This is a genomic window from Methanobacterium alcaliphilum (assembly GCF_023227715.1).
GTDB classification, from domain to species: domain Archaea; phylum Methanobacteriota; class Methanobacteria; order Methanobacteriales; family Methanobacteriaceae; genus Methanobacterium_E; species Methanobacterium_E alcaliphilum.
The window spans coordinates 1-42,864 of record NZ_JALKIF010000016.1; the positions used below are offsets into that span (position 1 = coordinate 1).

The 42,864-nt window shown below is 33.3% G+C and carries 44 protein-coding genes; 29 read left to right on the plus strand and 15 right to left on the minus strand.

Annotation, left to right across the window (positions count from 1 at the left end; all coding sequences use genetic code 11):
• Positions 1 to 32: 32 nt before the first annotated feature.
• The 3 genes from MXE27_RS10685 to MXE27_RS10695 all read right to left on the minus strand — a co-directional run bounded on the left by MXE27_RS10685 (position 33) and on the right by MXE27_RS10695 (position 3,338).
• Entirely contained in the window at positions 33 to 908 is an 876-nt protein-coding gene (locus MXE27_RS10685) for a cell wall biosynthesis protein (protein WP_248612430.1), read from the minus strand.
• A gap of 21 nt (positions 909 to 929) precedes the next feature.
• Complete coding sequence (locus MXE27_RS10690; RefSeq protein WP_248612431.1) at positions 930 to 2,114, minus strand: radical SAM protein; 1,185 nt, start codon at positions 2,112 to 2,114, stop codon at positions 930 to 932.
• A gap of 162 nt (positions 2,115 to 2,276) precedes the next feature.
• Positions 2,277 to 3,338 (minus strand): mRNA surveillance protein pelota, encoded by a 1,062-nt coding sequence (locus MXE27_RS10695; protein WP_248612432.1) that lies wholly within the window; start codon positions 3,336 to 3,338, stop codon positions 2,277 to 2,279.
• A gap of 307 nt (positions 3,339 to 3,645) precedes the next feature.
• On the opposite strand from MXE27_RS10695, the gene MXE27_RS10700 reads away from it, so the two are divergent.
• The 7 genes from MXE27_RS10700 (at position 3,646) to MXE27_RS10730 (ending at position 13,341) form a co-directional block, all read left to right on the plus strand.
• On the plus strand, positions 3,646 to 4,002 hold the full coding sequence (locus MXE27_RS10700) for a hypothetical protein (protein WP_248612433.1): 357 nt from the start codon (positions 3,646 to 3,648) through the stop codon (positions 4,000 to 4,002).
• A gap of 118 nt (positions 4,003 to 4,120) precedes the next feature.
• Positions 4,121 to 5,440: a prephenate dehydrogenase gene (locus MXE27_RS10705; protein WP_248612434.1), complete on the plus strand. Its 1,320-nt coding sequence runs from the start codon at positions 4,121 to 4,123 to the stop codon at positions 5,438 to 5,440.
• Between the two features lie 248 nt (positions 5,441 to 5,688).
• Positions 5,689 to 7,884: a CDC48 family AAA ATPase gene (locus MXE27_RS10710; protein WP_248612435.1), complete on the plus strand. Its 2,196-nt coding sequence runs from the start codon at positions 5,689 to 5,691 to the stop codon at positions 7,882 to 7,884.
• A 271-nt stretch (positions 7,885 to 8,155) separates the two neighbouring features.
• On the plus strand, positions 8,156 to 9,088 hold the full coding sequence (locus tag MXE27_RS10715) for a hypothetical protein (protein ID WP_248612436.1): 933 nt from the start codon (positions 8,156 to 8,158) through the stop codon (positions 9,086 to 9,088).
• Between the two features lie 156 nt (positions 9,089 to 9,244).
• Positions 9,245 to 10,498 carry an adenosylhomocysteinase gene (ahcY, locus tag MXE27_RS10720; RefSeq protein ID WP_248612437.1) on the plus strand — a complete coding sequence of 418 codons (1,254 nt, stop codon included), beginning with the start codon at positions 9,245 to 9,247 and terminating at the stop codon, positions 10,496 to 10,498.
• Between the two features lie 132 nt (positions 10,499 to 10,630).
• Entirely contained in the window at positions 10,631 to 11,266 is a 636-nt protein-coding gene (locus tag MXE27_RS10725; RefSeq protein WP_248612438.1) for a DUF2119 domain-containing protein, read from the plus strand.
• 65 nt (positions 11,267 to 11,331) lie between these two features.
• On the plus strand, positions 11,332 to 13,341 hold the full coding sequence (locus MXE27_RS10730; RefSeq protein ID WP_248612439.1) for an IGHMBP2 family helicase: 2,010 nt from the start codon (positions 11,332 to 11,334) through the stop codon (positions 13,339 to 13,341).
• 57 nt (positions 13,342 to 13,398) lie between these two features.
• Here the strand turns inward: MXE27_RS10730 and fen are convergent, their stop codons facing one another.
• The 6 genes from fen to MXE27_RS10760 all read right to left on the minus strand — a co-directional run bounded on the left by fen (position 13,399) and on the right by MXE27_RS10760 (position 19,019).
• The gene (fen, locus tag MXE27_RS10735) at positions 13,399 to 14,385 is read right to left on the minus strand and encodes a flap endonuclease-1 (RefSeq protein WP_248612440.1); all 987 of its coding nucleotides are present in this window, start codon (positions 14,383 to 14,385) and stop codon (positions 13,399 to 13,401) included.
• 64 nt (positions 14,386 to 14,449) lie between these two features.
• Positions 14,450 to 14,986: a chorismate--pyruvate lyase family protein gene (locus MXE27_RS10740; protein WP_248612441.1), complete on the minus strand. Its 537-nt coding sequence runs from the start codon at positions 14,984 to 14,986 to the stop codon at positions 14,450 to 14,452.
• 113 nt (positions 14,987 to 15,099) lie between these two features.
• Positions 15,100 to 16,338: a homoaconitase large subunit gene (hacA, locus tag MXE27_RS10745; RefSeq protein ID WP_248612442.1), complete on the minus strand. Its 1,239-nt coding sequence runs from the start codon at positions 16,336 to 16,338 to the stop codon at positions 15,100 to 15,102.
• A gap of 116 nt (positions 16,339 to 16,454) precedes the next feature.
• The gene (locus MXE27_RS10750) at positions 16,455 to 17,630 is read right to left on the minus strand and encodes a homocitrate synthase family protein (RefSeq protein ID WP_248612443.1); all 1,176 of its coding nucleotides are present in this window, start codon (positions 17,628 to 17,630) and stop codon (positions 16,455 to 16,457) included.
• A gap of 331 nt (positions 17,631 to 17,961) precedes the next feature.
• Complete coding sequence (gene cyaB / locus MXE27_RS10755; RefSeq protein ID WP_248612444.1) at positions 17,962 to 18,498, minus strand: class IV adenylate cyclase; 537 nt, start codon at positions 18,496 to 18,498, stop codon at positions 17,962 to 17,964.
• A 110-nt stretch (positions 18,499 to 18,608) separates the two neighbouring features.
• Positions 18,609 to 19,019: a hypothetical protein gene (locus MXE27_RS10760; RefSeq protein WP_248612445.1), complete on the minus strand. Its 411-nt coding sequence runs from the start codon at positions 19,017 to 19,019 to the stop codon at positions 18,609 to 18,611.
• Positions 19,020 to 19,420: 401 nt separating this feature from the next.
• Here MXE27_RS10760 and MXE27_RS10765 point away from each other — a divergent pair, with 401 nt between their 5' ends.
• The 4 genes from MXE27_RS10765 to topA all read left to right on the plus strand — a co-directional run bounded on the left by MXE27_RS10765 (position 19,421) and on the right by topA (position 24,074).
• A complete protein-coding gene (locus MXE27_RS10765; protein WP_248612446.1) occupies positions 19,421 to 19,966 on the plus strand; it encodes a TATA-box-binding protein in 546 nt (181 codons plus the stop codon).
• Between the two features lie 11 nt (positions 19,967 to 19,977).
• Positions 19,978 to 21,468 (plus strand): phosphoserine phosphatase SerB, encoded by a 1,491-nt coding sequence (gene serB / locus MXE27_RS10770; protein ID WP_248612447.1) that lies wholly within the window; start codon positions 19,978 to 19,980, stop codon positions 21,466 to 21,468.
• A 104-nt stretch (positions 21,469 to 21,572) separates the two neighbouring features.
• Complete coding sequence (locus MXE27_RS10775) at positions 21,573 to 21,740, plus strand: hypothetical protein (RefSeq protein ID WP_248612448.1); 168 nt, start codon at positions 21,573 to 21,575, stop codon at positions 21,738 to 21,740.
• Positions 21,741 to 21,932: 192 nt separating this feature from the next.
• On the plus strand, positions 21,933 to 24,074 hold the full coding sequence (gene topA / locus MXE27_RS10780; protein ID WP_248612449.1) for a DNA topoisomerase I: 2,142 nt from the start codon (positions 21,933 to 21,935) through the stop codon (positions 24,072 to 24,074).
• 46 nt (positions 24,075 to 24,120) lie between these two features.
• Here the strand turns inward: topA and MXE27_RS10785 are convergent, their stop codons facing one another.
• The gene (locus tag MXE27_RS10785; RefSeq protein WP_248612450.1) at positions 24,121 to 24,330 is read right to left on the minus strand and encodes a helix-turn-helix transcriptional regulator; all 210 of its coding nucleotides are present in this window, start codon (positions 24,328 to 24,330) and stop codon (positions 24,121 to 24,123) included.
• Positions 24,327 to 24,719, minus strand: coding sequence for a hypothetical protein (locus MXE27_RS10790; protein ID WP_248612451.1), 393 nt, complete (start codon positions 24,717 to 24,719; stop codon positions 24,327 to 24,329). The genes MXE27_RS10785 and MXE27_RS10790 overlap by 4 nt, the downstream gene beginning before the upstream one ends.
• Before the next feature lie 271 nt (positions 24,720 to 24,990).
• Here MXE27_RS10790 and MXE27_RS10795 point away from each other — a divergent pair, with 271 nt between their 5' ends.
• Positions 24,991 to 27,639 carry an STT3 domain-containing protein gene (locus MXE27_RS10795; protein WP_248612452.1) on the plus strand — a complete coding sequence of 883 codons (2,649 nt, stop codon included), beginning with the start codon at positions 24,991 to 24,993 and terminating at the stop codon, positions 27,637 to 27,639.
• Positions 27,640 to 27,853: 214 nt separating this feature from the next.
• Here the strand turns inward: MXE27_RS10795 and MXE27_RS10800 are convergent, their stop codons facing one another.
• On the minus strand, positions 27,854 to 28,231 hold the full coding sequence (locus MXE27_RS10800) for a CBS domain-containing protein (protein WP_248612453.1): 378 nt from the start codon (positions 28,229 to 28,231) through the stop codon (positions 27,854 to 27,856).
• Positions 28,232 to 28,387: 156 nt separating this feature from the next.
• Here MXE27_RS10800 and MXE27_RS10805 point away from each other — a divergent pair, with 156 nt between their 5' ends.
• The 14 genes from MXE27_RS10805 (at position 28,388) to ftsY (ending at position 36,296) form a co-directional block, all read left to right on the plus strand.
• On the plus strand, positions 28,388 to 29,482 hold the full coding sequence (locus tag MXE27_RS10805; RefSeq protein ID WP_248612454.1) for an OBG GTPase family GTP-binding protein: 1,095 nt from the start codon (positions 28,388 to 28,390) through the stop codon (positions 29,480 to 29,482).
• Positions 29,483 to 29,568: 86 nt separating this feature from the next.
• On the plus strand, positions 29,569 to 30,345 hold the full coding sequence (locus tag MXE27_RS10810) for a sulfide-dependent adenosine diphosphate thiazole synthase (RefSeq protein WP_248612455.1): 777 nt from the start codon (positions 29,569 to 29,571) through the stop codon (positions 30,343 to 30,345).
• Positions 30,346 to 30,402: 57 nt separating this feature from the next.
• A complete protein-coding gene (locus MXE27_RS10815) occupies positions 30,403 to 30,957 on the plus strand; it encodes an adenylate kinase family protein (protein ID WP_248612456.1) in 555 nt (184 codons plus the stop codon).
• Positions 30,958 to 31,246: 289 nt separating this feature from the next.
• A complete protein-coding gene (locus tag MXE27_RS10820) occupies positions 31,247 to 31,618 on the plus strand; it encodes a ribonuclease P protein component 4 (protein WP_248612457.1) in 372 nt (123 codons plus the stop codon).
• Positions 31,611 to 31,844 (plus strand): YhbY family RNA-binding protein, encoded by a 234-nt coding sequence (locus MXE27_RS10825; RefSeq protein WP_248612473.1) that lies wholly within the window; start codon positions 31,611 to 31,613, stop codon positions 31,842 to 31,844. Before MXE27_RS10820 ends, MXE27_RS10825 begins: the two co-directional genes overlap by 8 nt.
• Positions 31,845 to 31,858: 14 nt before the next feature.
• A complete protein-coding gene (locus MXE27_RS10830; RefSeq protein ID WP_248612458.1) occupies positions 31,859 to 32,296 on the plus strand; it encodes a 30S ribosomal protein S19e in 438 nt (145 codons plus the stop codon).
• Between the two features lie 40 nt (positions 32,297 to 32,336).
• The gene (locus MXE27_RS10835; protein WP_248612459.1) at positions 32,337 to 32,672 is read left to right on the plus strand and encodes a DNA-binding protein; all 336 of its coding nucleotides are present in this window, start codon (positions 32,337 to 32,339) and stop codon (positions 32,670 to 32,672) included.
• Positions 32,673 to 32,726: 54 nt separating this feature from the next.
• Positions 32,727 to 33,329, plus strand: a complete 603-nt coding sequence (locus tag MXE27_RS10840; protein WP_248612460.1) for a DUF7411 family protein — start codon at positions 32,727 to 32,729, stop codon at positions 33,327 to 33,329.
• An 84-nt stretch (positions 33,330 to 33,413) separates the two neighbouring features.
• A complete protein-coding gene (locus MXE27_RS10845) occupies positions 33,414 to 33,569 on the plus strand; it encodes a 50S ribosomal protein L39e (RefSeq protein ID WP_248612461.1) in 156 nt (51 codons plus the stop codon).
• 10 nt (positions 33,570 to 33,579) lie between these two features.
• Positions 33,580 to 33,825: a 50S ribosomal protein L31e gene (locus MXE27_RS10850; protein ID WP_248612462.1), complete on the plus strand. Its 246-nt coding sequence runs from the start codon at positions 33,580 to 33,582 to the stop codon at positions 33,823 to 33,825.
• 29 nt (positions 33,826 to 33,854) lie between these two features.
• Entirely contained in the window at positions 33,855 to 34,529 is a 675-nt protein-coding gene (locus tag MXE27_RS10855; protein WP_248612463.1) for a translation initiation factor IF-6, read from the plus strand.
• Positions 34,526 to 34,756, plus strand: coding sequence for a 50S ribosomal protein L18Ae (gene rpl18a, locus MXE27_RS10860; RefSeq protein ID WP_248612464.1), 231 nt, complete (start codon positions 34,526 to 34,528; stop codon positions 34,754 to 34,756). The genes MXE27_RS10855 and rpl18a overlap by 4 nt, the downstream gene beginning before the upstream one ends.
• Positions 34,757 to 34,760: 4 nt before the next feature.
• Positions 34,761 to 35,186: a prefoldin subunit alpha gene (gene pfdA / locus MXE27_RS10865; RefSeq protein WP_248612465.1), complete on the plus strand. Its 426-nt coding sequence runs from the start codon at positions 34,761 to 34,763 to the stop codon at positions 35,184 to 35,186.
• A complete protein-coding gene (gene ftsY, locus MXE27_RS10870) occupies positions 35,187 to 36,296 on the plus strand; it encodes a signal recognition particle-docking protein FtsY (RefSeq protein WP_248612466.1) in 1,110 nt (369 codons plus the stop codon). It begins immediately after the preceding gene.
• Between the two features lie 82 nt (positions 36,297 to 36,378).
• On the opposite strand, the gene MXE27_RS10875 is transcribed toward ftsY, so the two are convergent.
• Positions 36,379 to 37,083 carry a class I SAM-dependent methyltransferase gene (locus MXE27_RS10875; protein ID WP_248612467.1) on the minus strand — a complete coding sequence of 235 codons (705 nt, stop codon included), beginning with the start codon at positions 37,081 to 37,083 and terminating at the stop codon, positions 36,379 to 36,381.
• A 164-nt stretch (positions 37,084 to 37,247) separates the two neighbouring features.
• Here MXE27_RS10875 and MXE27_RS10880 point away from each other — a divergent pair, with 164 nt between their 5' ends.
• Positions 37,248 to 40,328: a PAS domain S-box protein gene (locus MXE27_RS10880; protein ID WP_248612468.1), complete on the plus strand. Its 3,081-nt coding sequence runs from the start codon at positions 37,248 to 37,250 to the stop codon at positions 40,326 to 40,328.
• Between the two features lie 50 nt (positions 40,329 to 40,378).
• Here the strand turns inward: MXE27_RS10880 and dmpI are convergent, their stop codons facing one another.
• Positions 40,379 to 40,570 carry a 4-oxalocrotonate tautomerase DmpI gene (dmpI, locus tag MXE27_RS10885; RefSeq protein ID WP_248612469.1) on the minus strand — a complete coding sequence of 64 codons (192 nt, stop codon included), beginning with the start codon at positions 40,568 to 40,570 and terminating at the stop codon, positions 40,379 to 40,381.
• A 113-nt stretch (positions 40,571 to 40,683) separates the two neighbouring features.
• On the opposite strand from dmpI, the gene MXE27_RS10890 reads away from it, so the two are divergent.
• The gene (locus tag MXE27_RS10890) at positions 40,684 to 41,190 is read left to right on the plus strand and encodes a type 1 glutamine amidotransferase domain-containing protein (protein WP_248612470.1); all 507 of its coding nucleotides are present in this window, start codon (positions 40,684 to 40,686) and stop codon (positions 41,188 to 41,190) included.
• 118 nt (positions 41,191 to 41,308) lie between these two features.
• A complete protein-coding gene (locus MXE27_RS10895; protein WP_248612471.1) occupies positions 41,309 to 41,764 on the plus strand; it encodes a dCTP deaminase in 456 nt (151 codons plus the stop codon).
• Positions 41,765 to 41,832: 68 nt separating this feature from the next.
• Here MXE27_RS10895 and MXE27_RS10900 read toward each other — a convergent pair.
• A partial coding sequence (locus MXE27_RS10900) for an AMP-binding protein (protein WP_248612472.1) occupies positions 41,833 to 42,864 on the minus strand: 1,032 nt, incomplete at its 5' end.

Consider the following 42,864-nt stretch of genomic DNA (forward strand, 5'->3'; position numbering starts at 1 on the left):
TTTTATAATTAACCTATATTATAAAGGTTAATCTAAAGTAAGTTATATAACAGCCTTCGAGCCCCTAATTTTTTTAAATAAGCATTTTTTATTTCTATTTTCTTGTTTTTCAGAATAATTTTACGGAAAAGATCACCTAGACCCCCTCCGGTTAGAACATCCATAAAATAGTCTCCAAAAGTAGGTTCTTGAATTTTCAAATTGTTCTCTAAAAATTTTTCTAAATTTTTTCTTCTTAAAAATGCTATTAGAAAAACTGTGAAAATGAATAGAACCACTAAACTTAATGCTCCACCAATTAGATAGTAAGAAATCCCTAAAGCAATTGCATACGAATGGTTTCCAACTTCCCCCATCATTATTCGGCCACTATAATCAAGAGGCATATAACCAATGCAAGTTGCTAATATTAACAAAGGAGTTGTGTAATTAAACCATTCCGCCCCTGTTGCGAAAATAAGAAAGATAATTAATATAGACATGAATATTATGGTATTACATGCAGATCCTGGTTGCATATCTGCAATATTCATAGGTTGAATCATTAATGCAATGACTATTGAACTTAGTCCTACATAAGGGTAAGCCAGTAGTATTATCAGCATCATCCCTATGCCTCGGCATAGCTGGCCCCATTCTAAAGAAATGCTATATATCTTTTTCCTTCCCGCCAAATCATCCACAAAAGCTAATGCACCCATAACTGCAATCAGATAATTATAAGGCTCTGGGAAAAATAGTATTAAAGCTACAAATGGTGCAAGGCCAACTGCTCTTGGAGTGCCCCCTCTAATTTTAGTGAAAAGGTTTCCTGCTTTTCCTTTTTCCCCCAGATTAACTAGAATAAGTGTTAATATTAAAGTTAACCCTGCAGATAAAATTCCTGCTTTAATAAACTCATAAAACATAAATTAATCCCTATATTCTAATTAAGGACCAAAATGGCCTTTTTCAGTTTGAACAATAACATTTTCTAACCCCTGACCATTGAGAATATTTTTAACATCTATCATTTCTTCAAATGTGGGTTTTTCTAATTCTTTTTTTCTAAATGCAGGACGATAATCTAAAACAGACACTTGAACCTTGGAATCTATATTTTTAATCGTATTCCCTATTTCTTTAATTTCTTTTTTCGATATTAAAGATTTATTGTAAGGTATCCCAATTCCTAAAAATATTTTAGGTTTTTTAATAGAATTTTGAGTTTTTTTATTTTCAATGATAATATTCGAATCAGATGAATTTTTTGAATTTGGATTTAGCATATTTTCTAAGGGATATTCCACATCATATTCTTCAAGAATATACTTAACAGCCCCCCATGAATTATTCAATAGCTTCCTTGCTAATTCCGTTTCACCCAATCCAGTGATTTTTTGGAAAGTCGCCAATCGAATACCTTTTAAATCGATTCCAATCTGGTTCATGCCCGCATTTATAAGTTCATCGATATAACATTGCGTGAGAACCGTGCCATTAGTATCTATATGGATATTAATTTCTTTATCCGCATTTCTTATAGATTTTACTGCTTTGATTAACCATGGTCTGTTTAAAGTACTTTCACCGCCAGAAAAGGTTATGGTATTTACATCATTAACTGAATGCAAGCCTAATAAAATTTGTGCTGTTTCCTCAGCATCCAATAGGTTTCCTTCTTGAGTGAATGCCACTTTATCATTCTGACACTGCGGACAAACAAGATTACAGCCATGTGTAAACCCAACAACTTCAATAGGTTTTTTATTTTTCTTCAGAGGATATGGCGTTCCCACACCACCAACAGTATGTAAACCAAAACCACTTAATATTCTCAAAGGATGATTTATACTGGAGAAAGTATTAATTTCCATGCCTTCACTCAGAGGAGTAATACAAGAAACAGCAGGCCTGCCATTAATTTTAACCATACATGCCCAGCAGGCCCCAGAATTACAAGGAATGAAAACCTCGCTTTTGGAGGTATCAAATGTGCATGGGTGAGAATCATGAAATAAATGGGATGTTTTCACTCCTGCCAAGATAATGGCATCTTTTACCATACCTTTTGATTTTATTTTTTTCCCATTTACAGTAACATTGACCGAAAACAAGTTTTTATTTTCATTCAAGTTATCAACAGCTCCTTAATAGAAAGTTGTGGAATAATTAAAATGCAAATAATACCTGAAAATTATCTGCATTGATTTTTTTATTTTTCAGAGAAAAAAGTTTAGTATTTCAGATATAACCTCATCTGGAAATTTATACTGAATTACAATTAGTTCCAAGAATTATTCAATCGCATATCTTAAAAGGGCAGCCATACCACCTAACGATTCTAACTGTTTTCCACCATCGTGTTCACTGCTAACTAAAATTACTTTACCGCCCATGCTTTCCACAATATCCATTGTTTTTTCCATATCTTCTTGACGAACTAATTTATCCAAAATCAACAATTCTTTAGCAGCGCCTGCATTAACTGCATTTAAAACTTGTTTTTTACCATAAGCAACCATTGAAGAAGACTTAGCAATTTCCACCAATATTTTATTCACTGAACTCATTTCCCAAGCTACGCGATTCTCTGCAGTTATTTTTTCAATGGTGCCTTTTTTCAACACTTCATGAATTCCTACCCTGCCACCGGTGCCTGTGCTTTCCAGAATGGATTTTTTAGCAATAATGGGATGTTTTTCATTTAAAAAAGAATGAAAATCACCTTTAGTAAAACCCGGGCCGGCTATTACAATAGTTTGGACATCTTTAAACTTTTCAAGAGCATTAACTATACTTTGGTAAAATTTAATGACCTGTTTTTTCCGATCTTTCTGTTCAATCCTTTTTCCGGGCAGATTACCCATAATAGGCCCGTAATATTCCACTCCAAACTGTCTAATTAAACCCAAATCAGCCACATCATCTTCCATTACCAATATTAATGCAGAAAGCTTTTTTGATGATTCTATTGATTGTTTGAGTCGTTTAATAGTCCATCTGGACCATTTTTCTTTTTTTATCCGGGTGGGGATGTTAAGTTTTACTTCCAGAGTATGGTGTGAGCCTAATGGTACCAAATCTTCAGGGCCTTTTTCAATCGCTCCTGTCGCTCTGAGTTTTCCAGTATACATATGAAATTTTACATTTTCTACTCGTATACCCAGATAAAACGTTTTTTTTATGCCCCTATCACTCCTTATTTTTTCCCCACTAGTGTCCTGAATTCGACGGGTGGTTTTTGCTGATAAAAGATCTTCTTTTTCAATAATATGGGATAAATGCCATAGATCATCTAAAGTTTCAGGCAATACTTCTATAACTCCAGTTTTCATGTCCTGATATGTTATTTTCACTCTATGACCTCCATTATCAAATTTTAGAGATAAGTATTATGACATTGTTTTTAAATGATTTTTTATTTATTCAATAAATTTTTTCAATTTTATAAAAAATTGTGCATATAAACATAACCAGATAGAAATAAATGTGAGAAATTAAGTAATGGCTATAGTTTAATAGTCAATTCTCAGTATCTATATATATTAAAAGTAAATAAATTACCTACTCCAATAGATATTTTATAAATCTTTATAATAATTAAAAGTCAATTTATGAATTCAAAGTATTAGTTTTAAGTTTAATTCTAAAAGAGGATATAAAATGGGTAATTACAGTGCAGGGACCGCTATATTTATTAGTGTTATTTTAGGAGTAATTCTTTCGTTATTTTTAGACGGAATTTTTACCCTTTTTGTGATTGGTTTTATTGCTACTTACATTACCAATATAGAAGATCAGAATTATTTGATTGGAGTAATAGCTGCTCTTACTTTAGAAATGATAATATTTATTTACGGATTATTTAATGTTCCTGATTTGCCCTATACGCTGCCCGCTAACCTTGATTTATTTAACTCTGCCTTAGGATTCGTTATTTTATGCGGAGTCAGTATCTTGCTTGGAGGTTTAGGTGGTTATTTAGCAACCACAGTCTCAAAATATAAAATCAGAGATTAAATCTGAAAACAATATGAATTAACAAATTTTTATATATCATTTTAGCATACTTTTAAATAGATTTTCTATCACATAAAATAAGATTTATCTCATATTTTAAAAATTAAAAGTTGATAAAATGAAAATTGCCATAATTGGAGGTACCCGAGGGCTTGGTGAATGGATTGCTCACTTTTTAAAAGAAAAAGGAAAAGATATAACTATTACCGGTCGGGACAAAATTGCCGGGCAAAGGGTTTCACAGAAGTTAGGCGTGAATTATTGCTGTGACAATAAAAAAGTAGCATCTGACAGTGATGTAGTTATAATAGCAGTCCCTATTGAAAATACCGAGAGTGTAATCTGTGAAATCAGCCCTTTATTGAAAAAAGGATCTCTTCTTGTTGATGTAACATCCATCAAAGAGAAACCATCCAGTTTAATGCAGGAAAATGTTCCTGAAGGTGTTGAATTTTTACCCACACACCCTATGTTTGGGCCTCGAACACTTTCATTAGATGGACAGGTCGTGGTTCTTACACCTCCAAAAGATTCAACTATAAAAAAATCAAAATGGTTTAAATTGGTTTTAGAATTTTTAGAAAAAAATAAAGCCCGCGTTTTAATAACCACGCCTCAAAAACATGACGAAATGATGAGTGTAGTTCAAGTATTAACTCATTTTGCATATATCAGTATAGCTTCCACCATTGAAAAATTGGATATTGATATTAAAGACTCCCGAAAATTTGCAAGCCCCATATATAGCCTTATGCTAGATATTATTTCTAGAATAGTGGCTCAAAACCCCTATTTAGCTTACTCAATTCAAACCCAAACCGAATATGCCAATAAAGCGAGGAATATCTTTTTAAAGTCCATAAATGATCTTAATTTGTTACTTTCAAATAAAGACCAAAAAAAGTTTGTTAAAGCTATGAGCTCTGCAGCTAAGAATATGGATGATTTAGATTCTGCACTTGGGCGTTCGGATAAAGCATTAACTGCCCTGAATCATGAATTGAATGTTTTAAAAAATTCTATAAATATGGAAGTTGGGCTTAAGCATATATATTCTGGAAAAGTACATCTTGGAATTTTAAAAGATATTTCACCAGATTTTGTGACATTAAACACTGGCAAAAATACTTTAAAATTAAAAACAGCAAATATAAAAGTTTTAGATGATGATTCCATATTGAAATGGAAACTTAAAAATTTAAAGCACCTCAAATACGATGTATCTGCAATTTTCCCCATTACCTGCGATCCCCACATCATAGCTTCGACTATTGAAAAAATCAATGGCGTGATAAAAACATCAGTTATTGATGTTTACCAAGGAAAACAAGTTGGAGAAGGAAAGGTAAGTGTCACTTTCCATTTTGAAGTATTTGATAAAGAGATTATAAAAGACGTAGAGCATTTTCTTGAAGGATTAGGTGCCGTTTTAAGATAATTTTTGGAAAATCAAACAACTCAACCCCTATTTTTTAATAAATATTGTTGCATTTTTAAGATTAATTTAAGCATATTATATATGATTACCGAAACATTTATAAATGATGAAGTAATATTGTATTATAGTTACCAAAGTTTACTAAAAGATTTGATTGTATCGAATCGAAAAATGTGAATCTAATTAAAAATTTATTTTATATTTAATTAATAAAAATCATAATATAATAACATAAGCGGGGTGTTTTTATGGAAAAAAATGAAATGAATTTAAAAGTCGCAGAAGCACTATCTCAAAGCGATGTTGGAAGATCAATAGCCCGAATTGATCCAGCATGTATGCAAAAGCTAGATCTTTTAGATGGAGATACTATCGAGATAGAAGGTAAAAAAATAACTGCAGCTACAGTTATATCCTCCCAGTCTGATATTGGTCTAGGAATCATTAGAATCGACGGTTATATTCGGAAAAATACAGGGGCTTCAATAGGCGAAGAAGTAAGGGTCAGCCGAGCTGATGTAAAAGAAGCAAATAAAGTCGTTTTAGCTCCTGTAGATCAAGAAATTATGATAAGGGGAGATGTTAGATCCGCTTTTATCAATCGAACTCTGGTTAAAGGAGATATAATAGTTTCTGGAATCCGACAGCAAATCCCTACCACAAGAGGTGGGCTTTTTGATGAATTTTTCCGAGATATGAGGGAAGTGTCTCCCCTAGGAGAAATAAAACTAGCAGTGGTGTCCACCAAGCCGCAAGGTGTAGTAAAAGTAGGTCAAACTACTGAAGTCGAAGTTCAGCCCAATCCAGTAGATGTAACCAAATTAGAAGGAATTAAAAACCTGGTTGATGTAACTTATGAGGATATTGGAGGCCTTAAAGAAGAAGTTAAGAAAGTTAGGGAAATGATAGAAATTCCCTTAAAAAGACCAGAATTATTTGAAAGATTAGGAATTTCCCCTCCAAAAGGAGTGCTCATGCATGGTCCCCCTGGAACAGGTAAAACATTACTGGCCAAAGCAGTAGCCAATGAAAGCGATGCTCATTTTATTGCCATAAATGGGCCCGAAATAATGAGTAAATATGTTGGTGGTTCTGAAGAACGTTTAAGAGAATTCTTCGAAGAAGCAGAAGAAAATGCACCATCTATAATATTTATCGATGAATTAGATGCAATTGCCCCCAAAAGGGAAGAAGTTAGTGGAGAAGTTGAAAGACGAATAGTTGCTCAATTATTAACATTAATGGATGGTTTAAAAAGTAGAGGACAAGTAGTCGTAATTGGTGCAACTAACAGACCGGATGCTCTAGACGGAGCTTTAAGAAGACCAGGGAGATTCGATCGTGAAATAGAAATAGGTGTTCCAGATAAAGATGAAAGGAAGGAAGTTCTGGAAATACATACTCGGGGAATGCCACTTGATGAAAAAGTGGATCTTGATGAAATCGCGGAGATTACCCATGGTTTTGTAGGAGCTGATTTGGAATCACTTTGTAAAGAATCCGCCATGAGGGTGCTTCGTAGAGTTTTACCCGATATTAAAGCAGATGAAGAAATACCAAAAGAAACTTTAAAGAAAATGATTGTTAAAAAATCAGACTTTAAAGAAGCATTAAAAGAAATTCAGCCATCTGCACTGCGGGAAGTATTAGTACAAGTGCCCAATATCAACTGGAATGACATAGGTGGTCTTGATGAAGCAAAACAGGAATTAAAAGAAGCCGTGGAATGGCCTCTTAAATTTCCAGAAAGTTTTGAAAAATTTGGTGTCCGGCCACCAAGAGGTGTTTTAATCCACGGTTCACCTGGAACAGGTAAAACATTACTGGCCAAAGCAGTAGCCAATGAAAGCGATGCTAACTTCATAGCTGTTAAAGGACCAGAATTGTTATCCAAATGGGTGGGAGAATCAGAAAAAGGAGTAAGAGAAGTATTCAGAAAAGCTCGGCAGACGGCACCTACAGTAATTTTCTTTGACGAAATTGATTCAATAGCATCTACTAGAAGTGGAAGCGGCAGTGATTCAGGGGTTACTCAAAGAGTAGTGAATCAATTGCTTACTGAAATTGATGGTTTAGAAGAACTACAAGATGTTTCAGTTGTTGCGGCAACCAACAGACCAGATATTTTAGACCCTGCTCTCTTAAGACCCGGAAGGTTCGATAGGCATATTAAAGTCGATAATCCCAACACTGAAGCGAGATTAGCTATCTTTAAAGTCCACGCCAAAGAAATGCCACTGGCCGATGATGTGGATCTATCTAAATTAGCCAAAAAAACTGAAGGATATGTTGGTGCGGATATTGAAGCCGTATGTCGTGAAGCAGCCATGTTAACATTAAGAGATGATCTAAAAGCTGAAAATATAACCATGAAATACTTCCGTGATGCCATGAATAAAGTCAAACCAAAAACTGCTGAAGAAGAACTGGTACAATACCACTAAATTAATTTTTTAAAGGAGAGAAGGTCATCTTCTCCCTAAATTTTATAAAAAGTATTATTTTTACACCATATGCCATTTTATCATATCAACACAAAATAAGACGTGATAGTGATTTTTAATAATTAAAAAAAAGCATATCAAAAAGTATCATTAAATTTTTTTCCTCATATTACAACTGTGCTTTAGCACACTTGGAAAAAGTTTATATACATCACATCCTTTTATAAAGTAATAAGAATGTTAATTGGGGGATTCGTAGGATGGTGATGAAGTGTCATACTTATTGTGCAGACAATGTAACGGATACTATGAGCTTAAACAGACAGAATCGCCGCAAGATTTTGAGACTTGCTGTTGTGGAGGACCTTTAAGATACATTAAAAGCATTTCTAAATTTTATAATAAAAATAAAGATTATTTTGACGATGATTACGACATAGATACAACAGCCATCATATATAATTCCCTGAAGCAATTTAAAAACCATCAGGAAATTAGTTCTAATTACACTCATTCTAATGATAAATACTATAACGACCAAAATGAAGATAGAACTTATTTTAATCAACAAGATAACTTCAATCATGTCAGTTCCCAGTTCAGAGAAGAAATAGTCTCCTCTGAAGGTTTTGAATATTTCAAAGCAGTTGCTTATGAGGATAACTACAGTGCAAATATAGAAACTATGGTCGAACCAACCCCTGTAGAACTTCAAATTGATATTTTTGAAACCGGAAATAACCAAAATCCTTACTTAGAAGCGCCACAAGAAAACTATGAATTAATTGACGAAACATCCACCATTGATTCTAACCCTGAATACTATGAAGATTTCAACTTTGAAGAAGCAGCAAAAAGTAGTTTAATAAATCAGGGATACTACGAAAATGTAGAAAATATAAGCCATACCACGTTTTCGATAAAAAAGTATTTCACCAACAACATTCTCACCATACTGGGAATGGGAATATTACCTATATCATACCTGTTACTTTTCGGCAGTTTAACGCTGAATATTATAGGGTCTTTTTTAATTGCACTATCTATAATAATAGCATATTTACCACGTTCTAATAAAATTGAAAAACATGAAGACATAAAACGAATCTGTAGTGTTTGGACTATCTATGCCGTTGTTTTCGGTATTATGTTATTAAGTTGGGCCATGCTGAATCTGGTAAAACTACCTGTTATTCACATCTAAGCCCATATTCTTTATTTTTTTAATTTTTGTATTAGTATATAATTACTTTTTTTAAATAGGGATTTATTATTTGACCAAAAAATAGTAAACTATTAAATAAATTTACAGATAAACTCATATGCGTATTTAATTATGATTATAAAAAATGGTGATAAAATGCCCTATGATGTAAAAGACATGTCACTAGCCCCTCAAGGCAAGAAAAAAATAGAATGGGTTCAAAAACACATGCCTGTTTTAGAACACATTAAAAAAGAATTTGAACAAACCAAACCATTTGAAGGCATTACTATCTCTTCATGCTTACACTTAGAACCTAAAACAATTAATTTAGGATTAACTCTTCAGGCAGGAGGAGCAGAAGTAGCCATGACCGGATGTAACCCTCTTTCAACTCAAGACGATGCTACTGCAGCAGGAGCAGCACTAGGACTTAATATGTATGGTTGGAGAGGAGAAAACAATGAAGAATACTATCAAAACATCCATAAAGTGTTGGATCATGAGCCCGATATCCTGATTGATGATGGGGCAGATATGATATTTTTAGTCCACCGAGAACGCAGAGAAATTTTAGATAAATTAAGAGGTGCTTGTGAAGAAACAACTACAGGTATCCATCGTTTAAAAGCTATGGCGGAAGATAATGCTCTTGAATTTCCAGTGATGGCAGTTAACGATGCTTACACCAAATATTTGTTTGACAACCGTTATGGTACTGGGCAGTCCACCATGGATTCCATTATGGGATCAACAAATGTTTTAATTGCCGGTAAAACAGTCGTAGTCTGTGGTTACGGTTGGTGTGGTCGAGGAGTGGCTATGCGAGCGGATGGATTAGGGGCTAATGTAATAGTAACTGAAATTGACCCAATTAGAGCTCTTGAAGCTCGTATGGATGGTTACAGAGTAATGAAAATAAGAGAAGCAGTTAAACATGCAGATATCCTCATAACTGTCACCGGAAACATTGATGTTGTATATGGTGATGATTTTATGCATATGAAAAATGGTTGTATAATGGCAAATTCAGGTCATTTCAATGTTGAAATTAATAGAAAAGATCTGGAAGAACTATCAATATCCCAAGGGAAAGTTAAAGAGGATATAGAAGAATTTATTATGAAAGATGGGCGCCGATTATACCTTATTGCAGATGGAAGATTAGTTAATTTAGCTGCAGAAAGAGGACAAGGCCATCCTGCAGAGATTATGGACTTAAGTTTTGCTATGCAGGCCCTATCTGCCAAGCATTTATTAACTGAGGAACTTGAAGCAGGAGTTTTTAAAGCACCTGACGAAATCGACTTAAGTGTAGCTCACCTTAAATTAAAAGCCATGGATATTCAAATTGATGAATTAACTGATTGGCAAATTAAGTATTTAGAAAATTGGGAAGAAGGAACATAGTTTCACTTCTTTTTTAAATTTTAAAATTAATTTTATTTTTACCTATTCCATTGAAAACGATTCTCAAAATATATTTTCATGAAAAGTGGTCAAACAATTCTTAAACACCATAACTATGAAAGGAGCACTTTGATGAGTTTTTTCAAGTTAATTGATAAAGGCAAATCTCCAGTAAAACTTTTTATAGGCGGAGTACATGGAAAAGAAGGATTAAGTACTTTAAAAGCACTTAAACAAATTCAAACATCAGATATTGAAAAAGGCAAACTTATAATCTACAACTGCGATGAAAGTAGATATATCAGTACTTTAAATAAAAATTATTACCATACAAAAACTGGAAAAGAAATTCTTAATTTAATTCAACATTATCAGCCTGATTTTTATATAGAATCACACTGTTATAATGCGCTAAATTTTAATAAATTAACTGATCTGCAGCGTAAAGAAAAGGTAGGAGTTCCACCATTAATCGAATTGGAGAAACATGTTTTAGTAGGTTCAGTATCCCCACACATACGAAAAAGCCTATTTAAAAGGAATGATGTTTGTTTAATACTGGAAATGCCCTGTATGTATCAAAATAATCTTAATAATAACCATAATAAGTCCAAATCAATGCAAATTTTTGTAAATACTTTGAAAATTATCGCTTCATCCAATACTAGAAAAGATTTAGAAAAAAAAATGAAAATTAAATATCCTCAACAAGTAAATACTGCCATTAACTATGCTCAGGAATTTTTTGGAGATTATCCTCCTTTTTAGATGAAGATGAATTACTTCACTGTTAATTGGGAATCGTGACCTTATAATAACATATTGTCTTTTAATTGGAGGAATTACCTATAAATCAAGAAAAATTCATTCAGCACTTAATGAATCTAGTTGAAATGGAAAGGAAAGCTGAAATCAATGCCATGAAGGCTGAAATTCGCAGGTTTTCTCCTGAAAAAAGAGAAAGAATAGGTCGGGCTGTTAATAACCTAGATGGTAAATATTTGGGCAAAGAACTTGGATTTAATTTAATTAAATATGGGCGAAAAAAGTCTTTTGAAACTGAAATAACTACGGGGGATTTAGTGCTCCTAAGTAAAGGAGATCCATTAAAAAGTAATTTGACCGCCACAGTCGCAGAGAAAGGAAGCAGATTTCTGGTTTTAGCTTTAGAAAATATTCCTAAATGGGCTTTGAAGAATATCCGTGTTGATTTATATGCTAATGATATAACTTTTCGCAGAATGCTTGAAAATTTAAATAAATTGAATAATTCCGCTGCAAAAGCAATTAAACTATTATTGGAATCTGATATATTACTTAAAAATAATTTTAAACCATTTTCATTCAATCTAGAAGATAATAAACTAGATTCATCTCAAAAAAAAGCTATTTCCCAATCATTGAGTATGGAAAACTTTTTTTTAATCCACGGCCCATTTGGGACTGGTAAAACTAGAACTATTCTAGAATTAATCAAACAAGAAGTTAAAATAGGGAATAAAATAATAGCCACCGCTGAAAGTAATGCTGCCGTGGACAATATATTAGAAGGATTAAATGGAAGCGTGCGCTGTGTTAGATTAGGACATCCTCAGAGAGTTTCTAAAAAAAATCTAGAACATAGTTTAGCATATAAAGTTGAAAATCATTCTCTACAAAAAAAAATCATTTCCCTGAAAAAAGATATTGGTAAGATGATTTTAGAACGAGACCGACACCATAAGCCATTGCCTGGATTTCGAAGAGGGTTGAGTGATACGCAAATAATGTTAAATGCCGTAAAAAGGAGAGGATCTCGAGGAGTGTCTCCTAATGTCATGATATCCATGGCAGCATGGATCGAAAATAATCAGAAAATAGGGCAGCTTAATAGTAAAATACAAAAAATTGAATCCCATATTATCCAGGATATTTTAAAGAAAAGTTCGGTTATTTTATGTACTAATTCTTCAGCAGCTTTAGATTATTTGAAAAATATTAAATTCAATCTTGCTGTGGTGGATGAATCATCACAGGCAACCATACCTAGTGTTTTAATCCCTTTATCTAAGGCTAAACGTTTTGTATTAGCGGGAGATCACAAGCAACTCCCCCCTACAATTATCCACCCACAAGCACATGATCTCAAAAAGACAATGTTTGAAGAATTAATTAAAAAATATCCCTCCCATTCTCATATGCTCAACTTTCAATACCGCATGAACCCTAAAATCATGGAATTTCCTAATAAAGAATTTTACCAAGGAAAGATAAAGGCTTCAAAAAAGGTAGAACAAATTTCTATTGACGATTTAAGCTTAGAAATTGATTCAAAACAGCTTTTACAGTTAGAAAATCCTTTCAAAAGTATTTTAGATTTAATATTTGATTCTCAAAAATACTTGTTGTTTCTGGATACTTCTAATATGAAAGAAAGCTTTGAAAGTAAATTAAAGGGATCTAATTCTATTCAAAATCATTTAGAAGCCGAAATAATCAGTAAAACAGCTAATTTACTCTTAAAATATGGGCTGGATGCGGAAAATCTGGGAATTATTAGTCCTTATACTGATCAGGTGGATTTAATAAAATCCCTGACTAAAATAGAAGTAAGTACTGTTGATGGTTTCCAAGGGCGGGAAAAAGATTTAATATTTATATCCTTAGTTAGAAGCAATGCTTCTGGAAAAATTGGGTTTTTAAATGATTTAAGACGCCTTAATGTATCACTTACACGGGCTAGGAGAAAATTAATAATAATTGGAAATTCAGATACTCTTAAAACTCACCATACTTACTATAATTTAATTAAATATACTAAAGAAAAAAAATTATTAAAAAAAATCAGTGATTGGACGAATTGAAGTAGTCTATGTGAAATATATAAATAAACTAAAAAATAAGGAATGGTATTTACTTAATTAAAACCAATCCTCCAAACTTTTTTGGGTTGAGTCCATTTTTTTAATCTTATTAATAGCACTGGAAACTCTTTCCTGAGAAAAACTATGTTGTGCACATAAAAATTCGATTACACCATCATGGTCAGGTTTATCCCATTTTATATTATAATCCTTTTTAATTTCGGGTTTTAAAAAGATATTACGAATTAACTGAGGATCTATTCCCAAATCCGCTTCAACATGTTCTAGAACAGAATATACATCCCCATATTTTTTAATTAATTTAAGTCCTTTTTTAGCCCCAATCCCTCTTATCCCTTGATTAAAATCAGTTCCAACCAGTATTGCAATATCTATCAATTGATTTCGAGTAATCTCAAGATTGTTTTCAACTTGATTTAACTCCATGAGTTCCGGGTCTGCAAGATTACCACTGATGGTTAAATTTCGTACTACTCTAGGTGCTCCAAAAAGAATACAGTCATAATCTTGAGATGCTACAGCCCATGCATCCCCATTTTCAACTAAATAGGATGCTTGTGATTCACCTTCCCCATAAGCTTGTATAAAAGGTATTCCCATAAGCTGAAGTAACTTTTTTGAACTTTCAACTATATTAGAAGACATACGTGAAGATCTTACAGCATATTTTCTTGCTTCTTCAATATCTCCTTTTCCTAAGGCTTCTTTCCATTTTTTTTCAGATTCCTGCCTAATTTCTGTCCTTTTGGAAATGGTTTCTCCTTTCAAATCGGGGGATTTTCCATCAAATATATATATTGGTTTTATTCCCTTTTCCATCATTGCTGAAGTGCGATAGAGAATACCACTTAAATGAGATGTGACTCTCCCACTTTCATCCATTAATGGAGTACCATCTCTTTGACGGATGCTTGATAAAAATTGATAAATGCTATTAGCAGCATCTATAGCTATAATTCGGCCATCCAAATCTTGAAAAGAAATTTTTTTAGGTGAAACAATATCTTTAAACTTCACTCCCATTTTAAAGCAACCTGGTACATTTTTATATTCTAATTAATCTGACTGGAAAATAATATAAAATAAATTAATTTTCATTAAAAGAAGTTATGGGAAATGTTTCTTTAATTCTGATAAGTATTTCATTATTGCGAATTATATTGTATGTGCGAGTGAGCATCATCGCATCAGTTTTGAAGATTTTTTTTAGTTCTTCATCAGGTTTTTCTACCCCTACTGATTCTATTTCCCGTCTAGACTCCACATTATGCTTTTTTAAAATTCGGCCAATAGGGATATTCGCCCGAATAAGATCTTCTTTGAAATTATTAGTAAGCCTATCTACTGGAATATGGGATATGGCATATATAAGGGGTTCATCCGTTCCTATAACCACCACTCTATAGTTAACGTTATCCCCTTCAGATATATTTAACTTTTGAGATAGGTATTTATCTGCCTCTTGAAATTCCTGAGTCAGTGTATTAATATCCACTTCACCCTCCACAACATCTAAAATCCTAGTAACCGACCCATCAGTCGCTAGAAGTATCTTCTGAGTGTTTGATAATCCACCGACTCTTTTTTCCAGTTCAGTTATTTCATCCATAACATTAATATCCATTTATTTACCCCATTTTTCCAATAAGTCAAATATTGATTATGAATACTCGTAATATTTTAGATTAATCCATTGAATCTAAAGTATCAAGAAATAAAAGAAGTAGTTGAAAACTATTAAAAACCACTTATTTGCCCATTTATGGCTGATTTAGCAACTACTGCAGCATTAGCAAGGTATACTTCAGAATCAGGATCACCCATCCTTCCTTTGAAATTTCGATTAGTGGTGGCTATGCTAACCTCTCCTGAACCTATTACTCCCATATGTGCTCCTAAACAAGGCCCACACCCAGGATTACACACTATAGCTCCTGCCTGGACAAATGTTTCGATTATTCCATCATTTAATGCTTGCGTATATATTTCAGCAGAAGCTGGAGCTACAATCATCCTCACATCATCATGAACTTTATTATTCTTTAAAACGTGGGCTGCATCTTTTAAATCTTCCAATCGACCATTGGTACATGAACCTAAAAATGCTTGATCAATATGAATTCCTTCTACCTTGCTTAATGGTTTAACATTATCTACATCATGAGGACAGGCAACTTGAGGTTCCATATCATTTATATCAAAAATAAATTCTCTCTCATAATAAGAATCTTTATCAGAGGAATATATTTTAAAAGGTAGCCGTGATCTTTTCTCCAGGTATTTTAGAGTTGCTTTATTGGGTTCCATTATACCATTTTTAGCCCCCATCTCCACAGCCATATTACAGATAGTCATCCTGCCTGAAACATCCATTTTATCAATTGTTTCTCCACAAAACTCTGCTGAATTGTAAGTAGCCCCATCTGCACCAATTTCACCTATTATTTTTAGAATTATGTCTTTAGCAGTAGCATGTTCAGTTAAAACCCCATCGACTTCTATTTTTATAGATTCCGGTACCATGAACCACGTTTTACCGGTAGCATATACCATGGCCATGTCAGTTGAACCCATGCCTGTAGAAAATGCCCCGAATGCACCATAAGTACAAGTGTGAGAATCAGCTCCAACAATTACTTTTCCCGGTTGTATAAATCCCTTTTCCGGTAAAACTTGATGACATATACCTTCCCCATGATTATAGATATTTTTTATATTTTGTTCACGTGCAAATTCACGAGTTATGCGTTGAAACTCAGCAGACCCGATATTATTAGCAGGAATATTATGATCAAAAACTATTACAATCTTTTCTGGGTCCCAAACTTTATCTGCCACCCTATGAAAGGTTTTAATAGTGGGTGGAGACGTCCCATCATGACTCATTGCCAGATCCACTTCAGCTTCAATAATTTCGCCAGCAAAAACTTCATTTTTGCCCGATGCACGTGCTAAAATCTTTTCAGTGATATTCATTGTTTATCCTCAAATGATATTTCGTATTTCTCTAAAAAAGAATTTTGAGTTCTTGCAAAATAAATAATCATATCTATTGCAATATGCCATTAATCAGTTAAAATTTTATAATGTCCTTAGAAATCAACAGGACCTTTGGCAGAACGTACAATAGAATTGAAAAGTTTGTCATTTATATATCTGCCTTCTTCACGACTTTTTTTAACCTCTTCCACAATTTTACATAACTCGTCTTTAGTTACTTCTATTCCGCATTCTTCTAGCTTAGCTTTAACTGCCCTGCAACCCGAATGTTTTCCTAAAACAATTCTCCTATGATGACCTATTAATTCAGGTAGGAACGGCTCATAAGTTAAAGGTTCGTCAATTACTGCATCAACATGAATCCCCGATTCATGACGGAAAACGTTTTTACCGACAATTGGTTTGTTTTTAGGGACAGGCATTTTGGTGTGTTTTTCAACTATATTCGAGAGTTCATAAAGAACTTTAGGATTGAATCCCAAATCTACACCATACATTATCCAAAGAGTCATAACCAATTCTTCTAAAGAAGCATTTCCAGCTCGTTCCCCTATCCCATTTACAGTAGTGGAAACTGCGTCCCCGCCTGCTAATAAGCCAGCAATAGAATTAGATAGCGCCATTCCAAAATCATTGTGACAATGCATAGCAATTCCAGTTTTTAGATGAGACCTTAATTCTCTTACCAAAAAATCCATACCTTGTGGGTTAATTGCCCCTACAGTATCAGCTATATGGACTCTGTCCACACCGTAATCTTCAGCTTTTTTATAAATTCGTTTTAAAAAATCAAGGTCTGTCCGGGTAGCATCTTCTGCTGAAAAAGCAACAAATATCCCATGATCTTTTGCATATTCAATAGATTTCATACATACATTAAGGGCCTGTTCACGAGTTAGTTTCAATTTATGTTCTAAATGCAAATCAGAAGTAGCCATAAATGTAATTATCCCATCTACATCACAATCCAACGCCACATCAATATCTTCTTTTTTTGTACGTGAAAGAACAAGAATTTTAGCGTCAAGATCTTCCTTGACAATATTCTGTACAGACAATTTTTCTTGGTCAGAAACAACTGGAAATCCAGCTTCTATCTGATGAATTCCTAATTCATCCAGCTTTTTTGCTATTTCTAACTTTTCTGGAGTTCCTAAACATACCCCCGGTGTCTGTTCTCCATCTCTAAGCGTAGTATCATATATTGTGATATTTTTCGGAAATTTAAGCTTTACTTCCTTATTGAAAGGGCTGACAAAGTAGTTCAAGTAATCCCCACCTTTGATTAACATTTAGATATGCGAAATTTTTCTACTTTTATTTTAGATACATTATCAATGAAAATTGATTTTGTTAGTCTATGGGTTTATTGCTAAATTATTTAATAAAATTATCTATTTGCAAGTTTGTAGTTTATGATTATAAAAACATTACACGACAACTAACTTCCGGTGGTAAAATTTCCAAGAATTTTTTGAGTTAGTAATGGTTTTAAAAGGTTAATATGACATTAAAATAAATTTGCAGGATTTTATTAAATTTAATATTTAATAGAGAAATAAATTAAACAGGATGTAAATGATATTTAATTCCCGAAAATCATATTCCAAGCAATTCTAAATAAGACCTCCTTTCGAATCCACGGGTTATGCCTAGACGATTATAAAGTTTAAAAATATCCTCCAATGTTTTATCAAAATCCTGTCCTTCAATTAAATCTTTTTCTATTTCCATATAAGTTCCCACATTGAATACAGTATCCAGAGTAATTATGAACTCATCCAATTCATAGATTTCCCTATCTTTTATAACTGTTTCCACCGGTTTAAAGCTTAAACTTTCAAAAATCTGGCGAGTTATATCCGCATTTTCAACTTCCACCTCATATTCTTTGCGTGTTTTGCTTGATTCATCAATTTTTGCCCCTTTATAGGTTATGAAAATTTTAACTTCCTCGCCAGCAGGGATTTTTCGTATTCTTAATGCTTCATCAGTTTTTGCAAAGTCCCTATGGGGCGCATTGAAATACGTATCTTCCTGGTGTTCTGAACCAATATTTAAAGCCCCTATTTCATCCAAATTTTTCTTTACTTCCTCAAAACCATTTACTTTTGCTTTTACTTCTACTTCTATCAAAAAAATCACCAGAATATGTTAGTATACGTCATTTAATGATTTAAGAATGAAAATTTCCCTATTTTTTAGGTTTCTCTGCCCCATATCCACAAGTTTATTTAATTATTAATTCATTCCCCTTGATTATGAATATATTCATTTAAAAAAGCTATAGAAGACTCAATTTCATCCAAATAATAATCAATTAATCGTTCCAGGCCCTCATACGGACTTATAACATCATCTCTTTCAGCCAATAAGATTTTTTTCCCCTTTCTAATTTCAGTATCATCCCATTTTTTATCAAAAATGCCCTTGGCCTTTGATGGATCTTTTAGAGAATCTAATTTAGCCAGATACTCTCTTCGAATTTTCCTAATATCCATACGTATATTATATTTTATTTGTTGAAGCATTCGCATATCTCTTTTCAGCCTTACTAACAGTGACATAGCCTCAGATAAAGAAGACGGATCAATTGCTAATCCATCAATATTCATGTCATTTATCTGCTGATAGTACATTTTAGGATTTATTGACATTCAAATCTTCCGTATGTTTTGAAAGAATATTAATATTATATTAAAACATCCCAATACTCTTATATTAGAAATTGGTCATCAACTTTAATATAATTATTGTATTCATAAGATTTAAAAGATTATTACAAAAAATCAGTAGTTTAGCTTAATATTAATAATCAAATATTAGATAAATCCTCAAAGTTGAGAAAACCAAACTTATAATAAGTATTGTTTATTTAATAAAAAATTATATAAAATAAAAATGTATATATTTAAATATAATATCTGAGAAAGATTAAATTATACTATCATAAAAGTATTAACACATTCTCTACTTTTTAAGTACAACATGTATTATATATAAATAACATTTATACATCTTATAAATAAAATTCTTTTAATACTGGGAGGTATATTAATTGACCGACGTGGATATTAAAATTGAAAATATTGTAGCTTCGGCAACTCTCGGGAAAGATATTGATCTTCCTACTGTTGCTAAAGCACTCGAAGGTGTTGATTTTAATCGCGAACAGTTCCCGGGTTTGGTTTTCAAACTGAAAGAACCTAAAACAGCGGCTTTGATATTTGGTTCAGGAAAATTAGTATGTACAGGAGCTAAGTCCATAGATGATTCCAAACTGGCAATCAAAATAACAGTTGATCTAATGAGAACAATGGATCCTGATATTCCTGAGGAATTTGAGATTAAAATACAAAATATAGTGGCTTCTGCAAATTTACAGAAGACATTAAACCTGGAAGCAGTTGCTCTAGGATTAGAAAATACAGAATACGAGCCCGAACAGTTCCCTGGACTAGTTTACCGTTTAGGCGACCCTAAGGTGGTTCTTTTACTCTTTGGGTCTGGTAAAGTTGTTTGTACCGGAGCCAAAACTTTTGAAGACGCCAGACTTGGTGTCGCAAAGACTCGCGACAGGCTCGGCGAGTTGGATTTGATTTAATTGGTGATATTTTGATTAAGCTTGTAGTTTTTGACCTTGATAACGTTATTATAGACGGCGAAGCCATAGACGAAATAGGAAAGTTAGTGGACGTCCAAGAACAGATAATAGAGATTACCGAAAAAGCCATGCAAGGCGACGTGGACTTTGAAACTTCTATCAAAGAAAGAGTGAAACTTCTTAAAGGTGCTTCAGTTGATAAAATTAAAGCCCTTGCAGAGGAAATGCCTCTTATGGAAGGAGCAGAAGAAACCATTAAACAATTGAAAGACAAAGGATACAAAGTTGCTACTATAAGCGGCAGTTTTGATATAATTTCTGATCCTATTAAAGAGAAATTAAAATTAGATTATTCCTTTTCCAATACATTGTTAGAAGAAGATGGCATTCTTACTGGTGAAGTCGAAGGACCTTTAGTTGCAGGATCTAAATATGATGTTCTCTGCCAATTATTGGAAACCGAAAACATTGCCTTGGAAGAATGTGTGGCCGTAGGAGATGGTGCCAACGACATATCCATGATTGAGGCTGTTGAATTAGGAGTAGCATTTAATGCCAAACCTGCTCTTAAAGAAATAGCTGATAAGGTAATCGAAAGTAGAAATCTTATTGATATACTCCCCTTAGTTGAAAATTTAGCTCAAGGTGAAAAAGATCAGAAAGTCTCCGTTCTAATCGAAGGTAATTTCGATAATGCCCTGGATAAAAAGAATGCCTATGAGAAAAAACTTTCTGAAATTTCTGAAGAAAGAGAACAATTTAATCAGAAGGCTAAAAAAGAAAGGGAAGTACGGGACGAACTCAACCAAAGCTTGAAAGAGAACTTGAACATAGCCATTGATTTTAGAGATAAACGAAATAAAATCAATGAAGAAGTTGAAAAGAATAAAAAACTGCGTGACAAGGCAAACGAAGAGCTTAAAAAAGTTGAATGGTCTTCAGGTAGAAGAGATCGGATTAAAATCGAAAATGAAATAAAGAAGATCGATAAAATTATTGAAACAAGAGTTCTTGACATTAAAAAGGAGAATAAACTTGTAAAAGACGCTAATGATCTTCGTAAAAAACTTATGGAAATCCAAGAGGACGAACAAGTTCAGGAAGAAGCTTTAGAACTTAAAAAGACCTCTGAATCTTATCACGCCAAAGTAGTCGAATTATCTGAACAAGCTCAGGAATTCCACGAAAAGATGTTGGAATATTTCAGAAAAACCGATGAAATACGGACAAAAGCTGATGAAGCCCATAAAAAGTTCTTAGAACATAAAAAACAAGCCTCAGAAAAACACGAAGACTTTAAAACTGTTTTAGGTGAAATCCACAAGGTCAATAAAGAATTAGGTGGAATGAGGTCTAAGCGGAAGGATATGGAAAATCGGGCTACACGGAAGAAGAATAAGGAAGAAAAAGAAAGGGCTGAAGAAATATACCGTAAGTTCAAAGAAGGTAAAAAGCTCTCTACCGATGAAATCCTATTGCTACAAAAACATGACGTTGTATAAGAGGTTTTCTTTTCCTCTTTTTACAATTAACTTTTTATATTAACCTATATTCTAAATTTTTACTTATATTTTAAATTTTTCAAGAATCCCGGATGGGTATACAAATGGAAAATAAAGATTTAAATAATAAAAAAAAGCAGCCAGAAAAAATTGAAACTTGTTATATCTGCAATAAAAAGTTTGATATTAATGCAGATGATTTAAGTCATTATCATTATGACAAGTTCCCTATGTGTGATTACTGCAGTGATTTTTACAGATTTTATCGATAAGCCGTATTTTGTTATTACTTGAATCAATCTTCTTTTAATTAATATTTATATCATTTTTTAATTTATTGAAAATATTAAAAATAGGCATAATACTTAAACCTATTAATATTCATAAAGAAAAGAACCTATTATTAATAGATTATTTGAATAACATTTTTAAAATACTAAATATGGAACATAATGAGTGATATTATGCATGAGGTCATAATCTGCGAGAAACCCAAGTCCTCTGAAAAAATAGCACAAGCTCTCTCACCCTATGCTGAGAAAAAAAAATATAAAAAAGTAGCATATTGGGAATTTGAAGAAAATGGCAATAAAACAACTGTTTTATCTGCCGTGGGTCATTTATACTCTTTAGTGCCTATAAATCCAAAAGAAGAACAATTTTTTGATTTGTCATGGGTTCCACTCTATGACGTTGATAAAAAGAAAGCTTATGTGAAGGATTATGTTAATGCCATAAAAAAATTTTCAAAAGGTGCAGACAAATTTATACATGCTTGTGATTATGATATAGAAGGTACATTAATTGGTTATAATGCTTTAAAGTATGGTTGTGGTGATGAAGCAGTAAATAAAGCATCAAGAATGAAGTTTTCAACTTTGACTAAAGAAGATGTTTTGAATGCTTATGATAACCCTATTGATCTTGATTTCCAGCAAGTAGATAGTGGTATTGCCCGACATGTCCTTGATTTTATTTTTGGAGTTAATATTTCCAAAGCATTAATGAAGTCTGTGAGAGAATCCACAAAAAGATTTATAAAATTATCTGCAGGAAGGGTGCAAACTCCAACACTTTCTATATTGGTTGATCGGGAAAAAGAGATTCGTAAATTTGTTCCAGTCCCATATTGGATGATTAAAGCTCTTTTAGATGGAGATATCCTGGCAGATAATAAAAAAGGTAAGATTTTTGATGCCAAAGAAGCTGAGGCAATTCTGACCAGCTGTGAAGGAGAAAATGCTTTTGTAGAAAATGTTGTGATTCGTCAAAATACAAAATTACCCCCAGTTCCCTTTGATCTTGGAAGTTTACAATCGGAAGCTTATGGTGTGTTTGGATTCAGTCCTAAAAAGACCCAATTAATTGCACAAAGTCTTTATACCGAAGGTTACACATCATATCCCCGTACGTCATCTCAAAAATTACCAAAGAGTATTGGGTTTGAAAAAATATTCAAACAACTATCTCAAGAATCATCCTTTAAAAAACAAATCACAAAGCTCCCCCAACCTCTTAAACCCCATGAAGGTAAAAAAACAGACGAAGCTCACCCTGCTATCCACCCCACAGGAGTTATACCTAAAAAATTAAGTACTGATGACCGCAAAATATACGAACTTATTGTATATAGATTTATTAGTGTTTTTGGTGAAAATGCAACTTTAGAAACTATGAAAACAGATTTAAAGATTGGTGAAGAAGATTTTGTTTTCCGGAGAAAAAGAGTTGCCCATATGGGTTGGTTAGAACATTATCCGTTCCGTAAAATAGAAAATGAAGAGTTTCCTAATATTAAACAGGGCGATGCTATTAATGTGGAAAAAATTATTTCTGAAGAAAAAGAAACAAAGCCCCCTGCCAGATATAATGAAGCTTCCCTTATTCGAGAACTTGAGAAAAGAGGTTTAGGTACTAAATCCACCAGAGCAGATATCATCGCTATTCTTTATAACAGGAAATATATTGAAGGTAAACAGATTACAGTCAATCAGCTGGGAGAACATATTATTGATACTCTTAGAGAATATTGTAAACAAATTACCAGCGAAGAACTGACCCGCCAATTTGAAAATGAACTCCAAAACATTATGGACAGCACATCAACCAAAGATCTGGTTATAGATGAAGCTAAAAAAGAAGTTACCTCTATTTTAGAAGATATTGAAAAGAATAAACTCAAAATAGGCCAGCAAATTTACGAAGCTTATCAAGAAAGCCGTATTGTAGGGGAGTGCAAATGTGGTGGGAATTTGGTATTAAAATATTCTCCTCGAAATAAAAGCACATTTGTTGGATGTTCGCAATATCCTGATTGTAAAGCAACATATTCCCTGCCACGAGGGGCCAGCGTACTCAAGACAAAATGTGAAAAATGCAGTCTTCCTTTAATTTCCTATGGAAAACCTCGCCAAAGAGCATGTTTAGATCCTAAATGTGGAAAAGAAGGAAAACAATCACCCCCGGAAATAGTCGGTAAATGTCCGGAGTGTGGAAAAGAATTGGTAAAACGTTCAGGCAGATATGGTGAATTCATAGGTTGTAGTGGTTTTCCAAAGTGTAGATTTACACAGTCCCTAGAGGAATTCTCCCAAGCTAAAGGGTGAATTTATTTTTTTTAATTTTATATTATTTTTTTATGCCCGATATTAATCAAATCTTCAAATCTTCTTCTTCAAAAATAAATAATTGATCAATACTTGATTCTAAAGCTAAAGAAATAAGATAAGCTAGTTTAAGTGAAGGATTATATTTTCCCTTCTCCAAATAGATTATTGTTTCTCTTCTAACTCCTACCATGCCTGCCAGTTTTGCTTGAGTGAAGTCTTTTTTAGCTCGATATTCTTTTATTCGAGTTATCATTGTACATCACCTTTCCATCTTAGGAAAGTGTTTATAATCATCATGGAAGTCACCATTATAAAAATGGTCACTCCAAATATTTCAGTGGTAGTTCGTTCCATATTAATAAAATGGCTAGAATACACAAAAAAACAAGTGAAAACTAGACTTACATACCAGGAATATGTAGCAGATAATGTTCCTATCTTTTTTAGTCTTTCATCCAATGGTTCACTCATACCAATATATGAGAAAAAATTACTCATTATAGCCATTACTCCTATTAAAACCATTACAGCGATTGTAAGATCAATATATTTGTATATTATCATTAAAAGACTGCAAATAATTAAAATTATCGCCCCTATCCACATACTTCCAGTATAAGAATCAAATTGTTCTTTCCACATTTTCATCACATGTTAGAATTATATAACTTATAGTTATCTATTTGCAACATAATGTTATTTAAATTTAACTAATAACTTGAACTTAATTAATTCTCCCTTTAGAAAAAAAGCAATATTCAACAGTAATACCATCGAAAGATTAAAGAGTAATAGAAAAGTAGAAATAGTCATGATTTTGAAATAATTATGAATTATAAAAAAATATAAATCGAAGTAAAAAAGTAAATTTCAAGATTCAGTCTTATTAAATGAGCCAGCAAGAGGAGATTCAATGAACTCTAAAGAGATTTTATCAAAGCTAAAACCTTTAATAATAATCATTTTGCTGTTTTCAGTTGTATTTTTCCTTAGAGCGGAAGCATACAATATATCTGGTGTTCCTAACGATACTCAATCTTTTTATAAAGACGCATCAGGATTACCATATTTCAGCGAAATGGATTCATATTATAACTATCGATTAACTCTAAACTATATTGAAAACGGTATGATGGGCGATACAAAAATAAATGGAAGTGATTGGGATCTTCATTCATATTTCCCTCCAGGAAGAGCCGTTGATTACCCCCCACTAATTGTTTACATCACCACATTCTTTTATTACATAGCCAACTTAGTAGGGGAAGTGCCCCTCATGGTAGTTGCTTATTGGACAGGGGCAATTATAGGATCTCTTTGTGTGATTCCTGCTTACCTATTCGTTCGTAAGATTACCAATGATTATGGGGGTGTGGCAGCAGGTATTTTAGTTGCGACAGCCCCTACTTACTTTGCACATACATATGCCGGTTTCTTTGATACCGATATGTTCAATATCCTATTACCATTACTGGTAATCTGGTTCTTTGTGGAAAGTATACAGGCCAATAACACGAAAACACAGGTGTTTTTTGCAGTTTTATCAGCGCTTTCACTGCTAATTTTCTCAATGGCATGGGTTGGATATATATTCTACTTAGTGATGTTGATCCTTTTTGTAGTAGTATATATCCTTATAGCACAATATGTTTTAAAATTAGATGTAATAAAATCACCAAAAACATATCCTAACCTAATGCAATGGTTTATAAATCAAAAAGAAGTATTTTCATTGAGCGTAATCCTTATTTTAGGGTTTATATTCATTGGAATATTTAATGGATTTTCAAGTATAGGTAGTTCCATAACCGGTTTGTTTGGGGCCACACAAATCCAAGAACTTGTCCAAACCACTGCTTATCCAAACGTTTACATATCTGTATCTGAATTACAAATACCCACACTCATAAGTACAACCAATGGGATATCCAGCGTTATGTTGCCCGGGCAAACATCCGTTGTTGGTGGAGTAGGAGGATTAATTGCATTTTTAGCAGGTATAGCCGGAATAGGAATTTTAATCTGGAAAATGAATATCCTATCAACAAATAAATCTAAAAAAATAGGTAAAAAACTTCCCAAATCAGAAAGAAGGAAAAAAGAAAAAACAAAGGTTAAAGGAGCTGAATCTAAAGCTAACTCAATTAAAAACGAATCTTCTATATTGGGCAAAGCTCAGGCATTCCAACTTAAAAGGGATCATCTCTTATATGTAGTGCTATTTTCAGTATGGCTTTTACTTACTGGTTACGCAGTTACAAAAGGTTTCAGATTTGTATCCACATTTTCAGTGCCAATAAGTTTATCCGCAGGAATATTCGTTGGATTTGCAGTAGTTTATGTCAGAGAAAACTTAAAAACAGGATCTACATTAGCTCTACTGGCATTTATCACAGCAGCGCTGACTATATATCCTTTTGGTATTTCAACCATTATAACATTAGGTATTGGGATATTAGCTGCTTTGCTAGTAATTCTAGTTAAAAAACCAAAAGTACAGTCTTATGCTGTAATGATTCTTGTTTTATTAGCTGTTATTTCCCCATCCCTAGCTGCAGCAAACTCGCTGGCCAACAGTGTAGTTCCGGGGACAGACGATGCAATGTATAATTCCATGCAGTGGGTTAAAGCCAACAGTACAAATGAAACCGTTGTAATTTCATGGTGGGACTTTGGACATTTCTTTACTGCTACTGCAGATCGCCCAGTTACATTTGATGGAGGTTCTCAGAATACCCCAAGGGCTTACTGGGTGGGAAAAGCCATGTTAACTAATAATGAAAGTTTATCTGCAGGAATATTTAGAATGCTAGCATCTAGTGGAGATAAAGCTTATCTAACCTTAGATAACTACACTACTAATTCTGGAAGATCTGCAGAAATATTGAATGAAACATTGGGACTTTCTAAAGACACCGCGAAAAGTGTTATGACCAGCAGGTATAATTTGACCAACCAGCAAGCAGATACCGTACTTAATTACACTCACCCTGACAATCCTCGACCTTATGTATTTGTAGCCAGCTCTGACTTATTAGGAAAAGCAGGTTGGTGGAGTTACTTCGGAAACTGGGACTTTGAAAAAGGTAATAGTAGTGGATACAATTACTATCCTGCTGTAGCTTCTTCCAAGCCACAAACTATTAACAACACTAACATAAGCCAGACCGTGAACACCATGGTAGGAGATCAGATAGTGGGAGTGATAGTAAATGAAACAACTAATGGAACCAATGCCACCATAGTAGTAGGGGAAGTGAATGGAACCTCTTATCAATCTATAGCACCCCACAAAGTTTTCATTGTAAATGGAAATCAAATTGTTAAAAACGAGATTGTAGACAGCAACAGTACATTAAGTTTGATAGCCATTGGTGAAAAAGGTCAATACACAACTATACTCATGGACAAAGAACTGGAAGATTCAATGTTTACCAAACTATTTTTAATGGGCGGATTCAATCAAACCACATTCCAACCAGCCCACCAAGAACAGGGCATTCTTTTATGGACCCCCATAAGTAACACTACATCTTCCACTGGTACTTCCCCACAAGGTTAGATTAAAGTCTAACCTTATTTTTTTAGGGGTTTAAACAAAAAAAATATTAATTATTAATTTTTATTTTTAAAATAAGAAGTACTGCTTTTTGGATAAAATAAAAATATACTTAATTTAATTGAAAAAGAACTGTTTTTAAATTTAATTAAAAATAAGGCAAAATTATTGAAGTGAATCTTCCACTCCAACTATAATTAAAATAAATTAAAATAATTCAATATCTCTTAGACATTTTTGCTTTGAAAATATCAGTAGCACTAACCATCCCAATTATTTCGTCATTTTTTTCAACCAGAAGGCGCCAAACAACATGATTAACCATTTGATGTGCTGCTTCTTTAAGGCTAGCCGAAGGATCTATGGTTACTAAATCTCGCTCCATGACTTCCCATGCTTTAACTTCACTCAAATCATCACCTTCCGCTATGGCCTCCAAAACATCCCATGTAGTGACAATTCCTACATTCACACCTTCTTTGGCCACGACAAAGCTCCCCTTTCCTTGTTCGACAGAATTTTTAAGAACCTCTTCCAGGTTCTCATTCTCATCTATAATATCCATGTCGGTTATCATTACATTTTCAACCTTCATAAGATCGCCCTAAAATATTATGAAGTTAATGTAATATAAAAATTCACATTTTATGTGATATGGGAAAAGGTTAATAATGAGCATATCTAAACAAATTATGTCTATAAAATAACATAAAGCTGTTTTTTCAAGTTTTTATTATTTCACGTGAGTTCTATGGATATCGATGAAAAAATCAAAAAAATTGAAGATGAAATTCAAAAAACGCCGTACAACAAGGCTACTTCTCACCACATTGGTAAACTCAAGGCAAAAATTTCCAAATTAAAAGAAGAGTCCATACAACGAAAAAGTTCTTCCTCTAAAGGAAAAGGATTCCACGTGAAAAAAACGGGAGATTCTACTGTAGTTCTCGTGGGGTTTCCTTCAGTTGGGAAATCGACGCTTCTTAATGAAATTACCAATGCCGAGTCCAAAGTAGGAGCGTACCAATTTACCACATTAGATATTGTTCCAGGAGTAATGGAATACAAAGGTGCTAAGATTCAAGTATTTGACATACCTGGGATTATTACTGGTGCTGCCGGGGGGAAAGGAAGAGGAAGAGAAATACTTTCTGTGGCCAGAAGTGCGGACCTTATTGTAATTGTGCTGGACGTTTTCAATCCAAATCATTTAGACATTATTATTAGAGAACTTCGAGATGTAGGTATACGCCCTAATGAAATTAAACCCGATGTAACTATTAAAAGGAAGAAATTAGGAGGTTTACACCTTTCATCTACAGTTAAACTTACACATCTAGATGAAAAAACCATACGTTCCATTATAAATGAATATGGAATGCACAATGCAGACGTACTTTTAAGGGCGGATGTTAGTATGGACCAATTTATTGACGCCATGGAAGCAAACAGATCTTATATTCCCGCAGTGGTTGTTTTAAATAAAATTGATTTGGTTGACCAAGAATATCTAGAAAAAATCCAAGCACAAATCCCAGATGCCATTTTAATATCTGCAAACCAAAAATGGAATATTGAAAATCTGAAAGACGAAATATTCAATCGTTTGGGTTTAATAAGAATATATTTAAAACCTCAGGGCAAAAAAACAGATTATGAAGAACCTTTAATCATTAAAGAAGGTTCAAATGTTAAGGATATTTGTGGAAAGCTTCATCGCGATTTTGTTCGTAAGTTTCGCCATGCCAAAGTATGGGGAAGTTCAGTGAAATTTGAAGGTCAAAAAGTAGGACCTGAACATGTGATGAATGACAAAGACGTCCTGAGAATAATAATAAAGAAATGATTAACTCTTTTAACTTCATAAATTAGAATATAGTAACATCCAATATTAATTAGATAATTTTATTATGTACAGTTAATGGTGTAAACATGCAATTAGACGACATAACCATATCTAGAGCAATAGTAGAAGAGTTTATGAACGATTTTATGGATTATATGGATATAGATGTGGCAATTGGAGGCGGAGGTCCCGCGGGACTTACTGCCGGATATTACCTTGCTAAAGCCGGACTTAAAGTAGCATTATACGAAAGAAAACTTTCCATTGGAGGAGGTATGTGGGGCGGAGGCATGATGTTCAACAAAATAGTTGTTCAAGAAGAAGGTAAACGCATCCTAGATGAATTCGGCATCAAATCTAAAAAATATCAAGAAAATTATTATGTTTCTGACTCTGTTGAAGCCACCTCCACGCTCTGTTCCAAAGCAACCCAAGCAGGTCTTAAAATTTTCAATTTAATGAGTATTGAAGACGTTATGATACGCGGTGAAGATATTAAAGGACTTGTTTTAAATTGGAGTTCTGTTGAAATGGGTGGATTGCATGTAGATCCTTTGACAATCCGGTCAAAAGCAGTTATTGATGCCACAGGGCATGCTTGTGAAGTGGTCAATGTAGTACAAAACAAAATTGGGGCGAAATTAAATACAAGCACTGGTAAGATTATTGGTGAAAAGCCAATGTGGGCAGAAGTAGGAGAACCCGCGATTATGGAAAATACCAAAGAAGTTTACCCTAATCTTTATGTGGCTGGAATGGCCAGTAATGCAGTTTATGGAGCTCCTCGAATGGGTCCTGTATTTGGAGGAATGCTGCTTTCTGGAGAAAAAATAGCCAATATACTAATTGAAAAGTTAAAATAGTAAACATATCTAATTCCATTTCCTTATTACAATATCATTAACTTGCTTGTGGTTTGAATGAAAAAAAGTGACTCAAAAACTGTGATATTTATCACAGGAACCCCTGGTGTGGGAAAAACCACGATAGCATCCTGTCTTAAAGATAAAATATCCTCCGAATTAGTAAAAATAAATGAATTTGCTGATGAAAAAGGGCTTTTTTTAGGAAAAGATAGGGAGAAAGGATACAATATCATAGATTTAGATAAACTATCTGAAGAAACTGAGAAATTAATAAACCAAATACCCAACAATATCATATTAGAAGGTCATTTATCCCATTTCTGTAGCAAACCCGATATTGTGATAGTCCTGAGGCTCCAGCCAGCTATTTTAGAAAGCAGATTAATGGAAAGAGAATATAGCTCTTCTAAAGTAAATGAAAATTTAGAAGCTGAAGCACTAGGAATTTGTGCCTCAGAAGCATACCAGATACATGGAGATATTGTTCAAGAAATAGATACCAGTAACTTAACTGTTGAAGAAGTATTAGATATTACAATTCAAATCATTAAAGGCAAAAAAAGATTTAAAGTAGGCAATGTGGATTTTTTAGACTGGGTAATCAGTTAATAGAGTACCTTCATAAAAAAACATCCATAATCACATGAATCCATTTAATGTGTTGAAAATAGGCATTAATATAATTGGAATTAATTTCAGTTTATTGCATTAAGTTATATAATAGAAAAGCTTTTTAAATAGAGAGATACAAAACACTTATAATATTCTTCTTGTGCCTTAAGTCAGTAATTAACTCATTAAATTATTCTTTAATTTAGTTAAATCTGAACTATTTAGAAGATTTGGATGTCATATTCTATGTTTATCACATATAGTGCCAAATAGGTGAGGTTCAACCTTGAGAAAAGGACGAAGACCAAAATGGATGATTAAAATAGGTAAAGAACGGATTGACATCCTGTTTCATTTAGCGGAACAAGAATTTGTGAAGAATCCTGAAAGATCTCACCGCTATGTCAAACTTGCCCAAAATATTTCCACTAAATATAATATTAAAATGCCAGATAAGTGGAAACATAGGTTCTGCAAGAAATGCAATAAATTCTTGAAACCAGGACGAAATTGTAAAGTGAGAACTTCTAAAGGTGAGGTGCACTTCAAATGTCTGGAATGCGGACAAATGATGAGGTTGCCTTATAACAAGGAGAAAAAAGAAAAAAGGAGAATTAAGATTGAGTCTTACCTTATCCAAAAAAGAGCTAATGAATAGGGCTCTTTCTGCAATTACCATTAATATTGGGAAAGCAGGAATCAATGATAATGTCATAGAAGAAATTACTAGGCAGATTAAAGCCCAAGAAATAGTTAAGCTGAGATTTGCAAAAGGTATTTCTTCTGAGAAAGAAATGTATATTACCCAGATAGTGGAAAAAACCAACTCTAAACTTATTGATTTAAGAGGAAACGTCGCGGTAATATACAAGAAAAAACGTTAATTAGGAGGCCAAATATGAGTACAGTTTATGATGTGCCTGCAGATTTACTTATAAGTCAAGTTGCAAAAGAATTAACCCAAGAAAAGAAAGTGAACTCCCCAGAATGGGCAAACTTTGTTAAAACTGGTGTGCACAAAGAACGCAGACCAGAAAACCCAGAATGGTGGTATGTACGATGTGCTGCTCTTTTACGCCGCGTGTATGTAGATGGTCCTGTAGGTGTAAACAGTCTAAGATCCCATTACGGTGGTAAAAAAGACAGAGGTTCCAGCCCTGAAAAATTTAAAAGAGGTAGTGGAGCCATAATAAGAGGTGCATTACATCAATTAGAATCTGCCGGTCTTATTCAAAAAGCAGACGGTGGGCGAATTATCACCCCTAAGGGCAGATCATTTCTGGATAATGCATCCTTAGTAGTCAAGAAGGAAATTCCTGAATTGGCTAAATACTAAATTAATTAGATTTCTTCCATAAACGCTCGGAGGCCTATAATTGAGCGACATTGAAGAATTAAGACGTAAAAGAATGCAACAATTGCAGCAGCAATCTCAACAACAAACTAATGATGCTGAAAAACAGGAACAAATGCGTCAACAGATGGAAATGCAGAAAAAGCAAGCCATGATGCAAATATTAACTCCTGAAGCTCGCAGTAGATTAGCCAATATTAGATTAACCAAACCCGAATTTGTTGACCAAATAGAATTAGAATTAATTCAACTGGCACAAATGGGCCGTGTTCAATCTAAAATTACAGATGAACAATTAAAACAGCTACTTCAAAAAGTTGCAGGTCAAAAAAGAGAAATCAACATCACATGGAAATAAGTTCTGTAACATTAATTACATGACTTGAATATTCCATTATCACCTATTAAAATCATGAAAGCTGGAGTATTATACAGTGGTGGTAAAGATAGTGCTTTAATGGGAGTCATTCTGAAAAGAATGGGTCTAGAAGTAGAATTTGTTACCATCAACTTTGGAGTATACGAATCATGGAAACCTGCTTTTCAATCGGCTTCAGCTTTAGGTTTCAAACACAAAGTTCTTCGGATAAATAAAAAAATTCTAGAAGAATCCGTCAAGAAAATATTAGAGGATGGATTTCCTAATGACGGCATAAACTATATTCATCACGAAGTTCTTGAGATAATGGCAAAGGAATATTCCATAATAGCCGATGGTACCCGTCGTGACGATAGAATTCCTAAACTTAAAGATAACGAAGTGAGGAGTTTTGAAGACCGTAATCAGGTAGAATATGTGAATCTACAGGGTTTTGGACATAAAACTATTGAAAATCTTTCTTCAAATTTGTTCCATGTTAAAAAAGAAGAGAGCAACCGTGAAAACAACTCGGATTATGAAGTCGAAGTTCGATGTTTGATAGACCAATTAAAAGGTGAAGGAACATCCCGTTCTATATTTCCATCCCATTTCCAAAGTAGAGTAATAGGATGGAAAGAAAATAAATGTGATTAAATCTCTAAATGATTCGTCTAATATCAATTTCATTATTAATTAACCAATGAATGATTTAAATTACAGTTATTGGTGGAGAATAAAATGAGTAGAAATAAACCATTAGCTAAAAAATTAAGACTTGCTAAAGCAAACAAACAAAACAGAAGGGTGCCACTATGGGCTATGATGAAAACTAACCGTAAGGTACGTGCCCACCCTAAAATGAGGCACTGGAGAAGAAGTAATTTAAAGGTATAGGAGGCCTTTCATGGAAAGAGTTTATGTTATACCACTTAGGAAAGCAAAAGACGTGCCAAGGACAATCAGAGCTCCAAAATCAGTACGTATAGTTAAAGAATTCTTACAAAAACATATGAAATCAGAAGAAATAAAACTGGATGCTTCAGTTAATGAAAAACTTTGGGAAAGAGGAATTCAAAAGATTCCTTCTAAAATAAAAGTTAAAGCCGTTAAAGAAGAAGACGGTAGCGTTGCTGTAACTTTAGCAGAATAAATAAAGTTACTTATATAAAATGGTGAAACATGATACGGAGAATCAACCTCAGTGGAAACCCCAACTTGGGAGTTTATATTTCTACTACTGACAGTGTGGCCTTGGTTCCTATTAATCTTCCAGACATTATGGAAGAAACTATTAAAGAAGCTTTGGAAGTAGAAGTCTTTAGAACTTCCATCAGCGGCAGTAGTTTAGCTGGTGCTTTATCTGTAGGAAATTCCAATGGATTTTTAGTTTCATTTCATACTATGGATCGGGAAATTGAATCACTGCAAAATGCAGGTATAAATGTAGAAAAGCTCCCGGACAAGTTCACAGCTGCAGGTAATTTAATATTAGTAAATGATAATGGTGCTCTAGCAAGCCCCCTCTTATCAGATAAGTCTCTAGAAAAAATTAACCAAGTACTAGAGGTTGATGTCCAAAAAACTACGCTTGCTGGTTTCAATATTTTAGGATCAATAGCAGCAGCCACTAACAAAGGTGTATTATTACATCCACAAGCCACTCCTTCAGAGATTGATTTAATCGAAAATGCTTTAAAAGTACCTGCAGATGTAGGAACTGTTAATAGAGGAGTTGGATTAGTTGGTGCTTGTTCTATTGCTAATTCCAACGGAGTATTAGTTGGAGAAAACACCACAGGACCCGAAATGGCGCGAGTTGAAGAAGCATTTGGTTTTCTTGAGGGATACTTATGAAAACAAAGATATTTAGGATTCAAGGAAAATTCTTAATGGGTGAAGAATTAAAACCATTTACCAAAGAATTAAAGGCAATTGAAGAAAGCGAAATATATGAAAAAATATTTTCAGAATTTGGAAGTAAACACAATATTAGTAGAGATCAAGTGAAAATTGAGACCATTGAAGAAATCTCAGCTGAAGAAGCACAAGATCCAATAATAAAAGCCATATCCCAGAGGTAATTTTATGGAAGATCAGCAAAGGTTAGAGGAAATGGTCAATGAACTGAATCTTTACCAGAATCAAGCTGATTTAATTCAGCAGCAAATAGAAACAGTTAGAGCATCTATTAATGAACTTGAAATATTAGAAGGTACATTAGAAAGTGTTAAGGATGGAAAAGATTTAGAAACACTAGTGCCCGTTGGTGCTGGTTCTTTCCTCACTGCAGAACTTAAAAATACGGATGAAATTATTATGAGTGTTGGTGCCGGTGTAGCTATAAAGAAAACACTAGGCGAAGCACAGGAAACAATTTCCACCCAAAAAGAAGAACTGCAGAAAACCATGGATCAAATGGCTGGAAACTTGCAGAAAATTACTGATATTATTGTTAAATTATCTCCTCAAGCCGAGGAACTCCTACAAAAAGTAAGGGGAAGTGAACAATAATTGTTTGATTCTCTTAAAAAGAAATTCAACACTACCATAGGAAAGATTACAGATAAGGTTTCCGAAGAAGCAGAAACGGAAGCCCAAAAATCTGCATTATCTTCTTCTAAAGATCCTATTATTGAAGAAGAAATAAATTCTGAGAAAGATAAACTTTCTTCTGTAGATAATAGTTCTAAAATGGAAACTCCGAATGATAAAACAGGAAAAGAATCTAAAGGAAATAAATCAGACAAACCCGGTATTTTTTCATTCATTCGTGAAAAAACCATTTCGGATAAAGATATAGAAGATATTCTATGGGAACTTGAGATGTCTCTTTTAGAGAGTGACGTGGCTCTAGAAGTCTCAGAAAATATTATTAATTCAGTTAAAGAAGACCTCATTGGTAAAAAGATTAAGCGTAGTAGTGATGTGGCAGATTATACACGCCACGCTCTGAAAAAAGCTGTTTCTAATATTTTAAATGTCGAATCAAAAAATATAGATGAATTAATAATCGAAAAAAAAGCCAATGATGAACCTTTAATAATTATGTTTGTAGGTATCAATGGTACAGGTAAAACTACCACCATTGCTAAAGTTTCCACTCATTTTATTAAAAAAGGATATACCCCAGTTATTGCAGCCGCAGATACATTCCGTGCTGGAGCTATTGAGCAAATTACTCATCATGCGGAAAATATTGGTGTTAAAATTATAAAACACCAAAAAGGTGCAGACCCTGCTGCAGTAGCATTTGATGCAGTTTCACATGCAAAAGCAAAAGCAAAAGAACTTGTTTTGGTGGACACCGCAGGTAGGATGCAGACCAATATTAATCTTATGGATGAAATGGCTAAAATAAAAAGAGTATCAAAACCAGACTTAATCATTTTTGTAGGTGATTCTTTAACGGGTAATGATGCAGTTGAACAAGCCATAAAATTCAATGATTCGGTAGGTTTAGATGGTATAATCCTTACTAAAGCAGATGCTGATGCCAAAGGGGGTGCAGCATTATCTATAGGTTATGTTATAAATAAACCAATATTATTTTTAGGTGTTGGTCAATCTTATGACGATTTAATTGAATTTAAGCCCGATTGGATGATTGAACAACTTATTTAAAATTGCAATCATTCCCTTTTTATGTGAATTACTCTTTTTAAATAAAAAATTTTATTAAAAGAATTTTGATGAAATTATTCCTTCATTTTATTCCACCATAAACCCCATGATTATAATACTTCCACACCACTTCCACATTTTTAAAGCCAACTTCTTTTAACCATTCGATATGTTCCCCCATTTTTGCAGGTTTATCTTCTTTGTGATGTAGAGGGATCCATTTGTTATTGATCTCTTCCATAGAAATATTGAGATTCATAAATTGTTTCCATTTGTCAAGATACAGATTTTGCAGATATTCAGTAGGTCCTAAAACCGTGTCGGCGTTATAAAAAACACCACCCTGAATCAAAGCAGAATAGATTTTTTTGTAAAATTTCTTTTTGTCTTCATTTGTTTCTAAATGATGCAAAGCCAAGGAAGATATTACAACATCATAATCTTCATCCATTACGAGCTTTCTAAAATCAGATAACACATAAGATATTTCTGAAAAATCGGATAGTTTATTTTGAGCCATTTTAATCATATTCTCTGCCATATCCACACAAGTTATCCTGGAATTAGGATACCTCGTTTTAAGTTTTTTGGATATATTTCCAGTTCCACACCCAAGATCTAGTATTTTAATGGGCTTTTTCTCATCAAATGGTATGGCTGATGTCAATGCATCTGTCATTTCAACATATGCCGGGATGATTTTCAAAATAAATCCATCATATTTCGCAGCTTCACTATCAAAGTGTTTTTTAACATCTTCCATTGAGTGCTTATTATTGGTTCCCAATTTTATCCATCCTGATTATACTTATAAAATAAAATCTACAACTAAATAATTAATATTCTTATTTTTGCAAATATCAATCATGAACTAAACAGGGTTTTATATCAAAAAAGATATTAATAAAATTTTACAAATAAAAACTAACAAAATTTAAAAAGAGTATTTTTATGTCGCTCAATATTCTTATTGTTGAAGACGAAGCAATTACTGCTCTTGATATAAAGAAAAAACTAGAATATTGGGGATACAAAGTACCTAAAATTGCCCACACCGGTGTGGATGCTATAAAATATGCAGAAAACACCAATCCAGATATTATTCTCATGGACATTATTTTAAAAGGGAAAATGGATGGAATAGAAACTGCAAAAGCAATAAAAAGAAATTTTGATATTCCTGTGATATATTTAACTGCTCATTCTGAAGATAAAATCATGACCCGGGCCAAACATACGCACCCTTATGGTTATTTGATAAAACCCATTGATGAAAAAGAACTCCATTTTGCACTAGATTCAGCTATTTTCAAGCATAAAACAGAAAAAAAGCTAGAAAAGAGTAATAGAGCTCTTAGAATGATTAGTGAGTGTAATCAAGCCATAGTTCGTATTAAAAATACTGATATTCTTTTAAATAAAATATGCCGTATTATTGTTGAAGAAGGAGATTACAAGTTAGCATGGATAGGCATGGCTCAAGACGATGAAACCAAATCTATTAAGCCCGCTGCACAATATGGCTTTGATGATGGTTATCTAGAACAGCTGAATTTTAGTTGGGGTGAAAATAAATATGGAAATGGTCCTGCAGGAAGATCAATACGCAATGCTGAAATTTCAATCTTCAAAGATTTAAGTCATAACCCTGATTTCGAGCCCTGGCGAAAACTTGCTTTAAAAAGAGGATACAATTCGATTGTGGCTTTACCCCTATTTATTGAAGATAAAATAATTGGTTCACTGAATATTTACTCCCCTGAAGAAGATGCATTTGATGATGAAGAATTAAATCTTCTTAATGAACTATCTGAAGATATATCCTTTTTTTTAGAATCTCAAAAATTGAGAGATAAACATGACCATGCAGTGCATAACTTAAAAAACAGCAAAATTAGATTAAAAAATATGATAAACACTGCTCCTTTCGGAGCTCATGTTTTTAAATTAAATAATAATGATAAATTGATTTTAAAGGGATACAACTCATCTGCAGATAAAATACTAGGCATTGATCATGAAAAATTTATCGGAAAATCAGTTGAAGAAGCATTTCCTGAATTAATAAGTAGTGAACTACCCAAAATATATCGCAAAACCGCCCTAAAATGGGAAGATAGTGTCGAAGACAAAATAGAATATTATTCACCCAATATTAAAAGCATATTTGATATCCGGTTAGTGAATACTGGAAAAAGAGAAGTCACTGTATTTTTTATAGATATTACGCAAGTTAAAAAAGCTCAAATTGCTTTAGAAAAAAGTGAAGAGAAATTTAGATTACTTGCAGAAAATTCACAGGACATCATTTATCGTATGTCACTACCCGAAGGTGAATATGAATATATATCCCCTTCATCAACAGATATCTTTGGATATTCTCCACAAGAATTTTATAAAAATCCCCTTATTCTTAATAAAATTATTCATCCAGAATGGCGCCAATACTTCCAAATACAATGGAATAACTTGCTTAAAGGAAAAGTGCCTGCTTTTTACGAATTTGAGATAATAGATAAACAGGGAAATGTTAAATGGATTCACCAAAGAAATACGCTTATTAAAGATTTAAAAGGTCAAGCAAAATATATTCAGGGCATAGTTAGTGATTTAACTGAAAAAAAGAAAATGGAAGATAAATTAAAAGAAAGCGAAAGGCGTTATCGAAACATTTTTGAGAATTCCGATGAAGGAATATACCAAAGCACCCCTGAAGGAAAATATATCAGTTTAAATCCTGCATTTGCCCATATGGCAGGTTATAAAAATCCTCAAGAAATGATTGAAACTGTGAAAAACATTGCTGAACTTTATGTGGATCCCCAACAAAGAGAAGAAATCAAAAAAACTCTAAAAGAAAAAGGAGTTCTAAGAGATTATATTGCACAGATCTATCAAAAAAATGGGGAAAAAATTTGGGTTTCTATTTATGCTAAGGCCATAAAAGACGAAGACAACATATTATATTATGAAGGAACTACTCAAGATATTACTGAAAAAAAGAAAATGGAAGATGCCTTAAAAGAAAGCGAAGAAAAATATAGGAATATTGTTGAAGCCGCTAATGAAGGAATATGGGCTATGAATAAAAATTTCATTACAACCTTTGTTAACCGCCAGATGGCTGAAATACTGGGATATGAAATCGAAGAAATTCTTGGAAAAAATATTACATTTTTTATGTTAGAAGAAGAATTAAACAAGCATAACCAGCGAATGAAAAACCGGATAAGAGGATTACCGGACAAATATATATGTAAATTTCGGCGAAAAAATGGTGATGAACTATGGGCAATAGTATCTGCCACTCCTTTAAAAAACAAGAATGGAGAATTTGACGGATCATTTGCAATGTTAACTGACATCACTCCTCAAAAGGAATATGAAGAAAAAATCAAAACTGCTCTTAAAGAAAAAGAACTTTTACTCAGTGAAATACATCACCGTGTGAAAAATAATATGCAAATAATCTCTAGCTTATTAAATCTCCAAAATTCTTATTTAAACGATGAAAGAGATCTTGAGTTATTTATTGAAAGTCAAAACCGTGTTAAGTCAATGGCACTAATACATGAAAAACTTTATCGTTCGAAAGACCTTGTTGAAATTGATTTTGGAGAATATATCCGAGATTTAGTTTATTATCTTTTCTACACTTATATTGACGATCCCGAAAGAATAAAACTCGATTTTGATACAGATATTTTGAATTTAAACCTTGAAACATCCATTCCATGCGGAATTATAATTAATGAATTGGTTACTAATTCACTAAAACATGCTTTTCCAGGAAAAATGAAGGGAATTATAACCACCACTCTTAAAAAAGAGAATAACGAATTTATTCTGAGTATAAAAGATAATGGTATTGGTTTTCCAGACAATATTGATTTCAAAAATATGGATTCACTAGGGCTGCGGCTGGTAATTAATCTTGTTGATCAAATTGACGGAACGATCAGTATGGCCTGCAACTGTGGAACAGAATTCCGAATTAAATTTAAAGAATTGATTTATGAAAAAAGAGTATAGTCTATAAAAAAAGTAATTAAATTTGAATATTGCCTTAGATTAGATTCAGTTTAATCACCATGGAGATCACTGAGTAATTTACCCCCCACCCCAACATCTTCTAATGGTACTTCTCGAATAATTATAGTTATTGTATTTTCAGGAAGACCCATAATTTCACTGGAAATTTTTGTTATTGATTCGACAAGGTTTCTTTTTTGATCTCTAGATAGTTCATTGCTATCTATATGAATTATTGGCATTTTTTTCACTCCATATTTTTGATTTAAATAATTAATATAGGTCTATTTTTTACAATGATGTATTAAAAAATTTACTTTAAACATAATGAACAAATATAAAAACTGGTGTTATTATGAGTGTGGTAGCGGTTTTAATAGATGATTTATTTGAAGATGTAGAATACTCAAAGCCTACAGCAGCATTTGAAAACGAAGGACATGAACTGATCCATGTAGGAATTATAAAGGGCAATATAGTTCGAGGGAAAAAAGGCGCATGTGAAATCCTTATTGATACATCTGTCACTCAGGCTAAAGTAGATGACTTTGATGCATTATTAATACCTGGAGGTTATTCCCCAGATAGGCTAAGATCAAATGAATATGCTGTTCAATTTGTTAAAAATTTTGTAGAAAGTGAAAAGCCAATGTTCCTCATTTGTCATGCCCCTCAAATTTTAATAACAGCTAATGTACTTAAAGGTCGTAAAATAACAGGATATAAATCCATTAAACAAGATATAATAAACTCCGGGGCAGAATACATCGACAGAGAAGTTGTAGAAGATGGTAACTTAATATCAAGCAGATACCCTGGAGACATACCTGAATTTATTGCAGCATGTTTGAAAAAACTTTAATGACCAAATTAATAAATCATCAACACCAAAATAATCACGAAAATAACTAAATATGAGTTATGATTCATTTTATTAATAATTAAATCATTTATTATAATGAATATCTTGGAGGCAGTTTATGCTAGGCGAAAAAGAACTTTTAAAATTATTTCCAGATTTTGAAGGATTAGTGGAACCTTCTGGAATTGATCTTCCACTGGACGAAATATTCATTCAAACAGGACCCGGATCTCTGATTGATAATGAAAAAAATTTACCTTCACTGGAGAAACTAAAACCACCCATATACAAACTAAAACCAAAAACAGCTTATTTAGCAACTATCGATAGGAAAATTAAAATACCTAAAGGTTATTCCATGCTTTATCTGCCCAGGTCAACCCTCCTGAGGTCTTTTGTATCTGTGCACACTGCCGTGGGCGATCCTGGATTTTATGGAACTCTGCAATTTATGTTGTATAACTATGGTGAGTACGAATATGTTATAAAAAAAGGCGAAAGAATTGCTCAAGGAGTAGTTTTTGATGTAGCGGGTTCTGGAGAGTATAATGGTAGTTATCAGGAATCAGAATAAATTATTTTTTTAAATAAAGAGTATTTTCTTAAAAAAAGGGAAGTAGGTGAGTTGAATTAATGAAATAATCAAATCGCATTATCCAAATCATTTACCGATTCAGGATTTGCCAAAGTGCTTATATCACCCACATCTTCATTTTTTACTTTGGATTTTATCACCCTACGCATAATTTTGCCGGACCTGGTTTTAGGTAGATCTTTAACAAATCCTATATATGATGGACTTGCTATAGGCCCTATCTCTTCCCTAACATGTTCTCTTAAAATGTGTTTAAGATTAGGGGATGAATCACTATCTGTTTTTAAAATCACGAACGCTGCAATTTCTTCACCTTTTAAAACGTCGGGTTTTCCTACAACTCCAGCTTCAACAACTTTAGGATGACTTACCAGAGCAGATTCTACTTCAGCTGTGCTTATTCTGTGTCCGGCCACATTTAATACATCGTCTTCCCTTCCCTGTATCCAGAAATAACCTTCCTTGTCAACTCGAGCAACATCCCCGCTGAGGTAAAGGTTAGGAAATTCACTCCAGTAAGATTCCACGTAACGATCTGGTTCCCTAAATAGGGTTCTAAACATAGCAGGCCATGGTGTTTTAATAATCAGATGCCCACCGCTTTCTGATAAATTATTACCATCATCATCTTTTATTTCAGCCACAATAGTGGGGAATGGTTTAAATGCGGACCCTGGTTTTAAGGAGGATATGGGTAACGGAGTTATGATATGCATTCCAGTTTCAGTTTGCCACCAAGTATCCATGATGGGGCATTTTCTATTCCCAATATGGTGATAATACCATATCCATGCTTCCGGATTTATAGGCTCCCCAACAGACCCCAAAATCCTCAAAGTACTTAAATCATGTTTTTGAGGCCATTTTTCGCCATATTTCATGAACATCCTAATCGTAGTAGGGGCCGTGTAAAAAACGCTTACCCCGTACTCTTCAATCATTTTCCAGAATCTTCCCGGATCCGGAAAATCAGGTGTTCCTTCATACATTACAGAAGTAGCCCCCATCAATAAGGGAGCATAAACAATATAACTGTGTCCCGTGATCCATCCGATATCTGCAGCACACCACCATATATC

Coding starts and splice junctions, on each gene's coding strand:
- MXE27_RS10685 (WP_248612430.1), bottom strand. CDS start 908: ATGTTTTATGAGTTTATTAAAGCAGGAATTTTATCTGCAGGGTTAACT.
- MXE27_RS10700 (WP_248612433.1), top strand. CDS start 3,646: ATGGGTAATTACAGTGCAGGGACCGCTATATTTATTAGTGTTATTTTA.
- MXE27_RS10705 (WP_248612434.1), top strand. CDS start 4,121: ATGAAAATTGCCATAATTGGAGGTACCCGAGGGCTTGGTGAATGGATT.
- MXE27_RS10710 (WP_248612435.1), top strand. CDS start 5,689: ATGGAAAAAAATGAAATGAATTTAAAAGTCGCAGAAGCACTATCTCAA.
- ahcY (WP_248612437.1), top strand. CDS start 9,245: ATGCCCTATGATGTAAAAGACATGTCACTAGCCCCTCAAGGCAAGAAA.
- MXE27_RS10725 (WP_248612438.1), top strand. CDS start 10,631: ATGAGTTTTTTCAAGTTAATTGATAAAGGCAAATCTCCAGTAAAACTT.
- fen (WP_248612440.1), bottom strand. CDS start 14,385: ATGGGAGTGAAGTTTAAAGATATTGTTTCACCTAAAAAAATTTCTTTT.
- MXE27_RS10740 (WP_248612441.1), bottom strand. CDS start 14,986: ATGGATATTAATGTTATGGATGAAATAACTGAACTGGAAAAAAGAGTC.
- hacA (WP_248612442.1), bottom strand. CDS start 16,338: ATGAATATCACTGAAAAGATTTTAGCACGTGCATCGGGCAAAAATGAA.
- MXE27_RS10760 (WP_248612445.1), bottom strand. CDS start 19,019: ATGTCAATAAATCCTAAAATGTACTATCAGCAGATAAATGACATGAAT.
- MXE27_RS10775 (WP_248612448.1), top strand. CDS start 21,573: ATGGAAAATAAAGATTTAAATAATAAAAAAAAGCAGCCAGAAAAAATT.
- topA (WP_248612449.1), top strand. CDS start 21,933: ATGCATGAGGTCATAATCTGCGAGAAACCCAAGTCCTCTGAAAAAATA.
- MXE27_RS10785 (WP_248612450.1), bottom strand. CDS start 24,330: ATGATAACTCGAATAAAAGAATATCGAGCTAAAAAAGACTTCACTCAA.
- MXE27_RS10790 (WP_248612451.1), bottom strand. CDS start 24,719: ATGTGGAAAGAACAATTTGATTCTTATACTGGAAGTATGTGGATAGGG.
- MXE27_RS10795 (WP_248612452.1), top strand. CDS start 24,991: ATGAACTCTAAAGAGATTTTATCAAAGCTAAAACCTTTAATAATAATC.
- MXE27_RS10800 (WP_248612453.1), bottom strand. CDS start 28,231: ATGAAGGTTGAAAATGTAATGATAACCGACATGGATATTATAGATGAG.
- MXE27_RS10805 (WP_248612454.1), top strand. CDS start 28,388: ATGGATATCGATGAAAAAATCAAAAAAATTGAAGATGAAATTCAAAAA.
- MXE27_RS10810 (WP_248612455.1), top strand. CDS start 29,569: ATGCAATTAGACGACATAACCATATCTAGAGCAATAGTAGAAGAGTTT.
- MXE27_RS10815 (WP_248612456.1), top strand. CDS start 30,403: ATGAAAAAAAGTGACTCAAAAACTGTGATATTTATCACAGGAACCCCT.
- MXE27_RS10825 (WP_248612473.1), top strand. CDS start 31,611: ATGAATAGGGCTCTTTCTGCAATTACCATTAATATTGGGAAAGCAGGA.
- MXE27_RS10830 (WP_248612458.1), top strand. CDS start 31,859: ATGAGTACAGTTTATGATGTGCCTGCAGATTTACTTATAAGTCAAGTT.
- MXE27_RS10840 (WP_248612460.1), top strand. CDS start 32,727: ATGAAAGCTGGAGTATTATACAGTGGTGGTAAAGATAGTGCTTTAATG.
- MXE27_RS10845 (WP_248612461.1), top strand. CDS start 33,414: ATGAGTAGAAATAAACCATTAGCTAAAAAATTAAGACTTGCTAAAGCA.
- MXE27_RS10850 (WP_248612462.1), top strand. CDS start 33,580: ATGGAAAGAGTTTATGTTATACCACTTAGGAAAGCAAAAGACGTGCCA.
- MXE27_RS10855 (WP_248612463.1), top strand. CDS start 33,855: ATGATACGGAGAATCAACCTCAGTGGAAACCCCAACTTGGGAGTTTAT.
- rpl18a (WP_248612464.1), top strand. CDS start 34,526: ATGAAAACAAAGATATTTAGGATTCAAGGAAAATTCTTAATGGGTGAA.
- pfdA (WP_248612465.1), top strand. CDS start 34,761: ATGGAAGATCAGCAAAGGTTAGAGGAAATGGTCAATGAACTGAATCTT.
- MXE27_RS10880 (WP_248612468.1), top strand. CDS start 37,248: ATGTCGCTCAATATTCTTATTGTTGAAGACGAAGCAATTACTGCTCTT.
- dmpI (WP_248612469.1), bottom strand. CDS start 40,570: ATGCCAATAATTCATATAGATAGCAATGAACTATCTAGAGATCAAAAA.
- MXE27_RS10890 (WP_248612470.1), top strand. CDS start 40,684: ATGAGTGTGGTAGCGGTTTTAATAGATGATTTATTTGAAGATGTAGAA.
- MXE27_RS10895 (WP_248612471.1), top strand. CDS start 41,309: ATGCTAGGCGAAAAAGAACTTTTAAAATTATTTCCAGATTTTGAAGGA.